Annotated in this window: 55 protein-coding genes and 2 riboswitches (2 of these 57 only partly in view); of the genes, 21 read left to right on the top strand and 34 right to left on the bottom strand. The window is 70.6% G+C overall.

From position 1 onward, the window contains the following. On the bottom strand, positions 1–924 hold the beginning of the coding sequence (locus AB0310_RS02170) for an ATP-dependent helicase (RefSeq protein ID WP_366236491.1). Its footprint begins 2,286 nt before the window's first position; 924 of the gene's 3,210 nt are visible here — the first part of the coding sequence; its start codon is at positions 922–924; its stop codon lies beyond the left edge, outside the window. Between the two features lie 151 nt (positions 925–1,075). Between AB0310_RS02170 and AB0310_RS02165 the strand changes: the two genes are divergently transcribed. Then, positions 1,076–1,300, top strand: coding sequence for a DUF3107 domain-containing protein (locus tag AB0310_RS02165; RefSeq protein ID WP_025102974.1), 225 nt, complete (start codon positions 1,076–1,078; stop codon positions 1,298–1,300). A 7-nt stretch (positions 1,301–1,307) separates the two neighbouring features. Beyond that, positions 1,308–1,595, top strand: coding sequence for a hypothetical protein (locus AB0310_RS02160; RefSeq protein WP_187663666.1), 288 nt, complete (start codon positions 1,308–1,310; stop codon positions 1,593–1,595). Between the two features lies 1 nt (position 1,596). Here AB0310_RS02160 and AB0310_RS02155 read toward each other — a convergent pair whose 3' ends face one another. Next, entirely contained in the window at positions 1,597–2,310 is a 714-nt protein-coding gene (locus AB0310_RS02155) for a ferritin-like fold-containing protein (protein ID WP_060923156.1), read from the bottom strand. A 196-nt stretch (positions 2,311–2,506) separates the two neighbouring features. Here AB0310_RS02155 and AB0310_RS02150 point away from each other — a divergent pair, with 196 nt between their 5' ends. Beyond that, positions 2,507–4,027 carry a DEAD/DEAH box helicase gene (locus tag AB0310_RS02150; RefSeq protein ID WP_259953118.1) on the top strand — a complete coding sequence of 507 codons (1,521 nt, stop codon included), beginning with the start codon at positions 2,507–2,509 and terminating at the stop codon, positions 4,025–4,027. Here AB0310_RS02150 and AB0310_RS02145 read toward each other — a convergent pair. Then, complete coding sequence (locus AB0310_RS02145; protein WP_268777743.1) at positions 4,014–4,943, bottom strand: DUF817 domain-containing protein; 930 nt, start codon at positions 4,941–4,943, stop codon at positions 4,014–4,016. The two genes, AB0310_RS02150 and AB0310_RS02145, sit on opposite strands and share 14 nt — an antisense overlap. A gap of 62 nt (positions 4,944–5,005) precedes the next feature. Next, a complete protein-coding gene (locus tag AB0310_RS02140; protein WP_366236490.1) occupies positions 5,006–5,869 on the bottom strand; it encodes a PHP domain-containing protein in 864 nt (287 codons plus the stop codon). A gap of 115 nt (positions 5,870–5,984) precedes the next feature. On the opposite strand from AB0310_RS02140, the gene AB0310_RS02135 reads away from it, so the two are divergent. Beyond that, the gene (locus tag AB0310_RS02135; RefSeq protein ID WP_259953114.1) at positions 5,985–7,007 is read left to right on the top strand and encodes an endonuclease/exonuclease/phosphatase family protein; all 1,023 of its coding nucleotides are present in this window, start codon (positions 5,985–5,987) and stop codon (positions 7,005–7,007) included. Positions 7,008–7,043: 36 nt separating this feature from the next. Beyond that, the gene (locus tag AB0310_RS02130) at positions 7,044–8,465 is read left to right on the top strand and encodes an aminopeptidase P family protein (RefSeq protein ID WP_366236489.1); all 1,422 of its coding nucleotides are present in this window, start codon (positions 7,044–7,046) and stop codon (positions 8,463–8,465) included. A 30-nt stretch (positions 8,466–8,495) separates the two neighbouring features. Here the strand turns inward: AB0310_RS02130 and AB0310_RS02125 are convergent, their stop codons facing one another. Both AB0310_RS02125 and AB0310_RS02120 read right to left on the bottom strand, forming a co-directional pair. Further along, a complete protein-coding gene (locus AB0310_RS02125; RefSeq protein ID WP_366236488.1) occupies positions 8,496–9,173 on the bottom strand; it encodes an alpha/beta hydrolase family protein in 678 nt (225 codons plus the stop codon). Then, on the bottom strand, positions 9,170–9,886 hold the full coding sequence (locus AB0310_RS02120) for a YflT domain-containing protein (protein WP_366236487.1): 717 nt from the start codon (positions 9,884–9,886) through the stop codon (positions 9,170–9,172). The genes AB0310_RS02125 and AB0310_RS02120 overlap by 4 nt, the downstream gene beginning before the upstream one ends. A gap of 87 nt (positions 9,887–9,973) precedes the next feature. On the opposite strand from AB0310_RS02120, the gene AB0310_RS02115 reads away from it, so the two are divergent. The 4 genes from AB0310_RS02115 to AB0310_RS02100 are packed head-to-tail and all read left to right on the top strand — an operon-like array spanning position 9,974 to position 13,398. Beyond that, positions 9,974–11,242 carry a magnesium transporter MgtE N-terminal domain-containing protein gene (locus tag AB0310_RS02115; protein WP_259953103.1) on the top strand — a complete coding sequence of 423 codons (1,269 nt, stop codon included), beginning with the start codon at positions 9,974–9,976 and terminating at the stop codon, positions 11,240–11,242. Continuing rightward, a complete protein-coding gene (locus AB0310_RS02110) occupies positions 11,242–11,763 on the top strand; it encodes a DUF1003 domain-containing protein (RefSeq protein WP_366236486.1) in 522 nt (173 codons plus the stop codon). The genes AB0310_RS02115 and AB0310_RS02110 overlap by 1 nt, the downstream gene beginning before the upstream one ends. Beyond that, positions 11,760–12,881 carry an Mrp/NBP35 family ATP-binding protein gene (locus tag AB0310_RS02105; RefSeq protein ID WP_315638447.1) on the top strand — a complete coding sequence of 374 codons (1,122 nt, stop codon included), beginning with the start codon at positions 11,760–11,762 and terminating at the stop codon, positions 12,879–12,881. Before AB0310_RS02110 ends, AB0310_RS02105 begins: the two co-directional genes overlap by 4 nt. Before the next feature lie 22 nt (positions 12,882–12,903). Next, entirely contained in the window at positions 12,904–13,398 is a 495-nt protein-coding gene (locus AB0310_RS02100; RefSeq protein WP_187663658.1) for a YcxB family protein, read from the top strand. A gap of 10 nt (positions 13,399–13,408) precedes the next feature. Here the strand turns inward: AB0310_RS02100 and AB0310_RS02095 are convergent, their stop codons facing one another. Continuing rightward, a complete protein-coding gene (locus AB0310_RS02095; RefSeq protein ID WP_268777749.1) occupies positions 13,409–13,783 on the bottom strand; it encodes a twin-arginine translocase TatA/TatE family subunit in 375 nt (124 codons plus the stop codon). An 89-nt stretch (positions 13,784–13,872) separates the two neighbouring features. Between AB0310_RS02095 and AB0310_RS02090 the strand changes: the two genes are divergently transcribed. Continuing rightward, positions 13,873–14,511 carry an O-methyltransferase gene (locus tag AB0310_RS02090; protein WP_366236485.1) on the top strand — a complete coding sequence of 213 codons (639 nt, stop codon included), beginning with the start codon at positions 13,873–13,875 and terminating at the stop codon, positions 14,509–14,511. A gap of 81 nt (positions 14,512–14,592) precedes the next feature. Here AB0310_RS02090 and AB0310_RS02085 read toward each other — a convergent pair whose 3' ends face one another. From AB0310_RS02085 to dapE, 3 genes are all read right to left on the bottom strand, one after another. Continuing rightward, complete coding sequence (locus AB0310_RS02085) at positions 14,593–14,766, bottom strand: DUF3117 domain-containing protein (RefSeq protein ID WP_071328210.1); 174 nt, start codon at positions 14,764–14,766, stop codon at positions 14,593–14,595. 92 nt (positions 14,767–14,858) lie between these two features. Next, entirely contained in the window at positions 14,859–16,076 is a 1,218-nt protein-coding gene (locus AB0310_RS02080) for a hypothetical protein (RefSeq protein ID WP_366236484.1), read from the bottom strand. Beyond that, entirely contained in the window at positions 16,058–17,131 is a 1,074-nt protein-coding gene (gene dapE / locus AB0310_RS02075; protein ID WP_187663654.1) for a succinyl-diaminopimelate desuccinylase, read from the bottom strand. Before dapE ends, AB0310_RS02080 begins: the two co-directional genes overlap by 19 nt. A 66-nt stretch (positions 17,132–17,197) precedes the next feature. Here dapE and dapD point away from each other — a divergent pair, with 66 nt between their 5' ends. Next, the gene (dapD, locus tag AB0310_RS02070) at positions 17,198–18,151 is read left to right on the top strand and encodes a 2,3,4,5-tetrahydropyridine-2,6-dicarboxylate N-succinyltransferase (RefSeq protein ID WP_366236483.1); all 954 of its coding nucleotides are present in this window, start codon (positions 17,198–17,200) and stop codon (positions 18,149–18,151) included. 237 nt (positions 18,152–18,388) lie between these two features. After that, a complete protein-coding gene (locus AB0310_RS02065) occupies positions 18,389–19,759 on the top strand; it encodes a DEAD/DEAH box helicase (protein ID WP_363587369.1) in 1,371 nt (456 codons plus the stop codon). A gap of 79 nt (positions 19,760–19,838) precedes the next feature. Here the strand turns inward: AB0310_RS02065 and AB0310_RS02060 are convergent, their stop codons facing one another. From AB0310_RS02060 to AB0310_RS02035, 6 genes are all read right to left on the bottom strand, one after another. Continuing rightward, on the bottom strand, positions 19,839–21,128 hold the full coding sequence (locus AB0310_RS02060; protein ID WP_259953090.1) for a citrate synthase: 1,290 nt from the start codon (positions 21,126–21,128) through the stop codon (positions 19,839–19,841). A 190-nt stretch (positions 21,129–21,318) separates the two neighbouring features. Beyond that, positions 21,319–22,431 (bottom strand): succinyldiaminopimelate transaminase, encoded by a 1,113-nt coding sequence (gene dapC / locus AB0310_RS02055; protein ID WP_366236482.1) that lies wholly within the window; start codon positions 22,429–22,431, stop codon positions 21,319–21,321. A gap of 9 nt (positions 22,432–22,440) precedes the next feature. After that, positions 22,441–22,761, bottom strand: a complete 321-nt coding sequence (gene fdxA, locus AB0310_RS02050; protein ID WP_017203330.1) for a ferredoxin — start codon at positions 22,759–22,761, stop codon at positions 22,441–22,443. Between the two features lie 9 nt (positions 22,762–22,770). After that, positions 22,771–23,181 (bottom strand): histidinol dehydrogenase, encoded by a 411-nt coding sequence (locus AB0310_RS02045; RefSeq protein ID WP_232089204.1) that lies wholly within the window; start codon positions 23,179–23,181, stop codon positions 22,771–22,773. A gap of 40 nt (positions 23,182–23,221) precedes the next feature. Then, positions 23,222–23,536, bottom strand: a complete 315-nt coding sequence (locus AB0310_RS02040) for an AzlD domain-containing protein (protein WP_187663650.1) — start codon at positions 23,534–23,536, stop codon at positions 23,222–23,224. Then, positions 23,533–24,243 carry an AzlC family ABC transporter permease gene (locus AB0310_RS02035; RefSeq protein ID WP_366236916.1) on the bottom strand — a complete coding sequence of 237 codons (711 nt, stop codon included), beginning with the start codon at positions 24,241–24,243 and terminating at the stop codon, positions 23,533–23,535. Before AB0310_RS02035 ends, AB0310_RS02040 begins: the two co-directional genes overlap by 4 nt. A 105-nt stretch (positions 24,244–24,348) precedes the next feature. On the opposite strand from AB0310_RS02035, the gene relB reads away from it, so the two are divergent. Then, positions 24,349–24,897: a type II toxin-antitoxin system RelB family anti-toxin gene (relB, locus tag AB0310_RS02030; RefSeq protein ID WP_366236481.1), complete on the top strand. Its 549-nt coding sequence runs from the start codon at positions 24,349–24,351 to the stop codon at positions 24,895–24,897. Positions 24,898–24,900: 3 nt separating this feature from the next. Here the strand turns inward: relB and AB0310_RS02025 are convergent, their stop codons facing one another. The 4 genes from AB0310_RS02025 to typA all read right to left on the bottom strand — a co-directional run bounded on the left by AB0310_RS02025 (position 24,901) and on the right by typA (position 30,664). Continuing rightward, positions 24,901–26,526: an MFS transporter gene (locus tag AB0310_RS02025; protein ID WP_259962796.1), complete on the bottom strand. Its 1,626-nt coding sequence runs from the start codon at positions 26,524–26,526 to the stop codon at positions 24,901–24,903. After that, complete coding sequence (gene glsA / locus AB0310_RS02020; RefSeq protein WP_187663647.1) at positions 26,523–27,572, bottom strand: glutaminase A; 1,050 nt, start codon at positions 27,570–27,572, stop codon at positions 26,523–26,525. The genes AB0310_RS02025 and glsA overlap by 4 nt, the downstream gene beginning before the upstream one ends. Before the next feature lie 107 nt (positions 27,573–27,679). Beyond that, the gene (locus AB0310_RS02015) at positions 27,680–28,564 is read right to left on the bottom strand and encodes an aggregation-promoting factor C-terminal-like domain-containing protein (RefSeq protein WP_366236480.1); all 885 of its coding nucleotides are present in this window, start codon (positions 28,562–28,564) and stop codon (positions 27,680–27,682) included. A 186-nt stretch (positions 28,565–28,750) separates the two neighbouring features. Next, positions 28,751–30,664, bottom strand: coding sequence for a translational GTPase TypA (typA, locus tag AB0310_RS02010; RefSeq protein WP_187663645.1), 1,914 nt, complete (start codon positions 30,662–30,664; stop codon positions 28,751–28,753). 101 nt (positions 30,665–30,765) lie between these two features. Between typA and AB0310_RS02005 the strand changes: the two genes are divergently transcribed. Next, positions 30,766–31,599, top strand: coding sequence for a CPBP family intramembrane glutamic endopeptidase (locus AB0310_RS02005; protein ID WP_522727326.1), 834 nt, complete (start codon positions 30,766–30,768; stop codon positions 31,597–31,599). 7 nt (positions 31,600–31,606) lie between these two features. Here the strand turns inward: AB0310_RS02005 and AB0310_RS02000 are convergent, their stop codons facing one another. The 13 genes from AB0310_RS02000 to AB0310_RS01940 form a co-directional block, all read right to left on the bottom strand. Further along, positions 31,607–32,173 (bottom strand): PH domain-containing protein, encoded by a 567-nt coding sequence (locus AB0310_RS02000; RefSeq protein ID WP_366236479.1) that lies wholly within the window; start codon positions 32,171–32,173, stop codon positions 31,607–31,609. Position 32,174: 1 nt separating this feature from the next. Further along, the gene (locus tag AB0310_RS01995; RefSeq protein WP_187663642.1) at positions 32,175–33,848 is read right to left on the bottom strand and encodes a dipeptide ABC transporter ATP-binding protein; all 1,674 of its coding nucleotides are present in this window, start codon (positions 33,846–33,848) and stop codon (positions 32,175–32,177) included. Then, positions 33,845–34,786, bottom strand: coding sequence for an ABC transporter permease (locus AB0310_RS01990; RefSeq protein WP_366236478.1), 942 nt, complete (start codon positions 34,784–34,786; stop codon positions 33,845–33,847). The genes AB0310_RS01995 and AB0310_RS01990 overlap by 4 nt, the downstream gene beginning before the upstream one ends. Continuing rightward, complete coding sequence (locus AB0310_RS01985) at positions 34,779–35,705, bottom strand: ABC transporter permease (RefSeq protein WP_187663640.1); 927 nt, start codon at positions 35,703–35,705, stop codon at positions 34,779–34,781. The genes AB0310_RS01990 and AB0310_RS01985 overlap by 8 nt, the downstream gene beginning before the upstream one ends. A gap of 102 nt (positions 35,706–35,807) precedes the next feature. After that, the gene (locus AB0310_RS01980) at positions 35,808–37,457 is read right to left on the bottom strand and encodes a peptide ABC transporter substrate-binding protein (protein WP_187663639.1); all 1,650 of its coding nucleotides are present in this window, start codon (positions 37,455–37,457) and stop codon (positions 35,808–35,810) included. Between the two features lie 215 nt (positions 37,458–37,672). Then, positions 37,673–40,513 (bottom strand): aminomethyl-transferring glycine dehydrogenase, encoded by a 2,841-nt coding sequence (gene gcvP / locus AB0310_RS01975; protein ID WP_522727332.1) that lies wholly within the window; start codon positions 40,511–40,513, stop codon positions 37,673–37,675. Between the two features lie 61 nt (positions 40,514–40,574). Next, a complete protein-coding gene (gene gcvH / locus AB0310_RS01970) occupies positions 40,575–40,952 on the bottom strand; it encodes a glycine cleavage system protein GcvH (RefSeq protein ID WP_060923660.1) in 378 nt (125 codons plus the stop codon). Then, on the bottom strand, positions 40,949–42,064 hold the full coding sequence (gcvT, locus tag AB0310_RS01965; protein ID WP_366236476.1) for a glycine cleavage system aminomethyltransferase GcvT: 1,116 nt from the start codon (positions 42,062–42,064) through the stop codon (positions 40,949–40,951). Before gcvT ends, gcvH begins: the two co-directional genes overlap by 4 nt. Positions 42,065–42,115: 51 nt before the next feature. Beyond that, a riboswitch (glycine riboswitch) is annotated at positions 42,116–42,214 on the bottom strand. Between the two features lies 1 nt (position 42,215). Then, positions 42,216–42,310, bottom strand: a riboswitch (glycine riboswitch). 49 nt (positions 42,311–42,359) lie between these two features. Then, positions 42,360–43,217, bottom strand: coding sequence for an ABC transporter ATP-binding protein (locus AB0310_RS01960; RefSeq protein WP_187663636.1), 858 nt, complete (start codon positions 43,215–43,217; stop codon positions 42,360–42,362). Next, positions 43,214–44,068 carry an ABC transporter ATP-binding protein gene (locus tag AB0310_RS01955; RefSeq protein WP_268777760.1) on the bottom strand — a complete coding sequence of 285 codons (855 nt, stop codon included), beginning with the start codon at positions 44,066–44,068 and terminating at the stop codon, positions 43,214–43,216. Before AB0310_RS01955 ends, AB0310_RS01960 begins: the two co-directional genes overlap by 4 nt. Continuing rightward, positions 44,065–45,045, bottom strand: a complete 981-nt coding sequence (locus AB0310_RS01950; RefSeq protein WP_259962736.1) for an ABC transporter permease — start codon at positions 45,043–45,045, stop codon at positions 44,065–44,067. Before AB0310_RS01950 ends, AB0310_RS01955 begins: the two co-directional genes overlap by 4 nt. Then, positions 45,038–46,033 (bottom strand): ABC transporter permease, encoded by a 996-nt coding sequence (locus AB0310_RS01945; protein WP_280568520.1) that lies wholly within the window; start codon positions 46,031–46,033, stop codon positions 45,038–45,040. The genes AB0310_RS01950 and AB0310_RS01945 overlap by 8 nt, the downstream gene beginning before the upstream one ends. Positions 46,034–46,076: 43 nt before the next feature. Beyond that, a complete protein-coding gene (locus tag AB0310_RS01940; protein WP_315638464.1) occupies positions 46,077–47,777 on the bottom strand; it encodes an ABC transporter substrate-binding protein in 1,701 nt (566 codons plus the stop codon). A gap of 266 nt (positions 47,778–48,043) precedes the next feature. On the opposite strand from AB0310_RS01940, the gene AB0310_RS01935 reads away from it, so the two are divergent. Genes AB0310_RS01935 through AB0310_RS01905 form a run of 7 tightly spaced genes read left to right on the top strand, consistent with a single transcriptional unit; the run spans position 48,044 to position 55,385 of the window. Next, positions 48,044–48,760, top strand: coding sequence for an NUDIX hydrolase (locus AB0310_RS01935; RefSeq protein WP_366236475.1), 717 nt, complete (start codon positions 48,044–48,046; stop codon positions 48,758–48,760). After that, positions 48,757–50,094, top strand: coding sequence for a quinolinate synthase NadA (gene nadA / locus AB0310_RS01930; protein ID WP_366236474.1), 1,338 nt, complete (start codon positions 48,757–48,759; stop codon positions 50,092–50,094). The genes AB0310_RS01935 and nadA overlap by 4 nt, the downstream gene beginning before the upstream one ends. Beyond that, entirely contained in the window at positions 50,091–51,626 is a 1,536-nt protein-coding gene (gene nadB / locus AB0310_RS01925; RefSeq protein WP_366236473.1) for an L-aspartate oxidase, read from the top strand. The genes nadA and nadB overlap by 4 nt, the downstream gene beginning before the upstream one ends. After that, positions 51,626–52,477: a carboxylating nicotinate-nucleotide diphosphorylase gene (nadC, locus tag AB0310_RS01920; protein WP_315638467.1), complete on the top strand. Its 852-nt coding sequence runs from the start codon at positions 51,626–51,628 to the stop codon at positions 52,475–52,477. The genes nadB and nadC overlap by 1 nt, the downstream gene beginning before the upstream one ends. A 4-nt stretch (positions 52,478–52,481) precedes the next feature. Next, positions 52,482–53,618, top strand: a complete 1,137-nt coding sequence (locus tag AB0310_RS01915) for a cysteine desulfurase family protein (RefSeq protein WP_366236472.1) — start codon at positions 52,482–52,484, stop codon at positions 53,616–53,618. 23 nt (positions 53,619–53,641) lie between these two features. Beyond that, entirely contained in the window at positions 53,642–54,589 is a 948-nt protein-coding gene (locus AB0310_RS01910; protein WP_366236471.1) for a glycosyltransferase family 2 protein, read from the top strand. 22 nt (positions 54,590–54,611) lie between these two features. Further along, positions 54,612–55,385: an SDR family NAD(P)-dependent oxidoreductase gene (locus AB0310_RS01905; protein ID WP_366236470.1), complete on the top strand. Its 774-nt coding sequence runs from the start codon at positions 54,612–54,614 to the stop codon at positions 55,383–55,385. 12 nt (positions 55,386–55,397) lie between these two features. On the opposite strand, the gene AB0310_RS01900 is transcribed toward AB0310_RS01905, so the two are convergent. Continuing rightward, a protein-coding gene (locus AB0310_RS01900; RefSeq protein WP_366236914.1) for an ABC transporter ATP-binding protein crosses the window boundary here: on the bottom strand, positions 55,398–55,971 show its 3' end. The gene runs 1,502 nt beyond the window's last position; 574 of the gene's 2,076 nt are visible here — the last part of the coding sequence; its start codon lies beyond the right edge, outside the window; it ends in the stop codon at positions 55,398–55,400.

Genomic DNA, 55,971 nt, shown 5'->3' with positions numbered 1-55,971 from the left:
GCCGATCGCCTGCGTCACCGTGCGCGTCAACGCGGTCAGCAGCGGGCGCTGACGGTGGGCGCCGTCGAGCACGTGCACGGTGGTGAGCGCGCCGGCGAGTTGCGCGAACAGCTCGGGGCTGGCTCCGCGGAAGGCACCGGAGGAGATGTCCGGGTCGCCGAATGCGTGGACCGCGATGCCCCGGTCGAGGAGCGCCTGCACCACGCCGATGCCTCCGCGCGTCAGCTCCTGGGCGTCGTCGATGAGCACCACCCGCAGGGGCGACAGCGGCCCGAGGGTCGCGCTGTCAGCCGTGCGGAGGATCCCCGCTGCCTCGCTGAGCAGATCGGCGGCGTCGCGGTGCGCGGCCCGTAGGGCATCGAGCACCGCGCGGTACTCCTCCACGAAGTCGGCCGCCGCCGTCCACACCGCATCGCCGTTGGCGCGCAGTTCGGCCGGGCTCGCCCCCAGCTCCGTGCACTCCGCGAGGAAGGCGCGGAGTTCGGAGCGGAAGCCCTTCGAGGCGCGGACGGGCTCGCTGAGCGCCGGAGGCCAGGCGATGCGGGCGTCCTCGGCATCGCCGGCGAGCAGTTCGGCGATGATGCGGTCCTGATCGGCGCCGGTGAGCAGAGCCGGCGGCTCCGCGCCCTCCCTCACCATCGCGCCGCGGACGAGCTGGAACGCGAACGACCCGAGCGACCGGGCCAGCGGTCCCGGCGTCGCCTGGCCGATGCGCACGCCGATCCGGTCGCGCAGCGCGGTGGCCGCCTGTCGGCTCGGCGTGAGCGCCAGCACCTCTTCCGGCCGCAGCCCTTCGACTTCGAGGAGCTGCACCACACGGTCGACGAGCGTGCGCGTCTTACCGGTGCCGGGGGCACCGATCACGACGCCCGACGCGGTCGGCGGCGCCGTGATCACGGCTCGCTGCGCGGCATCCGACATCATCCCTCCACGCTATCGGGAGGCGCGGACATCGGCGTCGAGGGCGAACCTCCTCGCGGGTTGTGCGCTCAGGGCGAAACGACCGACGCCGCCGGTCTCCCCCGCTCGGTGCGCGATAGAGTTGGCCGAGTCCGACGACCTGCAAGGAGCACCCGTGGAAATCCGCATCGGCATCATCAACACCGGCCGCGAGCTGAGCTTCGACACCGCTGCCACGGCGGACGAGGTCCGCACCCAGGTCTCCGCCGCGCTCGAGCAGAGCGCCTCGCACCTGAGCTTCGCCGACGTGAAGGGCAACTCCTACATCGTGCCGACCGCGAACCTCGCCTACATCGAGCTGGGCACCGAGGAGTCGCGTCGCGTGGGCTTCGTCGCCTGACCCGCGCATGTACATCCTCCTCGCCCTCGTCGGCGCCTGCGTGCTCGGCATCGCCGCGCACTTCCTGATCGGCGGTCGCGAACGGCGCGGCGTCGCACTCGCCCCGGCGATCGCGACGGCCGTCTCGGCGATCGTCTACACGGCTCTGCAGTGGTCCGGCGTGGGCGAGGACAGCGTCTGGCTGTGGCTGGCGAGCACCCTCGGAGCCGCCGCGGTCGCGGCGCTCGCCGCCGCGGCTCTCACCGCAGCGCGTCGACGCGGCGACGAGCAGCGGAGAGCCGCGCTCGGGATCTGAGCTAGGACGCGAGGCCCATCGCGTCCATGCGCCGGGCGTGCGCCCCCATCAGCTCGGTGTACACCGGCTCGATGCGAGCTTCCTCCACGGCGAGGAGTTCGGGACGCAGAGCCGCGCGACAGACGAGGATCGTGTCGCCCACGAGACGCCGCGCCCACATGGACAGCAGCGAGCGCCACTCCTCGTCGCTCTCGATCGTCTCCTGGATGATCGCGACGATCTCGTGGCGCGCGTCGTCCTCGCGCAGGATCTCCGCGACCCGCCGCCCCGTCTCGCCGTAGCTCGAAGCGAGCGCGAGATAGAAGTCGTCGAGCATGCCCGCCGTGATGTAGACCGCGAGCAGGGTCTCGCGCGGGCGCGCCCCGATGGTCTTGCGCCGGAACGCGTCCAGGTGCTCGCGGAACGGGAGCATGAGCTGCGTCGGGTCCTGACCGCGCGCCGCGATGATGTCGACGATGCCGCGGTGCTTGGTGAGCGCCGCACCGGCGGCCCGGGACAGCGACTCCTTCTCGGCCAGCTCGGGAGTCGCGCGGATGAGCCGCGTCAGCGTCTCGAAGTAGCCGAGCTGGAGGTAGGCCGCCTGGCCGAGGAATCGGTCGAGCTCCGGCGCCAGCTCCGCGAAGTCGACACGCGTCGCATCGCTCTGCTCGCCGCGGCTGCGCAGCGCCAGGGTGCGTCGCGGCGCGGCGTCGCGCTGCCAGAACCACTTAACCACGAGGTGTTCCTCCCGAGTCGGCCACGTCGTTCACAATACTCGGCAGAAGACGTCCTCCCTGCCCGGAGCCGCCCCTCCGGTAGGCTGGGCGTGTCCCCGCCGTCGGAGCGGGGCCCCGCGCCTGTGGCACACGAGACGGCGTGGCTCCGTTTACGAGGCGATCGCGCATGGTCGCCGGACAGGCATCTGAACAACAGTGACAACTTTCGCCGAACTCGGCATCGATCAGGACATCGTCGACGCACTGGCCGCGAAGGGCATCGTCGATGCCTTCCCGATCCAGGAGCAGACCATCCCCCTCGGGCTCCCGGGGCAGGACATCATCGGACAGGCGAAGACCGGTACCGGCAAGACCTTCGGCTTCGGCATCCCGGTCGTGCAGCGCCTCGGGAAGGATCCGGAGCACGGGGTCAAGGCCCTCATCGTCGTCCCGACCCGCGAGCTCGCGGTGCAGGTCTACGAGGACATCGATCTGCTCACGAGCAACCGCTCCACCAGCGTCGTCGCCATCTACGGCGGCAAGGCGTACGAAGGGCAGATCGACCAGCTCAAGGCCGGAGCGCAGATCGTCGTCGGCACGCCGGGGCGTCTCATCGACCTCGCCGGCCAGCGCCTCCTCGACCTCTCGAACGCGACCGAGGTCGTGCTCGACGAGGCCGACAAGATGCTCGACCTCGGCTTCCTCGCCGACATCGAGAAGATCTTCCAGAAGGTCCCCGCGGTGCGGCACACGCAGCTGTTCTCCGCGACCATGCCCGGTCCGATCGTCGCGCTGGCACGGCGGTTCATGACCAACCCGATCCACATCCGCGCCAACGACCCGGACGAGGGCCTGACGCAGGCGAACATCAAGCACCTCGTCTACCGCGCCCACTCGCTGGACAAGGACGAGGTCATCGCTCGCATCCTGCAGGCCGAGGGCCGGGGGAAGACGGTCATCTTCACGCGCACGAAGCGCGCAGCGCAGCGTCTGGTGGACGAGCTGAGCGACCGCGGCTTCAACGTGGGCGGCGTCCACGGTGACATGGGACAGGACCAGCGTGAGCGCTCCATGGCCGCGTTCAAGGCCGGCAAGAAGGACGTCCTCGTGGCGACGGACGTGGCGGCCCGCGGTATCGACGTCGACGACGTCACCCACGTCATCAACCACACCATCCCCGACGAGGAGAAGACCTACCTCCACCGCGCGGGACGCACGGGCCGCGCGGGCAAGACCGGGATCGCGGTGACGTTCGTGGACTGGGAGGACCTGCACAAGTGGGCCCTCATCAACCGCGCGCTCGAGTTCGGTCAGCCCGAGCCGGTCGAGACCTACTCGTCGAGCCCGCACCTGTACACCGACCTCGACATCCCCGAGGGGACGAAGGGGCGGCTCGTGAGCGCGCCGAAGAAGGAAGCGGTCAAGACGGAGCGCACCCGTCGTCCGGAGCGCGCCGCGGACGCCGCCGAAGAGGGCACCGGAGAGGGCGGCACGCGCCGCCGTCGCCGCCGCCGCACCGGCTCGTCGTCTGTCGGCTCCACGTTCGCGGAGGGCACGCCCGAAGGGTCGTCCGGCGAGGGTTCCGCCGCGCAGACCGCCGACCGCGGCGCCGAGGGTGCCGGCACCCACGACGGCGCCGGCAAGGAGCACCACGACGGCAAGCCCGCCCCCGCCCGCCGTCGCCGCCGTCGTCGCGGCGGCTCCGGCACCGGGGCGGCACCCGTCACCGGCGCCTGATCCGCGTCATCGTCGTCCGAGGGGCGCCCGCACGGTCTGCCGTGGGGCGCCCTTCGTCGTGCAGGAGGTCGGCCGGAACCTGCGGCGGGTAGACCCAGGCGACGAGCACCACCGAGATGATCATCAGCAGGAACCAGGAGCTGAGCTTGCTCAGGGACACGGGCTGCCACCCCGCCGCCTGGTCGGGATACGCCCACGCGCCTGCCCACGTGCCGATGTTCTCGGCCAGGTAGATGAACACCGCCACCCCGGCGAAGACCGCAAGGAGCGGCAGCCGGATGGTGCGGCGCCATACGCGGGCGTGCATGACGGTGGGCAGCCACAGCACCACCACCCCGGCGAGGAGCAGCCACCTGGCATCCCACCACCAGTGGTGGGTGAAGAAGTTGACGTAGATGGCGGCGGCCAGGACGGCCGTCAACCACCGGCGCGGGTAGCGGGTGAACCCGAGGTCGAACAGCCGGTACACGCGCACCATGTAGGAGCCGACCGCCGCGTACATGAACCCGCTGAACAGCGGGACTCCCCCGATGCGGAGGATGCCGTCCGCGGCATACGCCCAGGAACCGACGTCGGTCTTGAACAGCTCCATCGCCGTGCCGGTGATGTGGAAGAGCACGATCACCCAGAGCTCCCGCCCGCTCTCGAGGCGGAACACGAGCATGGCCACCTGGATGAGCACGGCCGCGATCGTCAGCGCATCGTTGCGGGCGAGCGCGGCGTCGTCGGGGTACCAGAGGCGGGCGGCGACGATCACCACCAGCAGCGCCGCACCGAACACGCAGGCCCAGGCCTGCTTCAGCACGAAGACGAGGAACTCGGCCAGCCCGGCGCGGAAGCCCGATGTCGGCACCGCACGGAGGAGTCGGCGAGCGATCGCGTCGACGCGGCGCTCCAGGGAGGTGGCACGTTGCATGCCTCGGACCGTATCGGTCCGCCTCGACAGAATGCCGGGAGACCGCCGACAGTCCGCCGGGGTCAGGGACGCCGCGTGCCGGAGCCGGAGGCGCGATCGATGATCCGGGCGACCATGTCCGCCGCGGTGGTGTTCTCCCCCGGCACGTTCGGTTTTCCGGTGCCGTGGTAATCGCTGGACCCGGTGACGATGAGGTCGTGCCGGGCTGCCAGTTCGCGCAGCAGCCGCTTGCCGGCGGCGGTGTTCTCCCGGTGGTCCACCTCGAATCCGGCCAGCCCCGCGTCGATCAGACGCTCGATGTACGGCACCGGCATCATCCGATCACGGCCCGCCGTCACAGGGTGCGCGATGATCGCCACGCCGCCCGCCTCGGTGAGAAGCCTCACGGCGGTCAGCGGGTCCGGGGCGTAGTGCGGCTCGTAGTAGCCCTCCCGCGGATGGAGGATGCCGTCGAAGGCCTCGCCCCGATCCCGAACGATGCCGCGCGCCACCAGCGCGTCCGCGATGTGGGGCCGACCGACCGTCGCGTCGAGCGTCGTCTGGGCGAGGACGTCATCCCAGTGCAGGTCGTAATCGCGGCCGATGTTGCGGACGATGCGCTCCGCTCGTCCGATCCGGTCGTTCCGGATCCGGTCGGTCTCCGCCCGCAGCGCCGCATCCTCCGGATCGAAGAGATAGCCGAGCACGTGCACGCTGCGCCACTCGTGTTTGGCTGACAGCTCCATCCCGGGGAGGAAGGTCATGCCGAGCGCGACGGCGGCGTCGCCGGCCTCCGTCCAGCCCGTGGTGCGGTCGTGGTCCGTGAGCGCGGCGGTCCGTACGCCGTGCCGATGCGCCTGCCTCATGACCTCGGCGGGCGACTCGGTGCCGTCGGAGTGGTTGGAGTGCAGGTGCAGGTCGGCAGGACCGGCGGGTGGAACGGGCATCCTCCGAGCGTACCGAGCGTCGACGCGCGTGGCGCGGAAACCGGACCCGTATCGCGTGGACGGACCGGCGATGCGAGGCAGGGACTTCACAGGCGGCGCTTCTAGGCTGGAGGGGATGTTTCGTCTCCTGGGGATCCTGCTCACCGTGCTCTTCGCGATCGCGTCGGCGATCGTGGTGTGGCCGCAGTTCTTCCACCTCGAGCAGACCTACCCGTTCGCTCAGCTCGTCGCCGCCCGCGGCCTCGTGCTCGGCGGGTTCCTGGTCATCGCGGTGCTGGCGCTGCTGCTCCTCCTCGCCCGACCGCTGCGCGGGTTCGCGGCCTCGGTCCTGATCGTCGCCCTCCTCGGTGCTGCGGCGACGGGTGCGATCGGAGCGACCCGCGGCTTCGGGGTGGCGGCCCTGCCTGAGCGGACGGACACGAGTCTGCGGGTGCTCACCTGGAACACGGCGGGTGAGGCCGTCTCCGCCGAGCAGATCGCCCAGGAGATCCTCGAGCAGGAGGCCGACGTGGTGGCGCTGCCGGAGACCACCGAAGAGGTCGGCGAGCGGATCGCGCTCATGCTGCGCGAGCAGGGCCATCCGATGTGGGTGCACCATGTGCAGTTCCGCCCGGACGTGGAGGACGGCCCGCAGTCGTGGCAGACCACGGTCCTGGTGGCTCCCGAGCTCGGCGAGTACTCCGTGATCGAGTCCTCCAAGGACGGAAGCAACAACACCGGATCCGTGCCGAGCGCCGTGCTCATGCCGATCGACGGGGACGGCCCCACGATCGTCGCCGTGCACGCCGTCGCGCCGCGCATGGAGGAGATGCAGCAATGGCAGAGCGATCTGCAGTGGATCGCCGACCAGTGCCCTGCGGGTGACTTCATCCTCGCCGGAGACTTCAACGCGACCGTGGATCACATGGCCTCCCTCGGCGTCGACGGCGGCGACATCGGCTACTGCCGGGACGTCGCCTCCCGGACCGGCAACGGGATGTCCGGCACCTGGCCGAGCTCGTTCCCCGCCCTCGCCGGTGCCCCCATCGATCACGTGATGGCGTCCGCCAACTGGCGCCCCACCGGCTCTGCCGTCCTCGAGGATGCCGGCGGGAGCGACCACCGCGCCCTCATCGTGCAGCTCGAGCCGGCCGGCTGATCACGCTGCGCGGCCTCCAGGTGAGAGACTGGACGGATGAGCACCGGAGAAAACGACACGATCGCTGACGAGACCGTCGAAACCCCCGTCGAGAACAGCTCGACCAATCGCAAGCAGCCCTTCCCGCAGGGCTTCCTCGACACCATCTCCACCGGGTGGGCCGAGCGTCCGGAGACGCTGCCCGCGCCGCGCGCCCAGGCTCCGTACGCCGAGCGCCGCCGCGCTGCCGTCTCGGCCGCGTTCCCCGGCAAGCGGCTCGTGATCCCCGCCGGTTCGCTCAAGCAGCGCAGCAACGACACCGACTACGTCTTCCGTGCGCACTCCGCCTTCGCGCACCTCACCGGCTGGGCGTCCGACGCCGAACCGGACTCGGTGCTCGTCTTCGAGCCGACCGACGACGGGCACGACGTCACGCTGTACTTCCGCGAGCGCGCCGACCGCACCACGACGGAGTTCTACGCCGACGCCACGGTCGGCGAGTTCTGGATCGGGCCGCGTCCGTCGCTCGCCGGTGTCGCCGCCGACCTGCAGCTGGCCACGGCGCACCTGCACGAGTTCGCCCCGGTCGAGGGCGAGCTGGTCCTCGAGGAGGACGAGACCCTCACCCGTGTCGTCTCGGAGCTGCGCCTCATCAAGGACGACTTCGAGATCGCCGAGATGCGTCGGGCCGTGGAGATCACGGCGCAGGGCTTCGACGACATCATCCGCGAGCTCCCCGCCGCGGTGGCACATGCCCGTGGCGAGCGCGTCGTCGAGGGCGTCTTCCACCGCCGCGCCCGCGAGGACGGCAACGGCGAAGGCTATGACACGATCGCCGCGTCCGGACCGCACGCCTGCTACCTGCACTGGACGCGCAACGACGGCGCCGTCGTGCCAGGAGACCTCATCCTCGTCGATGCGGGTGTGGAGGCCGACAGCCTCTATACCGCCGACATCACCCGCACGCTCCCGGTGTCCGGAACGTTCACCGAGGTGCAGCGCCGGGTCTACGAGACGGTGCGCGAGGCCGCGGACGCGGCTCTCGCGGCGGCGAAGGTCGGCGTCCGCTTCCGCGACGTGCACGCGGCGGCCATGGCCGTGATCGCTGAGCGCACCGCGGAGTGGGGCCTCCTCCCCGTCACCGCGGAGGAAGCCCTGGACGCGGACAAGGGCGGCCAGCACCGTCGCTACATGGTGCACGGCACGTCGCACCACCTCGGCATCGACGTGCACGACTGCGCGCAGGCGCGCCGCGAGATGTACTACGACGGCATCCTCACGCCCGGCATGGTCTTCACGATCGAGCCGGGACTGTACTTCCAGATCGACGACCTCACGGTTCCCGCCGAGCTGCGCGGGATCGGCGTCCGGATCGAGGACGACATCCTTATGACCGAGGACGGCCCGGTCAATCTCTCCGCGGGCATCCCCCGCACGGCCGACGAGGTCGAGGCGTGGATCGCGCGTCTGCAGGGCTGACGACGGGCGGGAGCGGGGCGGCGGCCCCGCTCAGTCCCGCTGCCCGGTGACGAAGGCGTCGACCACCGGTGCGAGGTCCGCAGCGACCTCCGCCGGCGGACGCCTCCGCCCCTTCACCTCGAAGGAGTGCCCGCCGCCCTCGACCCAGTGCACCCGCGCGTCCTGACAGCCGGCGACGGCCTCGTCGAGTTGGGCGATCGGCTGGATGAACGGGTCCGCGGTGCCCTCCACGAAGAGCTGCGGGACGGTGATCGATGGCAGGTGGGCGATGCGGGGCTTATCCGGGCGGCCCGGCGGATGCAGCGGATAGCCGAGGTAGACGAGGCCGTCCACGGCAAGGCCCTCGGCGACGGCCATGGACGCCATGCGGCCGCCGTAGGACTTCCCGGTGGCCCACACGGCGGATCGTGGCGCCCGCGCGCGGGCCTCGGCGACCGCGGCCTCCCAGGCCGCGACCGCGTGGGCGGCAGGACCGGGCATGCGACGCCCCTGCTCGATGTACGGGAAGTTGAAGCGCAGAGTCGAGTACCCGAGCGCCGCGAGTGCGCGGTCGAACCCGACGAGGAACGGATGGTCCTTCGCGGCCCCCGCCCCGTGCGCGATCAGGACGACGTCGTCACGGGTACCCGGCGTCCACTCGGCGGACACCGTGATCGCCCCGGCGGGCAGAGCGACCTCGATGCGCAGGGCGGTGGCCCCCGTGGTCACCGCACGGACCCGGGGGTGCCCGTCTCCGGGTCCGCCGGCCGCGGCGGAAGACCCGGCTCGGGAGCCGGTGCCGGCTCCGGAGACGGTGCCGGCTCCGGATCGGGGGCAGGCTCGGGAGCCGGTGCCGGGTCGGGAGCGGGAGCGGGCTCCGGAGCAGGCTCAGGAGCGGGAGCCGGAGCGCCCTGCGGGATCCGCTCGCCGTACTTCGGCGGCTCGTCCAGGTTCACCGGAGGACGCACGGGGGCGACCCGCTGCGCGCCGAGGACCTGCCGCGCCTTCGCCAGCGAGCCGGGCTGCACGGTCACCTCGTAGTGATCCGCGGCGAACTGCGTCACGCTCGCGAAGTCCCGGCGGCGGCGCACGATGGCGTAGGTGATGAGGCTCAGCAGCATGCCCACCGCGACGCCGATGAGAACGAAGCCGACGAACAGCTGGATCGGCACCTCGGGGTTGCCCAGGACGAGGATCGCCGACAGGAAGAGTCCGATGAGCACCCCGTTGATCGCTCCCGAGCGCGCGGCGGCGGCGTAGCCGAGCCGCCCGGTCACCCGCTCGACCGTCCGCACGCTCTGCCCGACGATCGCGATGTCTCGCGCGGGTACCTCTCCGGCGATCAGCTTCGACACCGCCTTCTGCGCGCTCTCGTAGTCGCGCATGGAGGCGACGATCTCACCGGTGTCCGTGCCGCTCGCGGGGCGATTCAGCATGCTCATCCGGCTATTCTTCCACGTCGTGCCCCGCGGCCGGCCGAGCGACCGCCGCAGCCGCCGCCCCGGCACGCCGCGGGCTACGCTGGTCGAGTGAGCACACAACGGGTTTTCGCCGCGCGCCTGGCAGGGTGCGCCGTCTTCGATCCCGTCGGCGACCGCCTCGGCAAGGTCCGGGATGTCGTCGTCGTGTATCGAAGTACCGCGGCCCCGCGTGTCATCGGGCTGGTCGTGGAGATCCCCGGCCGCCGGCACGTGTTCCTCTCGATCGGCCGGGTGACGTCCATCCGGTCCGGGCAGGTCATCACCACCGGCCTCATCAACGTCCGCCGCTTCTCCCCGCGCGCCGGCGAGGTGCGCGTCCTCGCCGAGATGCTGGGCCGACGGGTGAGCCTCACCGACGGCAGCGGCACGGCCGTGATCGAGGACGTGGCGATCGAACCCAACCGCCTCGGCGAGTGGGCGATCAGCCAGCTCTTCCTGCGTCGCCCGAAGACCGGCGCGTCGCCGTTCGCCAAGGGCCCGACGACGTTCGCCGCCTGGAGCGAGGTGACCGAGGAACAGGCGCCGGGCGAGTCCCAGTCCGCCGAGCAGCTCGTCGCCTCCTACTCCGAGCTGCATGCCGCCGACCTCGCCAACACGCTCCTCGACCTCCCGCAGCAACGGATGATCGAGGTGGCGGAGGAGCTCTCCGACGACCGCCTCGCCGACGCCCTCGAGGAGATGCCCGAGGACGAGCAGGTGCACATCCTCGACCGCCTCGGCGAGGAGCGCGCGGCCGACATCCTCGACCAGATGGAGCCGGACGACGCCGCCGACCTCCTGGCCCAGCTCCCACCCACCCAGCTGGAGGAGCTGCTCCAGCGGATGGAGCCGGAGAGGGCGGAGGACGTGCGGATGCTCCTGCGCTACGGCCCGGACACGGCGGGCGGTCTGATGACCCCGGAGCCGATCATCCTCTCCGCCGATGCCACGGTCGCCGAGGCGCTGGCGCTCATCCGCCGTCACGAGCTGCATCCGGCCCTCGCCGCGGCCGTGTTCGTCACGCTCCCGCCGTTCGAGACCCCCACCGGCCGGCTGCTCGGGCTCGTGCACTTCCAGCGGATGCTGCGCTACCCGCCGCACGAGCGTCTCGGCGCCATCCTCGACGACAGCCTCGAGCCGGTGCCGGTCACCGCCTCCGCGGCCGAGGTCGCCCGCATGCTCGCCAGCTACGACCTCGTCTCGCTGCCGGTCATCGACGCCGCGCACCGCCTCGTCGGCGCGATCAGCATCGACGACGTCCTCGACTACCTGCTGCCGGACGACTGGCGCACCCACGACAGCGACGACGTGGCGCCGCCCGTGACGGAGGCGCACTGATGGCGCGCAAGGAGCGGGCCGCCCGCCTCGACGCGCCAGGACGGACGAGCACCCGCCCCCGTTCCACCTCGCGCGACCGCTTCGGCCGCTTCACGGAGTGGGTCGCCCGCGCGATGGGAACTCCCGCGTTCCTCGTCATCCTCAGTCTCTTCTGCATCGTCTGGATCGGCTGGAACACGCTGATGCCGCGCGAGGTCCGCTTCGACGACGCCGCGCTCGGCTTCACCGCGCTCACCCTCATGCTGTCGCTGCAGGCGTCGTACGCCGCGCCGCTCATCCTCCTCGCGCAGAACCGCCAGGACGACCGCGACCGCGTGCAGATCGAGCAGGACCGGCAGCGCGCCGAGCGGAACCTCGCGGACACCGAGTACCTGGCCCGCGAGATCGTCGCGCTGCGGATGTCGCTGGAGGAGCGCAACGCGCAGGTGGTCACCCGCGACGTACTGCGGCAGGAGCTCCGTGCCCTGCTGGCTGAGCTGGGCGACACCGAGGAGAAGTCCGCGGGCGGCACCGCCTCATGACCGCGGCCGAGAACGTCAGAGCCGCAGTGGCGGCGGTGACCGACCCGGAGCTGCGGCGACCGATCGGCGACCTCGACATGGTGCGCGACATCTCGGTCGAGGACGGGGTGGCGCGTGTGGGCATCGTGCTGACGATCGTCGGATGCCCCGCCGCCGACCGCATCGAGCGCGACGTGCGCGGCGCCGCCGCCGCGGTCCCCGGCATCACGGACGTCGCGGTCGAGGTGGGTGTGATGACGCCTGCCGAGCGCAAGGCGCTCACCGAACGGCTCCGCGCCGGCCGCCCGGCGCGGCACATGCCGTTCGGGCCCGACTCGCTCACCCGCGTGATCCTCGTCTCCAGCGGGAAGGGCGGCGTCGGCAAGTCGACGGTCACCGCGAACCTCGCGGTCGCCCTCGCCGACCAGGGCCTCGCCGTCGGCCTGGTGGATGCGGACGTGCACGGCTTCTCGATCCCCGGACTGCTCGGGATCCCCTCCGGCACGCAGCCGACGCGCATCGACGACCTCATGCTGCCGCCGGTGGCCCACGGGGTGAAGACCATCTCGATCGGGATGTTCCTGCGCGACGGGGAGTCCGTGGTGGCCTGGCGCGGACCGATGCTGCACCGCACGGTCTCGCAGTTCCTCACCGACGTCTTCTTCGGCGACCTCGACGTCCTGCTCATCGACATGCCGCCCGGCACCGGGGACATCGCCATCTCGATCGGGCAGCTCCTCCCCCACGCCGAGGTGCTCGTGGTCACCACACCCCAGGCGGCGGCCTCCGACGTGGCCATCCGCAGCGGGCTCGTGGCACGCCAGACCGGGCAGCGCGTGATCGGCGTGGTCGAGAACATGGCCGCGTACACCCTCCCCGACGGCACCGTCGTCGATCTCTTCGGGGCCGGCGGCGGCGCATCTGTCGCGGAGGCCCTGTCCGTGCCCGACGCTGCGGTGCCGCTGCTGGCCTCCATCCCGCTCAGCCCGGCCCTCCGCCAGGGCGGGGACGAGGGCGTTCCGGTCGTCACCTCCGCGCCGGACGATGCCGCCGCGGGGGCGATCCGCGCGCTGGCGGAGGCGCTCGCGCGTCGAGGGCGAGGCCTGGCCGGCCGAACGCTGCCCATGTCGATCGGGTGAGGGCGCGTGGGAGGATGGACGGATGCCGCATCGCTCCGTGACCGTGGATGAAGGGCTTCTGCGGAGGATGGCCAGAGACGCGGCCGTCTACGCGCTGACCAGGCCTGTCGCGATCGTGATGTGGGTCGCGCTGGCGGCGGGCCTCGTGCTCTCCGTCCTCACCCTCAACGACCGTCTCGCCGCCGGAGAGGAGGTGAGCGCGCTCGTCGCCTGGATGCCCGCGGTGACCATCGCTCTGGGAGCGTATGCGGTGATCCTCACCACCTCGAGCGCCCGTCGGGCCGTGCGCGCCGCGATGCCGGTGGAGAGCGTGGTGTGGGTCGCGCTCGACGAGGATCGTCTGCAGCTGGGCAGCGATCGCCGCCGTTCCGAGATCCCCTACCGCACGTTCCAGAGCCTGCGTGTCGGCCGGGACGCGGTGATCTTCAAAGTCCGCGACGCCTCCGTCGCCACCGCCATTCCGCGTTCCCTCTTCAGCGACGAGGAGTTGGCGACGCTGCGGACGCGGATCTCGTGACCCGGGCGGCTCAGGTCGCCTCGGTGTCGAACGGCGGACGGTTCTCCGCGCTGAAGGTCGGCGGCGCGGTGCGCGGGGCCACCGGCTCCGCGATCGTCGCCGTGGCCTGCGCGGGGGTCGCGGGCTCCGGCTCCTCCAGGAGCGCGTCGCGGATGATGCGCCGAGGGTCGTACTGCCGCGGGTCGAGCTTGCGCCAGTCCACGTCGTCGAGCTCCGGACCCATCTCCTCGCGCACGCGGGACTTCGTATCGCGGAGGTATTCACCGGCCTTGCGCACGATGCGCGCGAAGCCCTCCGCGGCACGCGGCAGACGCTCGGGGCCGATGATCAGCACGGCGATCAGGCCGATGAGCAGCAGCTTCTCGAAGGTGAGGCCGAACGTCATGTGACCAGGCTACCGCCGCGCCTGCAGGCTCTGCGCGCGGTGAGCGAATACCCTGGACACATCAGCCATGCACGCAGGAGAGGCAGGTCATGAGCGAGCACGACGCCAACGCGCGCTTCCTTCGGGAGTCCATCGTCGAGCCGGAGACCATCGCCCGCGCTCGCGCCCACGCCGTGGAGCTGGGGGCTTCCCCGATCAGCGCGGTCGTCGGCTCGCAGATCGCCGTGCTCGCCGCCGCAGGCGCCGCCCGCTCCATCGTCGAGATCGGCACCGGCGCCGGCGTCTCCGGACTCTGGCTGCTGCGCGGCGCGCCGACCGCGGTGCTGACCTCGATCGACAACGAGCCCGAGCACCTCGCCGCCGCCCGCCAGGCGTTCGCGGACGCGAAGGTGCCCGCCACTCGTGCCCGGTTCATCGCCGGTCGCGCGATCGACGTGCTCCCCCGGATGAACGAGGCGTCGTACGACATCGTCTTCGTGGACGCCGACCCCGAGAACGTCATCGAGTACGTCTCGCACGGCCTCCGCCTCGCCCGCACGGGCGGCCTGGTGCTCGTGCCCCGCATCCTCGCCGGGGGCCGCGTGGCCGACCCCGTCCAGCGCGACGACATCACATCCGCCTACCGGTCGCTCGTGCAGGAGACCCAGGAGTCGTCGGCGGTGCTGGCGACCGTCTCCCCCGCGGGCGAGGGTCTGCTGCAGCTGATCCGCCTCGACGACCGCGCCTGATCGGACGCCGCTCACGCGAAGAGGGCGATGGATCCGCGGATCCATCGCCCTCTCGGTTCCGCCGCAGCGGACCAGATTCGATCAGGCCGGGGCCACGACGGCACCGAGCACGTCGTGAAGCTCCTTGGCCTCGGCGTCGTTCACGGAGACGACCAGGCGGCCTCCTCCTTCGAGCGGAACACGCACGATGATGAGTCGTCCCTCTTTCACGGCCTCCATGGGTCCGTCTCCGGTCCTCGGCTTCATCGCTGCCATCGTGGCTCCCTTTCCTCCGGTGGTATGGGACGAGTTTATCGGGTGCGGCCGCGCCGTGGACGTCACCGGACACAATCCGCGTCGCCGCGTCGTCAGGGCACCTGCCAGAACGTACTGCCGAGGGCATACACGTGATAGACCCAGACCCACTGGCCCAGCAGGCACAGCGCGAGCACGCCCAGCCGCCAGGCGCGGGAGCGCGGGATCGCGACCGCTCCCCACGCCGGGCTGAGCGGCAGCAAGAGACGGAAGGTGCTCGACTGGGGGAAGAACACCGCGAGCAGATAGAGCAGGTAGCTCGCGCTCCAGAGACGGAGGTCGGGGCCGAGCGCGCGCACCTGCGGGGACAGCAGCAGCGCGGCGGCCGCGGCGACCACGAGCACGACGAGGGCGACCGGCCCCCATCCCGACGGCAGACCCCAGAGCTCGAACCAGAAGTGCGACGCCTGCACCCATCCCTCGAAGGGCACGAAGCCCTCCACGCCGCCGACGATCCAGTGCCGACGCCACGCGAGCTCCGTGGCGAGGTAGGCGCCGGGGTCGCCGGTCACGACGCCCGCGATCAGCTGCCAGGCGAATCCGGTGGCCGTCGCCAGCGCGCCGAGGGCAACGATGTGCACCACTTCCCTGGCGCCCAGCGGATCGGTGCGGCGGTTCCTCCAGCGAAGGATCCCGTGCAGGCCGAGGTACAGCGCGAAGGCGAGCACGCCGGGGCGGGTGAACCCCAGAACGGGGATCAGCACGTACAGCCAGGCGTAGTTCCGCCGGATCGTCGCGTCCAGGGCGAGGAACAGCAGCAGCAGGAAGAGCGTCTCGGCGTATCCGACCTGGAACAGGGCGGCGAGCGGACCGGATGCGAAGAAGACGACGGCCCACAACGCGGCCGCGTTCCCGACGCGGTCGCGGAGCAGCCGATGCAGGGCGAGACAGGCCAGGTAGCCGGCACCGAGCGAGAGCACGAGGGCGCCGGCCGCCCAGGAACCGAGCACGAAGCCCAACGCCTTCGCGGCGTACGCGAACACCGGCATGAACGCCCAGGCGTTCTCGGCCACCTGCCCGTCGTCCGTCAGCGGGAGGTCCGAGGGATAGCCGTGCACGGCCACCTGCCAGTACCACTGCGCATCCCATCCGAGGACGAAGTCGATGAGTCCCGCGTCGTCGCCGAAGCGGGAGAACACCGTGGACAGGGAGGCCGCGGCGATGAGGAATCCGGTCGTCACGACCCGTGCGAGGACGTAGACGATGCCGATGCGCAGGGCGAGCGGCATCCGCGCCCAGCGCCGCGTGAGCGTCAGTGCGACGTGAGCCATGCGCGCAGACCCCGCTCGACGGCGTCGATCTGGGCGAGCGGCACGCGCTCCTCGTCGTGATGGGCGAGATGCGGGTCGCCGGGTCCGTAGTTCACGGCCGGGATGCCGAGGGCCGAGAAGCGGGCCACGTCGGTCCACCCGTACTTCGGCTGCGGCTCCGCGCCGACGGCCGCGACGAAGCGGCGCGCGATGTCGGCGTCCAGACCGGGGCGCGCGCCCTCGGCGGCATCCGTGATCTCGACGTCGAATCCGGCGAGGACCGCCCGGACGTGGGCCTCGGCGTCGGCCGCGGACTTGTTCGGCGCGAAGCGGTAGTTGACCTCGACCTCGCAGGCGTCCGGGATGACGTTGCCCGCGACCCCTCCTGCGATGCGGACCGCGCTGAGCCCCTCCCGGTAGAGCAGGCCCTCGACCATCACCTCGCGCGCCCGGTACTCGGACAGCCGAGTGAGGATGGGGGCCGCGCGATGGATCGCGTTCTCGCCGATCCAGGCCCTGGCACTGTGCGCGCGGACGCCCGTGGTCCGCACGATCGCCCGCAGCGTGCCGTTGCACCCACCCTCGACCTGTCCGTTCGACGGCTCCCCGAGGATGGCGAAGTCGGCCTGGAACAGGTCGGGCCGTGCCGCGGCGAGAAGCCCGAGGCCGTTCAGGGAGGCCGCGACCTCCTCGTTGTCGTACCACATCCAGGTCACGTCGATCGCGGGGTCGGTGAGCTCGGCGGCGAGCTTGAGCTGCACCGCGACCCCGGCTTTCATGTCGACGGTGCCCCTTCCCCACAGATGCGGCACGCCGTCGATCTCGACGTCGCGCGTGGGCAGGTTGTCGTTGAGGGGCACGGTGTCGATGTGCCCGGCGATCGCCACGCGCTGCGCTCGGCCGAGATCCGTGCGGGCGACCACCGTGTTGCCGTGGCGGATGACCTCCAGGTGCGGCAGACCGGACACGGCCTCCTCGATCAGGTCGGCCAGGGTCTTCTCATCGCCGGAGACGCTCGGGACATCGCAGATCGCCCGGGTGATGTCGGCGGAGGACGCGGTCAGATCGAGCACCATGCCCCCAGCCTACTGATGCCCGTCATGCGGGACGGGACACCGTCGTCGGCGCGATACCGTGGAGGCATGAGCGACGCACGATCTGTCTGGGGACTGGGCCTGACGACCACCGCGAGCGACGGCACGGTCCTCGACGCGTGGTACCCGGAGGTCCGCTCGTCCGCGCCGTCCGCGGACGAGGTCGCCACCGCCCGCACCGCGCTCGACGCGCAGACGGGCCAGGACGAGCGGCGCGACGTGACCATCGCGGTCGTCGAGCTCACGATCGATCTGGACGCGGCTCCGGCCTCCACGGCGGACGCCTATCTGCGCCTGCACGCCCTGTCGCACCTGCTCGTGGGGCCGAACGCCCTCAACCTGGACGGCATCTTCGGTCATCTGCCGAACGTCGCCTGGACCAATGCCGGCCCCCTGCTCCCCGCCGATGCGGCGCGCCTGCGCCCGCAGCTCCAGCGCGCCGGGATCCAGATCCAGGGTCTGGACAAGTTCCCCCGCCTCACCGACTACGTGCAGCCCGCCGGGGTGCGCATCGCCGACGCCTCGCGCGTGCGGCTGGGCGCCCACCTCTCCCCGGGCACCACCGTCATGCACGAGGGCTTCGTGAACTTCAACGCCGGAACCCTCGGCGCCTCGATGGTCGAGGGTCGCATCTCGCAGGGCGTGGTGGTCGGCGACGGCAGCGACATCGGCGGCGGGGCCTCGATCATGGGCACGCTCTCCGGTGGCGGGTCGCACCGTGTGTCGATCGGCGCCCGCACGCTGCTCGGCGCGAACGCCGGCATCGGCATCTCCCTCGGCGACGACTGCGTCGTGGAGGCCGGGCTCTACGTCACCGCCGGCACGAAGATCGTCCTCGCCGACGGCCCCGCGACCGCCGACGGCGGACGGAAGACCGTCAAGGGCGCCGATCTCTCGGGTGAGGACGGCCTGCTCTTCCGTCGCAACTCCCTCACGGGCGCCGTCGAGGCCGTCCGCCGGGCCGGTGTCGGCGTGACGCTCAACGAAGCGCTCCACGCCTGACAGCGCACCTGCAGCCTTCGACCGGTCGCCGCTGGTAGACTGGGGTCGTTGCCCGCGCCGCCGGCCGGTCAGCATCGTCGTCGTCTAGGGGTCTCCGAGGACCGAAGCGAGCGCCCGCGCTCCCCTCTCCAGCCCGAACTGGCCATTCGCACGGCGAACGGACGCGCACTCGCTGCGTCTTCGCCCACCTCACCCCACTATCCCGCGCCGTTCTCGTGCGCTGACGGAGTTCTCTGCATGTCTTCCTTCCTCGATCTCGGCGTTCCCGCCGAGCTCGCCACCGTTCTCGCCGCCTCCGGAAAGACCGAGGCGTTCGCCATCCAGCGCGACACCCTGCCCGACTCGCTCGCCGGCCGTGACCTCCTCGGCCGCGGACGCACGGGCAGCGGCAAGACCATCGCCTTCGCGCTCCCGCTCGTCGCCCGCCTGGCTGCCTCCGGCCACAAGCGCCGCTCCGGCCTGCCGCGCGGCCTCGTGCTCGCCCCCACCCGCGAGCTGGCCACCCAGATCGCCGCGACCGTCGCCCCCCTGGCCGAGGCCGTCGGGCTGCGCGTCACCACCGTGTTCGGCGGTGTCAGCCAGCGTCCGCAGGAGCAGGCGCTGCAGGGCGGCGTCGACATCGTCGTCGCCTGCCCCGGCCGTCTGGAAGACCTCATGAAGCAGCAGATCGTGCGTCTCAGCGCGATCGAGGTCACCGTGCTGGACGAGGCCGACCACATGGCCGACCTCGGCTTCCTCCCCGGCGTCACCCGCATCCTCTCGGCGACCCCCGCCGACGGTCAGCGCCTGCTGTTCAGCGCCACGCTGGACCGCGGCATCGACACCCTCGCCCGCCGGTTCCTCACGAACGCCGTCAGCCACGAGGTCGACGAGGCGAGCGTGCCCGTCGGCGAGATGACCCACCGGGTGCTCGTCGTCGACTCCCCGGAGAACAAGACCGTGCTGGTGCGCGACCTCGCCTCCGGCACGGGCCGCCGCATCCTCTTCACGCGCACCAAGCACCAGGCGAAGAAGCTCGCCAAGCAGCTCACCGCCGCCGGCATACCGGCCGTCGACCTGCACGGCAACCTCTCCCAGAACGCGCGCGAGCGCAACCTCGGCGCCTTCTCCGCCGCTCCTGAGGACGGCGGCGTCCGCGTCCTCGTCGCGACCGACGTCGCGGCCCGCGGTGTGCACGTCGACAACGTCGACCTCGTCGTCCATGTCGACCCGCCCGTCGAGCACAAGGCGTACCTGCACCGTTCCGGACGCACGGCTCGGGCCGGCGCGGCCGGCACCGTCGTCACCGTCGTCCTGCCCGAGCAGCGCCGCGACGTGAAGGATCTCCTGCGCAAGGCCGCGATCACGGCACCGCTGGAGAACCTCACCACCGACGCCGTCACCGAGCTCGTCCCGGAGCGGGCACCGCACGTGCGGCCCGCGCCCCCGCAGCCGCAGCAGCAGCGCTCAGCGAAGCAGCGGCCGGCGGGTGGCGAGAGGAGCACCGCGACCACCCCGCCGTCCCGCCGCCGTCGTCGTCCCCGCGCCGCGGGCCAGGGCGGCGCGCCGGGCTCGCAGCGTCAGGGCGGCCAGGGCCGTCAGGGCACGCGTGGAGCCCAGGGACGCTGATCCCGGCTCGCGCCTGACAACAGCGAAGGCCCCCTCGCACTCCGGTGCGAGGGGGCCTTCGGCGTCTGCGGCGCAGCGCTCAGCGCGTCGGGAACGCGCGCTCCGGCGACCCGGTGTAGAGCTGCTGCGGGCGGCCGATCTTGGTCTGCGGGTCGAGCTGCAGCTCGCGCCACTGGGCGAGCCAGCCGGGAAGACGGCCGATCGCGAAGAGGACGGTGAACATGCGCGTGGGGAATCCCATCGCCTTGTAGATCACGCCGGTGTAGAAGTCGACGTTCGGATACAGGCGCCGCTCACGGAAGTAGTCGTCGGCGAGGGCGATCTCCTCGAGCTCCTTCGCGAGGTCCAGGAGCGGATCCGTGACGCCGAGCGAGCTCAGCACCTCGTCTGCGGCCTCCTTGACGAGCTTGGCGCGCGGGTCGTAGTTCTTGTAGACCCGGTGCCCGAAGCCCATCAGCTTCACGCCCTCTTCCTTGTTCTTCACCCGCTCGACGAACCGGGAGACGCTCTGACCCGAGTCGCGGATCTGGCCGAGCATGGTGAGGACCGCCTCGTTCGCACCGCCGTGCAGGGGTCCGGACAGGGCCTGGATCCCGGCCGAGACGGAGGCGAACTGGTTGGCGCCGGTCGAGCCGACGAGACGGACGGTGGAGGTCGAGGCGTTCTGCTCGTGGTCCTCGTGCAGGATGAGCAGCAGTTCGAGGGCCTTCACCATCGTCGGGTTGATCTCGTACGGCTCGGAGTTCACGCCGAAGTTCAGCTTCAGGAAGTTCTCCACGAAGCCGAGCGAGTTGTCCGGGTAGAGGAACGCCTGGCCGACGCTCTTCTTGTGCGCGTAGGCGGCGATCACCGGGAGCTTGGCGAGCATGCGGATGGTGTTCAGCTCGACGTGCTCGGGGTTGTGCGGGTCGGTCTGGCCCTCGTAGTACGTCGACAGAGCGGCGACGGCGGACGACAGCACCGACATGGGGTGCGCGGTGTGCGGCAGCGCGGAGAAGAAGCGCTTGAGGTCTTCGTGCAGCAGTGTGTGGCGACGGATCTTCTCGTCGAACTCGGCCAGCTCCGTGGCGGACGGCAGCTCTCCGTAGATGAGCAGCCAGGCGACCTCGAGGTAGCTGGTGCTGCCGGCGAGCTGCTCGATCGGATAGCCGCGGTACCGCAGGATGCCCTTGTCACCGTCGATGAACGTGATGTCCGACTTGGTGGAGGCCGTGTTGACGAAGCCGTAGTCGAGCCCCGTGAGGCCGGTCTGACGGGTCAGCGTCGAGAAGTCGATGCTGTCGTGGCCCGCGGTGCCGCGGACCAGGGGGAATTCGGCGGTGGTGTCGCCGATCGTCAGCTTCGCCGTCTGGTCTGCCGCAGCGCTCACGCGGACCTCCTCCTTCTGTCTGATCGCCCCGGCGTCGCGGGCGTCAGCAAGTTCTTGATCAAGCCGGAACTGGCGATCTCTCGGGCGCTGAGCGCCTGGCCGGGTGCCGACCGAATCGCCTTTACAGCCTAGTCGTCACACAGGCCTACTGTGACAACCGCCAAAGGGATCGGCACAGCAGGGAGGGTTCCTACAGATCCGCTCCGCGCAGACGCCGAGCCGCCTCGGCGACGAGGTCCGTCGGCGCCGTCAGCGACAGCCGCACATGCTCGGGGGACGACGCTCCGTAGAAGTGCCCTGGTCCGGCGAGGATCCCGAGGTCGGCGAGACGCGCCATCGACTCCCAGGCGTCGCGTCCCTCCGTCGCCCAGAGATAGAGCCCGGCCTGCGACCCGTCGATGCGGAAGCCGGCCGCCTCGACGGCGGGGAGCAGCAGGGCGCGCCGCTCACGGTAGAGCTCCTTCTGCGCCACGACGTGCGTCTCGTCACCGAGGGCGACCACCATCGCCTGCTGGACGGGCGCAGGCGGCATGAGGCCGAGATGCTTGCGCGCGGTGAGGAGCTCGCCGACCACGCGGGCGCATCCGGCGACGAAGGCCGCGCGGTATCCCGCGAGGTTGGACTGCTTGCTCAACGAATAGACGCTGAGGAGGTTCGCCCGTGTGCCGCCGGTCACCCGGGGGTCGAGCACGGACGGGATGGGCTCGTCCGCCCAGGGGCCGTCCCATCCCAGTTCGGCGTAGCACTCGTCGCTCGCCAGCACGGCGCCCAGCTCCCGAGCCCGCTGCACGGCCACGGCGAGCTCGTCGACGGTCCACGTGCGGCCGTCCGGGTTGCCGGGGGTGTTGATCCAGATGAGCTTCGCACCCTCCGGCCACTCCGCCGGGTCGTCGGCCGCCAGGGGCGTCGCCCCCGCCACCCGCGCGCCGACCTCGTACGTCGGGTAGGCGACGCGGGGATGCACGACGATGTCTCCGGCACCGAGCCCCAGCAGCGTGGGCAGGAGCGCGACGAGCTCCTTGGAGCCGATCGTCGGCAGCACGTTGTCGACTCGGAGGTCCGGGACGCCGCGGCGGCGGGCGTACCAGTCGACGATCGCCTCCCGGAGCGCGGGGGTGCCGACGGTCTGCGGATAGGCATGGGCGTCGGTCGCCTCGGCGAGGGCCTGACGGATGACCTCCGGCGTGGGATCGACCGGCGAGCCGACGGAGAGGTCGACGAGACCGTCCGGGTACCGGGCGGCGCGCTCGCGGTAGGGGACCACGGCATCCCAGGGGTAGTCGGCGAGGTCGCGGACGCTCACGGAGCGTGCCTACTCGCCCTGCGGCGGGAGCGCGGCGATGATCGGGTGGTCGAACGGGTAGACGCCGACCTTGGCGGCGCCGCCGGGCGAGCCGATCTCGTCGAAGAACTCGACGTTGGCCTTGTAGTAGTCCTGCCACTCGTCGGGGAGGTCGTCCTCGTAGTAGATCGCCTCGACGGGGCACACCGGCTCGCACGCCCCGCAGTCCACGCACTCGTCCGGGTGGATGTAGAGCGACCGTTCGCCCTCGTAGATGCAGTCAACGGGGCACTCGTCGATGCAGGCGCGATCCTTGACATCGACGCACGGGAGGGCGATCACATACGTCACCCCCTCAGTCTACGACCCGTGGACCTCGGGTTCCTCCGCGGAGGGCGTGGCGGGGCGGACCGGCTGCCGGGAGAACGACGGCCACGCGATGACGAGCAGCACGATGCCGGCGGCGAGATAGGTCCAGATGCGCCCGGCGAGGGTGTCCTGCACGACGACGGAGCCACCGGGACCGACGCCCGAGATGAGCACGATCATGGCCAGCATCCCGAGACCGGCGGCGACCGCGGCCCCCCGGTCGTGGGTGAGCGCCCGCACGGCGATGAGGATCGCGGCACATGCGACAGCGGCGACGATCAGGCCGATCGGGATCGGCCCCCACATGACGCTGTGCGCGATGGTTCCCGCGACGCCGTAGACCCCGCCCACCAGGGCAGCGGCCACCCAGGACAGCACCCTCGACAACCACTTCCCGCGCACCCCCCGATCCTACCCGGGCGGTGCCCGGCGAGACGACGGCTCAGGCGGCGAGACCGGACAGCCGCAGCAGCGCGGCGACGAGGGCGGCGGACGCCACCACCACGAGGAACGACTGCCGCAGCCAGAGGAGTCCCGCCGCGACGAGCAGGGCGGGCACGCGCGCGTCCACGGTGATCGCCTGCCCGTCACCGAGGGACTGCACCGCGACGAGGGCGGCGAGCAGCGCGACGGTGAGGAGGTCGGAGATGCGGGCGGGGCGCGGCGCCTCGAGCACCTTCGGCGGCACGAGATAGCCCACGGCCTTCAGCGCGAGGCAGATCAGGGCGGCGAGGAGGATGGCGCTCCAGAGGCTCATGCGCCCCCCTCCCCTTCGCCGACGCTCGCGGGACGCGGTGTCCCCAGCCAGTTGAACCACCCGACGACGATCGCGACGACAGCGGCGACGAGCACCGGGAGCCCCGGCATGAGGAACGGCGTGAGGGCTGCCGCGATCACGGCGGCCGCGATCCCGACGGCGACGGCCTGCCGCTGACGCAGACGCGGCCACAGCAGGGCGAGGAAGGCCGCAGCCGCCGCGGCATCCAGCCCCCAGGCCCTCGGGTCGCCGAGCACGTCGCCGACCAGCGCGCCGACGAGGGTGGTGAGGTTCCAGCCGAGGAAGATGCCGACCCCCGTGACCCAGAAGCCCACCCGGCGCAGGCGCGGATCGTCCTGCGCGATCGCCACGGCGGTGGACTCGTCGATGGTGAAGTGCGCGGCGGCCGCTCGCCGTGCCGGTCCGCCCCCGATGAGCGGCGACATGCGCATCCCGTAGGCGACGTTGCGCACGCCGAGGAGTGCCGCCGATGCGATCGCCGAAGGCAGGGCGGCCAGGCCACCGGCGGCGAACACCCCCACGAACGCGAACTGCGATCCCCCGGTGAACATCAGGAGGCTGAGCACGCACGTCTGCCAGACGTCGAGCCCCGCGGCGACGGCGAGCGCGCCGAAGGAGATGCCGTAGGCGCTCGTGGCGAGCACGACACCGAGCGCCTCGCGCCACACCTCACGCTCAGCGGTCACCGGGTCCCGCTCCACCGCGACGTTCGCTTCACTGAACACACGATCATCATTCTGAACATGGCGATCCGTATAGTCAAGCGAACGATCGTTTGCCATGATGAACGCATGGAGGATCTCCGCACCCGCATCGCCCGCACGCTCCGCCGCGAGCGCGAGGCCGCGAACCTGTCCGTCTCCGAACTCGCCCGACGGGCCGGGATCTCGAAGGCCACGGTCTCGCAGCTCGAGAGCGGTGCCGGCAATCCGAGCGTGGAGACGCTGTGGGCGCTGGGCGTCGCGCTCGGCGTGCCCTTCGCGGTGCTCGTCGACCAGCAGGCCAACGCCCCGACCCTCATCCGCGCCGACGACCTCGCGGGCGTGCCGTCCTCCGCCGCGGCCTACAGCGCCACCCTGCTCTCCGCGAGCCCTCCGGGTGCCCGGAGGGACGTCTACCTGATCCAGGCGGAGCCCGGCGACCCCCGCCGGTCCGACCCCCACCACGCGGGCACGGTCGAGCACGTGATCCTCATCGCCGGGCAGGCACGGGTCGGTCCCCCCGACGATGCCGTGGTGCTGAACCCCGGCGACTATCTGACCTATGCCGGCAACGTCGCGCACGTCTTCGAGGCGGTCGAGCCCGGCACGAGCGCCGTCCTCATCTCCGAGCTGCGCTGAGGTTCACTCCCCCGGCCCCGTCGGCGACGGGTCGGGGATCTCGTGCGGTCGGTACTGCGGCAGGCGCGACGCGGGCAGGATCGCGAGCGCGCTCACCGCGGCGAGGATCAGAAGGCCGAGCTTGAGCGTGCGCAGCCGCGACTCCTCGTTCACGGCGACCGCGGCGTCGACCTGTTCCGGCGTCGCGTCCGTGGTCTCCAGCACCGCGCGCAGTTCGTCGTTGCTGATGAAGTTCACCTCGTTCAGATCGACCTGCGACACCAGCGACGGCGGCAGCTCGGGATGCTCCACGACCGCGCGGCCGACGTTGAGCGCGAGCAGGGACACCAGCAGCGCCCCGGCGAGCGCGGTCCCCACGGCGGAGGCCAGGTTCTGCGTGGTGCCGCGCAGCGACCCGACGTCGCCGGCGAGCTCGGGCGGCGCCGCCGTCACCAGTACGTTGAACACCAGGGTGACGAGGGCGCCCTGGCCGATGCCGAACACGACGAGCCCGGCGATGGTCGGCACCGTCTCCCAGTTGTTCGTCACCACGACCGACAGCCAGACGAGCGCCGCCGTGGTGAGGATGAACCCGAACACGCCGATCGTCCGCGGCGGATATCGCCTGTAGAAGCGCACGACGAGCGTCGCCGTGATGAACACCGTGAGGTTGAACGGCATCATCGCCAGGGCCGTATCGAACGGCGTGCGTCCCTGGACGATCTGGATGTACAGCGGCACCGTGAAGTTCACGCAGGCCTCGAGGGCGACGACGATGAACATGGCGTACACCGCGGCGCGCTCCCGCGACGAGCCCAGCACGGTCAGGTCGATCAGCGGCACCTTCCCCTCGGCCATCCGCCGCCGGGTCCACAGGAAGAACCCCTGGCCCAGGATGATGCCCAGGACGATGAAGATCGGGGCGGGCGAGAGTCCGAGGACGGAGAACGGCGCGGACGGCGCCGCCGCGAGTGCTCCCCAGCTGTTCAGGTTGTTGAACCCGAGGGTGAGCAGCACGATCGCCGCGCCGATGAGGAGGGCGGCGACGAGATCGATGCGGATCGCCGCGTCGCCGCGGTCGCCGCGCAGCGTGAAGCTCAGGGCGAAGACAGCCACGGCGATCGCCAGCACGATGACGAACAGCGGACGCCACCCGACGAGGGTGCCGAGCGTCCCTCCGATGAGGAAGGCGCTGACGCCGGAGATCGCGCGTGCCGAGCCGATCGCTCCGATCGCGGTGGCCTGCTGCGGTCCCCGGTAGTTCTCGGCGATCAGGGCCACGATCGAGGGGACGATGATCGCGGCGGCCGCACCCGCGACAGCCTGCCCGGCGATGGCCCACCAGACGGTCGGGGCGAGGAGCATCATCACGGCGGACCCGGCGAAGAGCGCGACGACGACGCGGAAGATCAGCACCCAGCCGACGCGCTGCCCGAGTTTGGCACCGGTCATCACGAGCGCGGCGACGGCGAGGCCGTACATCACGATCGTCGTGCTCGCGATGGTCGGCGGTACGCCGAAGTCGGCCACCATGCCGCCGAGCGAGATCGGCAGCGCCGCGACGTTGAAGGACATGAGCACCTGCGCGAGGAACAGGCTGACCATCGGCAGCCAGGACGTCTTCACGGGTGCGGGAGCCGTGCGGGTCATGAGCGCTCTCCTTCCGACGACGACGAGGCGCCCGCCCCGCCGGCATGCTCACGGGCGGGCGCGGAGGCGAAGAGGTTCAGCCCGAGCGACCGCGACAGGTGTCCGATCGCCATCTGCGACCGGATCGAGTTGCCCGCCTCGTCCAGGCGGGGTGAGAACCCGGCGACGGCGCCCTTGCCAGGAGAGACCGCGACGAGGCCGCCGGCGACACCCGACTTGGCGGGCAGACCGATCTCGAACAGCCAGTCGCCCGACCGCTCGTACAGCCCGCTCGCCGCGACGACGGCCAGCGTGTCACGGCAGACGTCCGCGGAGACCACCCGCTCCCCCGTCACCGGGTTCACTCCGCCGTCGGCGAGCGTGGCCCCCATGACGGCGAGGTCGTGCGCGGTGACCGCCAGCGCGCACTGCCGGGTGTAGACGTCGACGATCTCATCGGGGTCGCCGGCGAGCCGGCCGTAGCTGCGCAGCAACCAGCCCAGGGCCCGGTTGCGCTCGTTCGACCCCGCCTCGGACGCGTAGACCTCGCCGTCCAGGCTCAGGGGCCGTCCGGCGAAGGCGGACAGCCCCTCGCGGACACGCTCCCACTGCTCCACCGCCGTGGCGCCCGGCATGAGCGCCGTGGTGGCGATCGCCCCGGCGTTGACCATCGGGTTGCGCGGATGCCCGTCGTTGAGCTCCAGCGCCACGACCGAGTTGAAGGCGAGCCCGGTGTTGTTCACACCCACGATCTCGCGGACCCGCTCGTGGCCGTGCTCCTGGATGGCCAGCGCATAGACGAACATCTTCGAGATCGACTGGATGGAGAACGGGTGCAGGGCGTCTCCGGCGTCGTGGATGCCGCCGCCCACCTCGATCACCGCGAGCCCGAAGAGCTCCGGATCGACCGCGGCGAGCACGGGGATGTAGTCCGCCACCTGGCCGGACACCTCGTCCGCGTACCGGGCGTGGGCCTCGCGGACGAGCTCGTCCACCCGCTCCCACCCGGGCAGCGTGCCCGTGGAGACCTCCTGAGGGACATCGAGCCAGACGGTGGGATCGAGCACCACTCCTCCTCGGAATCGCGACGCCCCCAGCCGTCTCCCTGACACGGTAGCGCCCGTGTCGGGTGACGGCTAGGGGCAGATCCTCCGCGAGGAGCCGGCTCTGCGGCTCAGTACCAGTTCATGGCCTGGGAGTGTCCCCAGGCGCTGCACGGGGTGCCGTAGGCGTCGGCGATGTACTTCAGGCCCCAGGCGATCTGGGTGGCGGCGTTCGTCTGCCAGTCGGCGCCCGCCGTGGCCATCTTGCTGCCGGGCAGCGCCTGCGGGATGCCGGTCGCTCCCCCGTCGTTGTTGTACGCCTGGTAGTTCCAGCCGGACTCCTTGTTCCACAGCGAGTTCAGGCAGGAGAACTGGTCGCCACCCCAGCCGTAGCGGTCCGCCATCATCTGCTGCGCCGTGGCCCGAGCGCCGTCCGGGGTGTTCGCGGAGGCGAGTGCAGCCGCCGCAGCCGCCGCCTTCTCCTCGGCCGCGCGGGCGGCGTCGTCGGCCGCCTTCTTCTCCTGCGCGGCGGTGAAGGCCTTCTGGAGGTCAGCCGTGGCGGTCACGACCTTCTCGGTCTCCGCCTCGGCCTGCTCGGCCGTCACGGTGGTCAGGACCAGCGGGAGCGTGGATCGGTCGGCGAGGGTCTCCAGGTCGTCTTCGAGCGCGGTGGTGTCGACGGGCGCCGCGGCGCTCACGTCGAGGCCCGACTCGGCGACCTCCGCGGTCAGGCTCTTCGCCGCGGCGACCGCGTCGGTTCCGTCAGAGACCGTCATGACGGCCTTGTCGGCGATGCGGGTGAGGGGCACGGAGCCCAGGTTCTGGCTCGTGACGGCAGAGGCGGTGTCGGAGCGCTCGGCCCCGGCTGCCGGGGCGGAGGCGAGGCCGACGCTGAGGGTGATGCCGACGAGCGCGGCCGTGGCGGCACCGAGGGCGATCAGGGGTGTACGGGTGACAGTGGCGCGAGCGGCTGCCGCGTCGGAGGCGCGCCGAAGCGCACGGGTCTTCTGAAGCAAGGCTGTGACTTTCGGGTCGTCGTACGCCCTTTCAGGGGACTCATCGGGAGCTCGCCCCGGGCGCAAGTGAACGAGTCTGCGCCATCAACCTGAACGAAAACTAGCCCTCACCTGGGATTTTCATGAGAGAGGGCCCCACGCGGCCAGATGGCGGCGTGGGGCCCTCTCGAGAGGAGTGCGAGACGATCAGGCGTTCGCGTCCTGACGCTTGAGGCGCGAGGCCTCGCGACCACGGACGGTCTGGTCGAGGATCACCTTGCGGATGCGGACGACCTCGGGCGTGACCTCGACGCATTCGTCGTCACGGGCGAACTCGAGGCTCTCCTCGAGGGTCAGCACGCGCGGGGGCGTCATCGACTCGAACGTGTCGGAGCTGGCCGCACGCATGTTGGTGAGCTTCTTCTCCTTGGTGATGTTCACGTCCATGTCGTCGGCGCGGGAGTTCTCGCCGATGACCATGCCCTCGTAGACCTCCTGCGTGGGCTGCACGAAGAACGACATGCGCTCCTGCAGGGCGATCATCGCGAACGGGGTGACGACACCCTGGCGGTCGGCGACGATCGAGCCGTTCTGGCGCGTCGTGATGGAACCGGCCCACGGCTCGTAGCCGTGCGAGATCGCGTTCGCGATGCCGGTGCCGCGGGTCGTGGTGAGGAACTCGCTGCGGAAGCCGATCAGACCGCGCGACGGGACGATGAACTCCATGCGCACCCAGCCGGTGCCGTGGTTGGTCATGTTCTCCATGCGGCCCTTGCGGTTCGCGAGGAGCTGCGTGATCGCGCCGAGGTGCTCCTCCGGCGTGTCGATGGTCAGGTGCTCGAACGGCTCATAGGTCTTGCCGTCGATCTTCTTGGTGACCACCTGCGGCTTGCCCACGGTGAGCTCGAAGCCCTCACGACGCATGTTCTCGACGAGGATGGCGAGGGCCAGCTCGCCGCGGCCCTGCACCTCCCACGCATCCGGGCGCCCGATGTCGACGACCTTGAGCGAGACGTTTCCGATGAGCTCCTTGTCGAGACGGTCCTTGACCATGCGCGCCGTGAGCTTGTGCCCCTTGACCTTGCCCATGAGGGGCGAGGTGTTGGTGCCGATCGTCATCGAGATGGCGGGGTCGTCGACCGTGATCGCGGGAAGCGGGCGGACGTCCTCCGGGTCGGCGATGGTCTCGCCGATGGTGATGTTCTCGAAACCGGCGATCGCGACGATGTCGCCGGGGCCGGCCGACTCGGCCGGGTAGCGCTCGAGAGCGCGGGTCTTGAGCAGCTCGGTGACGCGCGCGTTGCTCGTGGTGCCGTCGGCACGCACCCAGGCCACCGTCTGGCCCTTCTTGAGCGTGCCGTTGAAGACGCGCAGCAGGGCGAGGCGGCCGAGGAACGGGCTGGAGTCGAGGTTCGTGACCCAGGCCTGCAGCGGAGCCTCGTCGTCGTACGCCGGAGCGGGGACGTGCTCGAGGATCGCTTCGAACAGGGGCTCGAGGTCGTCGTTGTCGGGCAGCGCTCCATCGGCGGGACGGTTCCGCGATGCAGCGCCGGCGCGACCGGAGGCGTAGACCACCGGCACGTCGAGCAGCGCGTCGACGTCGAGGTCCGGCACGTCGTCGACCAGGTCGGAGGCGAGGCCCAGCAGCAGGTCGTGCGCCTCCTCCTCGACCTCGGCGATCCGGGCGTCCGGACGGTCGGTCTTGTTGACCAGGAGGATGACGGGGAGCTTGGCCTCGAGCGCCTTGCGCAGCACGAAGCGGGTCTGCGGCAGCGGGCCCTCGCTCGCGTCGACGAGGAGCACGACGCCGTCGACCATCGACAGGCCGCGCTCGACCTCACCACCGAAGTCGGCGTGGCCGGGGGTGTCGATCACGTTGATCGTGATCTCCTTGCCGTCGGCGTGCTTGCCCTTGTAGGTGATCGCCGTGTTCTTGGCGAGGATCGTGATGCCCTTCTCGCGCTCCAGGTCGTTGGAGTCCATCGCGCGCTCCTCCACGTGCGAGTGGTCGCCGAAGGAGCCCGTCTGGCGGAGCATCGCGTCGACGAGCGTGGTCTTGCCGTGGTCGACGTGGGCGACGATTGCGACGTTGCGGAGGTCAGAGCGGAGGGCGTGCGCCATACAAGGGTCCTCAAAGAGTGTGGGGTTGCGCCGGGAAGCCGACGTTCCAGGATAACGTACGCGCGGATCGGGTTCCTGAACGCACGTCGTACCATCGTCCCGTGACCCTCCCCGACCCGACTCCCCCGGTCCCGCAGACGTCCTCGACCGCGCCGAGGCGGAGCGACGAGCCGCGCGAAGGCTCAGGGCGGCTGTGGTGGGAGATCGCCATCGTGCTGGCCCTGGGTCTCGGTCAGTCCGCGATCTACGCGATCGTGCAGCTCGCCTATCGACTCACGGACGACACGCCCCTCGCGGATCAGACGGCCACCCTCAACCCCTCCCGCAGCGACCGGGAGGTGTTCGACCTCATCTATCAGGTGCTGTCGATCGGCTTCGGGCTGGTGCCTGTGCTCCTCGTCTGCTTCCTGTTGTGGCAGCGCCGCCGCCCCCACCTGGAGCGGCTGGGACTCGACGGCACCCGGGTGGCGGGCGACATCGGCCGCGGCGCGCTCCTCGTCCTCGCGATCGGCGTGCCGGGACTGGCGCTCTACTTCGGCGGCCGGGCCCTCGGACTCTTCGTCGCCGTGAACCCCGCGGGCCTGGACGCCCATTGGTGGACCGTGCCGATCCTGCTGCTCGCCGCCGCGCGCGCGTCGCTGCAGGAGGAGTTCGTCGTGCTCGGGTACCTGTTCGCCCGCCTGCGGCAGCTGGGGTGGTCGCCATGGACGATCATCGTCTCGACCTCGGTGCTCCGCGCGACGTACCACCTCTATCAGGGGCCCGGCGCCTTCATCGGCAACCTCGCGATGGGGCTGCTCTTCGGATGGCTCTACCACCGCACCGGTCGGCTGCTGCCGTTCCTGGTGGCGCACTTCCTCATCGACGCGGCGGCCTTCGTCGGCTACCCCTGGGCCGCGGCCGCCTGGCCCGCCCTGTTCGGTCTTCCCGGCTGAGGCCCGCTCAGCCGAGGTTGACGACGACGAGCGCCGCGACGGCCCACAGCACGATCACCGCGAGGGCGATGAGGGCCGTGCCGTCCCAGCTGCGTCGGATCGGCGCGTCCGCCGTCGAGGGAGCCGCGGTCCACAGATCGCGGATGCCCGTGAGCACCCGGAGCGCCGACGGCACCTTCGGCTCGGCGTCCTCCTCGCGGGAGCGACGAGGCGGACGCGCCTTGGCCGGTCCGCCCCAGCAGCTCAGGGTGCGGCCGTCGTCCAGCGTGAACTCGAGCTGCCACCGCATGTCGATGTCCTGCACGTGCGCCCAGCCGAAGGTCGTGCGACGCAGCAGGTTCTGCACCACAGCCCCCTCCTGATCCACGCGGACGAAGGAGACGAAGGCCGTCTCGTACACGATCCACAGGCCGAGCAGCAGCCAGGGCGCCACGAGCAGCGCCTGCACGATGCTGCCGTTGACGACGGTGTCGCCCAGCAGGAACAGCACGAGCAGGATGCTGAGCACGAAGACGACGGTGCCCGAGGGCGCACGGAAGGTCCGTGCGCCCTCGGGGTGTCCGGGAGATGCCACCTCAGAGGCCGCCGAGCGGGATCGACGCACCCGGGATCGCCTGCAGCAGACGATCCGTGTACTCCTCCTGCGGGTTCGCGAAGATCTCGTCGACCGTCCCCTGCTCGACCACCTTGCCCTTCTCCATGACGCAGACCAGGTCACTGGAGACCCGGACGACCGCGAGGTCGTGCGTGATGAAGAGGTAGGTGAGGTCGAGCTCGGACTGCAGGTCGGCGAGGAGCTTCAGGATCTGATCCTGCACGAGCACGTCGAGCGCCGACACCGCCTCGTCGAGGACGATGATGTCGGGCTTGAGCGCCAGCGCACGCGCGATCGCGACGCGCTGACGCTGTCCGCCGGAGAGCTCGTTCGGATAGCGCGTGGCCAGCGCCTGCGGCAGGGCGACCTGCTCCAGGAGCTCCTCCACACGGGCGCGATGCGAGGCCCGGTCGCCGACGCCGTGGATCTGCAGCGGCTCCGCGATGGTGTTGCCGATGTTCCGCAGCGGATCCAGGGACCCATAGGGGTCCTGGAACACCGGCTGCATGCGCCGGCGGAGTCCGAACGACTGCGCGTTCGACAGGTGGGACACGTCCTGCCCGTCGATCTCGATCGTCCCGCTCGTCGGCTCCTCCAGCTTGAGGACCATCTTCGCGACCGTGGACTTCCCCGAACCCGACTCGCCGACGAGGGCCAGCGTCTTTCCGCGCGGGATCTCGAACGACACGTCGTCCACCGCCCGGAACGCCTCGCTGCGGAAGTTGCCCTGCCGGATCTTGTAGTCCTTGGTCAGGCCGGCCACGCGGACCGTCGGCGGGATGTCGGCCAGGTCGTCGAGCGTCTCGATGCCCCGGTCCTCCACCACCGCCTGGATCCGCTGCGAGGCGACGCTGGGCGCCGCAGCGACCAGTCGCTTCGTGTACGGGTGCTGCGGGTTCTCCAGGATCTGCCGGCTGGGGCCCGCCTCGACGATGTTGCCGCCGTTCATGACGATGATCTTCTCGGCGCGTTCGGCCGCGAGTCCCAGGTCGTGCGTGATCAGCAGCACCGAGGTGCCCTTATCGCGCGTGAGCGACGCCATGTGGTCGAGGATGACCCGCTGCACCGTCACGTCGAGAGCCGAGGTCGGCTCGTCGGCGATGAGGAGCTTCGGGTCGGCCGCGAGACCGATCCCGATCAGCGCCCGCTGGCGCATACCGCCGGAGAACTGGTGCGGATACTGGTGCAGGCGACGCTCGGCATCCGCCAGCCCGGCCTGCTGCAGCACCTCGATCGTCCGCGCCTTCGCGGCGGCGCGCCCCTGGGCGACGCCGTTCGCGCGGACGGCCTCCTTCACCTGGAAGCCGATGCTCCACACGGGGTTCAGGCTCGACATCGGGTCCTGCGGGACGAAGCCGATGTCTCGACCGCGCACCGCCTCCATGTCGCGCCGGCTCAGCCCGGTCAGCGGGCGTCCCTCCAGCGTGATGGACCCGCCCGTGATCGTCCCCGTGCCCGGGAGCAGGTCGACGATGGCGGTCGCCGTGGTCGACTTGCCCGAGCCGGACTCGCCGACGATGGCCACGGTCTCACCGGGCATCACATCGAACGTGATCCCGTGCAGGACCTCGCGCATCCCGTCCTGCGTGCGGAACGCGACGGTGAGGTCGCGCACGCTCAGCAATGGGATCTGTGGGGTGTTGCGGTCGCTCATCGGCGAGCCCTCGCCTTCGGGTCGATGGCGTCTCGGATGAGCTCGCCGAGGCTCACGAAAGCGAGCACCGCGAGGGTGAGCGCGATCGACGGATAGATGAGGGACATCGGAGCGACGCGCAGAGCCGCCTGCGCCTGGCTGATGTCCTTGCCCCAGGAGACGACGGTGCCGTCGAGCCCGACGCCCAGGAACGACAGCGTCGCCTCGGCCACGATGGCGGCGGCGAGGCCGAGCGTCGACACGACCAGCAGCGGTGCGATCCCGTTGGGAACGACGTGGGTCACCAGCGTCTTGAACTGCGACAGCCCCAGGGCGCGCGATGCCATGACGAAGTCCGCCTGACGCACCCGCAGGATCTCGGCACGCACGACGCGAGCCGTCGAGGCCCAGGAGAACCCGCCGATGGCGAGCGCGAGCGTCCACACCGACCGGTAGTCCGACAGCACCGTCATCACGACGAGCGCGGCGAGGATGTACGGGATCGCGAAGAAGATGTCGCCCACGCGGGAGAGGAGGGCATCGAGCCAGCCGCCGTAGAAACCGGCGATCGCTCCCATGATCAGGCCGAGGACCGCGGAGATCACGGTCGCGATCAGTCCGACGGCGAGCGAGGTCTGCGCACCCCACACGACACGCGCGTAGATGTCGCATCCCTGGAAGTTGTAGCCGAGCGGATGACCCGCGGTGGGTCCCTCGTTGCTGTACGTCAGTTCGCACACGCGCGGATTGACCTGTGTGAACAGCGTCGGCCAGAACGACATCAGCACGAACACGGCGGCGAGGAACACGGCGAACCAGAACAGCGGACGACGGCGCAGGTCCCGCCAGGCGTCACGCCACAGGTTGCTGGGCTTCTCGCCGACGCGGACGGCGTCGACGGAGATCGTCTCGGTCTCGACCGGGGCGACGTAGTGGTTCTGCGTGGTGGGGTCAGACATAGCGGATCCTCGGGTCGAGCAGACCGTAGAGCAGGTCGATGACAAGGTTCACCAGCACGTACAGGATGACGAACACCGTGACGAAGGAGACCACGGTCGGCCCCTCGCCCCGGATCGCCGCCTGATAGAGCGTGTTGCCGACACCGGGGATGTTGAAGATCCCCTCGGTCACGGTGGCCCCGACGAGAAGGACACCGAAGTTCGTGGCGGAGTTGGTGATGACCGGGATGAGGGAGTTGCGCAGCACGTGCACGGGGAGGACGCGTCGCCGCGAGAGCCCCTTGCTGTATGCCGTGCGCACCCAGTCCTGGTTGAGGGTGTCGATCACCGAGCTGCGCATCAGGCGCATGCTGACGGCGAACAGGCTGAACCCGAGGACGAGCGCGGGGAGCCACAGGCCGCCCCAGTCGTTGTCGGAGCCGACCGTGGGGCTGAACCAGCCCCACTGGATCGCCAGGAAGTACTGCGCAAGGAAGCACATCACGAAGATCGGGATGGCGAGGGCCACGAGCGCGACGAGCAGGGCCGTCGTATCGAAGAGCTTCCCCTTGCGCAGCGCCGAGATGGTTCCGACGGAGATCGCGAGGGCGAACTCGATGCCGATCGCCATGATCGCGAGACGACCCGTGACCGGCAGGGTGTCGACGAGAACGTCGGAGACCGGCCGGCCGGAGAACGTCACGCCGAGATCACCCTGGAAGACACCGGTGATGTAGTACCAGTACTGCACCAGGAACGGATCGTTGAGGTGGTACTCCTCGCGGAGCGCGTTGACGAGGGCCTCGCTGGGCGTACGGTCGCCGAACAGCGCGAGGATCGGGTCTCCCGGCATCGCGAAGACGAGGAAGTAGATGAGCAGAGTGGCCCCGAAGAAGACGGGGATCACCTGGAGAAGACGTCTGAGGATATAGCTGAGCATCCGCTGTCGCTTTCGGGCGGTCGCGAACAGGCAGGACGGAAGCACCCGACGAGGCGGTGACGGAAGACCGTCACCGCCTCGCGTTTGCGAGCTCCGTCAGGCCTATTCGGCAGCCTTCGTGATCTCGTAGTACAGCGGCACCGAGTTCCAGCCGAAGGTGACGTTGTCCACCGTGTCGGCGTAGCCACCGGTCACGTTGGAGTACCACAGCGGGATCGCGGGGAGGTCGTTGAAGAGGATCTCCTGCGCCTTGGTGAACTCCTCGACCTGAGCCGCGGTGTCGGTGTTGCTGATGCCGTCGGCGATCAGCTTGTCGAACTCGGGGTTCGAGTAGTCGCCGTCGTTCGAACCGGCGTTGGTCGCGTAGAGCGGGCCGAGGAAGTTGTACAGACCGGGGTAGTCGGCCTGCCAACCCGAGCGGGCGGCGGTCTTGATGCTGTTGTTGTTGATCTCCTCGCGGATGACCGAGAAGGTCGGGTACGGGTCGCCCGAGGCCTCGATGCCCAGCGTGTTGGAGATCGCGTTGGTCACGGCCTCGACCCACTCCTGGTGGCCGCCGTCGGTGTTGTAGGCGATCTTGAACTCGCCCTCCCACGGGGAGATCGCGTCGGCCTCGGCCCACAGCTCCTTGGCCTTCTCCGGGTCGTACTTCAGGACCTCGTTGCCCGAGATCGAGTCCGACCAGCCGTCGATGACCGGCGACGTGAAGTCGGAGGCCGTGGTGCGGGTGCCGAAGAAGATCTTGTCGGTGATCTGGTCGCGGTCGAACGCCATCGAGATGGCCTGGCGACGGAGGATGCCCTCTTCGCCCGAGAAGTGCGGCAGGAACTGCCCGATCGTGAACGACTGGAACACGGCGGACGGCTGGTTCACAGCGCGGTCGCCGAGGTCATCCTGGAACGTGGGCAGCGAGACGGCGGGGATGACGTCGATGACGTCGACCTTGTTGCCCTGCAGGTCCGCGTAGGCCGCATCCTGGGTCGCGTAGAACTTGATCGTGAGACCGCCGTTCTTCGCCTGGCGCCCGCCCTCGTAGTCGTCGTTGCGGACCAGGTCGATCTGCACGTCGTGCTGCCAGGCGCCCTCGCCGTCGAGCTTGTACGGACCGTTGCCGATCGGGTTCTCCCCGAAGGCGTCCATGTCCTCGAACGCCGCGTCAGGCAGCGGGTAGTACGCCGAGTAGCCGAGGCGCAGCGCGAAGTCGGCGGCCGGCTTGTTCAGGGTGATCTTGAAGGTGTAGTCGTCCACCTGCTCGAGGCCGGTCAGGTCGCCCTGCGCGCCGTACACCTCTTCGGTGTTCTGGAAGCCCTCGATGTCCTCGAAGAAGTAGTTCGAGAGATGCGCGTTCTCCGCCTGGGCGCCGTAGTTCCACGCCTTGATGAAGTTGTCGGCCGTGACCTCTTCGCCGTCGGAGAAGGTCTGCCCCTCCTTCAGCGTCACCGTGAGGTGCTGCGGGTCTTCGGTCACGATCTCCTCGGCCATGTCGTTGACCGGCTTGCCCTCGGCGTCGTAGTAGACGAGCCCGGCGAAGATCTCGTCGAGGATCTTGCCGCCGCCGACCTCGTTGGTGTTGGTCGGGATGAGCGGGTTCTCGGGCTCGGAGCCGTTCGTGGTGATGATGGCATCCGGGTCGGCCTTCGCCCCGCTGCCGTCGTCTCCCGAGTTGCCGCCGCCGCTCGCGCAGCCGGCGAGAGTCAGGGCGCCGATCACGAACAGTGCGCTGCCCGCGAGGGCGATCTTGTTGCGCTTCACTTTTGTCCTCCTGTGGACGTGGGAATTCTGCGCGGCTCATCATCGAGCGCGCAGGGATACCTGAGCGTAACCCGGGGGTCGCGAGTCCAGGACGTTCGGCTAACGAACTGTTACTGAGTGGTGACCATCTGTCACATGACGGAAACATGGCGTAACGCGAACGGCGCCGCGCCGCCGGGAGGCGGGCGCGACGCCGTTCGTCGTGCGGGTCCGTGTCAGGCGAAGGCCTCGATCGGCGGGCAGGCGCAGACGAGGTTGCGGTCGCCGTACGCCTGGTCGATCCGGCGGACCGGCGGCCAGTACTTCGCCGCCACCAGCGAGCGCACCGGATAGGCGGCCTCCTCGCGGGTGTAGGCGTGCGCCCACTCCCCCGCGATGAGCGAGACCGCGGTGTGCGGGGCGTGCACGAGCGGGTTGTCGTCTGCGGGCCAGCGCCCCGCGGCGACGGCGTCCGCCTCGGCCTTGATCATGATCATCGCCTCGATGAACCGCTCGATCTCGTCGAGGTCCTCCGACTCGGTGGGCTCCACCATGAGGGTGCCGGCGACCGGGAACGACATGGTCGGGGCGTGGAACCCGTAGTCGATCAGGCGCTTGGCGACGTCGTCGACGGAGATGCCGGTGGCCTCCTTGAGCGGACGCAGGTCGAGGATGCACTCGTGCGCGACCCGACCGTTCTCCCCCGTGTAGAGCACCGGGAAGTGGCCGCCGAGGCGCTCGGCGATGTAGTTCGCCGAGAGGACCGCCGCGGCGGTCGCGCGCCGGAGCCCCTCGGCCCCCATCATGCGCACGTACGCCCACGAGATCGGGAGGATGCCCGCGGAGCCGTACGGTGCCGCGGAGATCACGGCGCCCTCGAACGTGTGGCCGCCGAAGTGCTCGGCGCGCTGCGCGAGCGGGTGCGACGGCAGGTGCGGCGCGAGGTGCGCCTTCGCCGCGACCGGACCGATGCCCGGGCCGCCGCCGCCGTGCGGGATGGCGAACGTCTTGTGCAGGTTGAGGTGCGAGACGTCGCCGCCCAGGTCGCCGAAGCGGGCGTAGCCGAGGAGCGCGTTGAGGTTCGCGCCGTCGACGTACACCTGACCGCCGGCCGCGTGCACCGCCCCGGTGATCTCGACGACCTGCTCCTCGTACACGCCGTGCGTGGACGGGTACGTGATCATCAGCGCCGCCAGGTCGTCGGCGTGCTGGGCGATCTTCGCGCGCAGGTCGTCCAGGTCGACGTTGCCGAGCGCATCGCTCGCCACCACGACGACCTTCATGCCCGCGAGCACGGCGGAGGCCGCGTTCGTGCCGTGGGCGGAGGACGGGATGAGGCACACGATGCGGTGGTCGTCGCCGTTCGCGCGGTGGTAGCCGCGGATCGCGAGGAGGCCGGCGAGCTCCCCCTGGGATCCGGCGTTCGGCTGCAGCGACACCGCGTCGTACCCGGTGATCTCGGCGAGCCAGCTCTCGAGCTGGTCGATGAGCTCCAGGTAGCCGCGCACGTCGGCCTCCGGGGCGAACGGGTGGATGCCCGCGAACTCCGGCCACGTGATGGCGGCCATCTCCGTGGCGGCGTTGAGCTTCATGGTGCACGAGCCGAGCGGGATCATGCCGCGGTCGAGCGCGTAGTCCCGGTCGGACAGGCTCTTCAGGTACCGCATCATGGCGGTCTCGCTGCGGTGGCTGCGGAACACCGGGTGCGTGAGGTACTCGTCCGCGCGGCGGAGGGCGTCCGGCAGCGCGTCCGCGTCGCCGAGGCCGAAGCCGAAGGCGCGCTCCTGCTTCCCTCCGAAGACCTGCGCGACCTGGTGCAGCTGGGCCACCGTGGTCGTCTCGTCGACCGCGATGCCGATCGTGTCGACGTCGGCGACCCGCAGGAGGATGCCGTAGCCGCCCCGTGCCTGGTCCGCGTACTCCGCCGCCCGGCCGGGGACGCGCACGGTCAGTGTGTCGAAGAAGTGCTCGTGGACGACCTCGGCGCCGGCCTCGACGAGCCACTCGCGCAGCAGGGTCGCCTTGGCGGTCACTTCGCGGGCGATCTGTCGAAGCCCGTCCGGGCCGTGGTAGACCGCGTACATCGACGCCATCACGGCGAGGAGCACCTGAGCGGTGCAGATGTTCGACGTCGCCTTCTCGCGGCGGATGTGCTGCTCGCGGGTCTGCAGCGAGAGGCGGTAGGCCGGCTTGCCTTCGGCGTCGACGGAGACGCCGACGAGGCGTCCGGGCAGCTGCCGCTCCAGGCCTGCGCGCACGGCCATGTAGCCGGCGTGCGGGCCGCCGAAGCCCATCGGCACACCGAAGCGCTGCGTCGTGCCCACGGCCACGTCGGCCCCGAGGGTGCCGGGCGCGGTGAGGAGCGTCAGCGCGAGCAGGTCGGCGGCCGCGACGGCGAGCGCGCCGGCGACGTGCGCGGCGTCGAACACCGCGGACGGATCCCACACGCGGCCCGAAGCCCCCGGATACTGCACGAAGACGCCGAAGAGCTCGGCGGGGAGCTCCTCCCCCGCCGCGAAGTCGACCGCGACGAGCTCGATGCCGAGCGCCTCGGCGCGGGACGCGAGCATGGCCTTCGTCTGGGGCAGCGCATCCGCGTCCACTGCGAACACGTTCGACGCGGTCTTCGATGCCCGGCGCGCGAGCAGCATCGCCTCCACGACCGCGGTGGACTCGTCGAGCATCGACGCGTTCGCGGTGGTGAGGCCGGTGAGCTCGGCCACCATCGTCTGGAAGTTGATCAGCGCTTCCAGGCGCCCCTGCGAGATCTCGGGCTGGTACGGCGTGTAGGCCGTGTACCAGGACGGGTTCTCGAGGACGTTGCGCTGGATGACCTGCGGGGTGACGGTGCCGTAGTAACCGAGGCCGATCATCGAGCGGTTCACGGTGTTGCGCCCGGCGAGGGCACGCAGCTCGGCCAGCGCCTCGGTCTCCGACGCGGCGACCGGGATGCGGGAGTCGGCGACCGCGCCCTCCGGTCCCGTGTAGATCGAGGCGGGGACGGCCTGACGCATGAGCTCCTCGACCGGGCTCAGCGTCCCGCTGTCGACGGAGCCGAGACCGAGCGCGTCGAGCATCGTGCGCTGGGCGGCCTCGGTCGGTCCGATGTGACGATCGGCGAATGCAACCACTTCCGGATCAGCCCTCCGTGAGTGCGACGTAGGCGTCGCGGTCCAGCAGTCCGTCCAGCGCGCCGGCGGCGACGGACACCTTGAGCAGCCAGCCGCCCTCGAACGGCTCGGCGTTGACGAGCGAGGGGTCGTCGACGACGGCGTCGTTGATCTCGACGACCGTGCCTGCGACCGGGGCGTAGAGCTCCCCGACCGACTTGGTGGACTCGATCTCGCCGACGACGGAGCCGGCGGTCAGCTCGGTGCCGACGGCGGGGAGTTCGACGAAGACGACGTCCCCCAACTTCTCGGCGGCGTAGTCGGTGATGCCGATGGTGACGGTGTCGCCATCACCGGCGATCCACTCGTGCTCGTCGGTGTAGCGGAGTGCGCTGAGGTCGGTCATTTTGTCCTCCGGTAGAAAGGCAGGGCGGTCACGGTCGCGGGGATGCGGGTCCCCCGCACATCAAGGAATACTGCGGTTCCCTCCTCTGCGGAAGAAGGGTCGACGAAGGCCATCGCGATGGGGTGGCCGAGCGTCGGGCTCAGGGCGCCGCTGGTGATCTCTCCGATCGGAGTGCCGTCGGCGTCGACGACCGCGTAGCCGGCACGGCCGGCGCGTCGCCCCTCCGCCGTCAGGCCGACCAGGATCCGGGCGTCGTCGGCGGGCGCCGGCGCGTCCTTGCCGACGAAACGCTCCTTCGCGGCGACCACGACGCGACCGAGGCCGGCCTGGGCGGGTGCGGTGGCGAGGCTGAGCTCATGGCCGTACAGCGGCATGCCGGCCTCCAGCCGGAGCGTGTCGCGGGCGGCGAGGCCGGCGGGAACCAGACCGTGCGGAGTACCGGCGTCGAGCACCGCGTCCCACAGCGCGGTCGCGTGGGCGGCCGGGACGAGGAGCTCGAAGCCGTCCTCTCCGGTGTAGCCGGTGCGGGCGAGGAGCAGCGGCTCTCCGGCGAACCTCGCGGTCGCCCACGCGTAGTACTTCTGCTCCGCCCACGGGACGCTGACGTCGGCGATGCCCGCCGTCGTGGCGAGGATCTCCTCGGCCCGCGGGCCCTGCACAGCGATCAGCGCGTAGTCGTCCGAGACGTCCGCGACCTCCACGGGGCCCGCGTCGGCGTCCGCCACCCGCTCGGTGAGTGCCTGACGCACGGCCTCGCGGTTGCCCGCGTTGGAGATGATGAGGAAGTCGTCGTCAGCCAGGCGGTAGACGATCACATCGTCGACGATGCCGCCCTGAGGCGTCAGCAGCAGCGAGTACTTCGCCTTGCCGACCGCGAGCGCGGACAGCCGTCCGGCGAGGGCGTAGTCGAGGAACGCCGCGGCACCGGTGCCGCGGACCGTGAACTCCGCCATGTGCGAGATGTCGAAGACGCCCGCCGCCTGCCGCACCGCGTGGTGTTCGGCGAGGTCGGACGTGTAGCGCACCGGCATCTGCCAGCCGCCGAAATCGGTGAAGGAGGCGCCGAGCGCCTCATGGCGCTCGCGCAACGGGGTGTAGCGGGGGTCGGACATGGAGTTCTCCCGGGCTGGGTCGGGCGGGACGACGACGTCGTCCCTGGGAACTCCCCCTCTGTCATGGGCCTGAGAGCTTCGCCCGCGCGCGTGCACAGGGCTTTCACCGTCGGCGGATCCCCCGGTGCTCGGGATCGCTTTTCAGAGCGGCCGGACCTCCGCGGTACGCGTACCTGAGAGATTGGCGGGGAGGCTTGCTCCTTCGGTGCCCGGCTGCATGCGCCGGGGCTCTCCCGCGTCGGTCGTTCGGCCTGTCTTCGATTGTGGGTTCAGTCTAGCGGTCTCCCCCGCCCGCTCAGGAGCCCAGGGCGAGCTCCGCCCTGACCTCGTCACGGAGCCTGCCGAGGTTCTCCGGTTCGGGTGCCGCCGCCAGGAGCGTCTTGGTGTACTCGTGCTGCGGGTTCAGGATCACCTCGTCGGCTGTTCCCCGCTCCACGACATCGCCCTGGAAGAGCACCATGATGTCGTCGGAGAAGTGCCGCGCGGTCGCCAGATCGTGTGTGATGTAGAGGACGCCGAGGTTCTCCTCGCGCTGCAGCTCGGCGAGCAGGTTGAGCACGCCGAGCCGGATCGACACGTCGAGCATCGACACCGGCTCGTCCGCCACGATGAACCGGGCACCGGGGGCGAGGGCCCGCGCGATCGCCACGCGTTGCCGCTGCCCACCGGAGAGCTCGTGCGGGCGCCGTTCGGCGAAGCTCTCCCCCGGAGTGAGCCGCACGCGCTCCAGCAGCTCGATCGCCCGCGCCCGCACCTCGCGGCTGTCGAGCTTCGGGTGGTGGAGCCGGATCGGACGCTCCAGGTGGTGCACGATCGTGTGGAAGGGGTTCAGCGAGGCGAACGGGTCCTGGAAGACCATCTGCACGTCCGACCGGTAGCGCTCCAGGGCCGAGCCCCGCGTGCCGGATTCCTCGCCGTCCAGGAGGATGCTCCCCGAGGTCGGCGTCTCCAGCTTCATCAGCATCCGGGCGATGGTGGATTTCCCCGACCCGGACTCGCCGACGAGGGCCGTGGTCCGCCCCGCCTCCAGGGTGAACGACACGTCCTTCACCGCGTGCAGCACACTCGTGCGGAACCCCGACCGCAGGTGGAAGTCCTTGACGAGGTTCCTCGCCTCGAGGGTGCCCGCACGCCTCGTCCCGTCCACGCTCATCGGATGACCTCCTGGTTCACGCCGCCGCTGCGGACGAAGTCGCCCCGCTCGCCCGTGAGGGACGGGAAGCTCGACAGCAGCCGCTGGGTGTACTCGTGCTGCGGGTTGCGGTAGATCTCCTCGGCCGTGCCCTGCTCGACGATCCGTCCCTGCAGCATGACGGCGATGCGGTCGCTGATCTCGATGAGCATGGGCAGGTCGTGGGTGATGAAGATCACCGCGAACCCGAGCTTCTCCCGCAGACGCATGATCTCCCGGATGATGCCGCGCTGCACGACCACGTCGAGCGCCGTCGTGGGCTCGTCCATGATCATGACCTGCGGGTCGAGTGCCAGCGCCATCGCGATCATCATGCGCTGGCGCATGCCGCCGGAGAGCTCGTGCGGGAAGCTCGTCAGCCGCCCGGGGTCGACGCCGACGAGCGTGAGCAGCTCCTCGGCGCGCTCCTGCTTGGCCTTCTTCGACATGCCGGGGCGATGGGTGTCGAAGATGTCGAAGATCTGCGCGCGGACCGAGATGACCGGGTTGAGGGAGTTCATCGCCCCCTGGAAGACCATCGAGATCTTGTCCCAGCGGAATGCGCGCAGCCCGTCGCCGTCGAGTCCGACGACGTCGATGTCATGGCCGTCGCGGTCGTGGAACACGATCTCGCCGTCGGTCATCAGGGCCGGCGCCTTGAGCAGCCGGTTCATCCCGTACGCGAGGGTGGTCTTCCCGCAGCCCGACTCCCCCGCGAGCCCGAGGATCTCGCCCCGGTGGAGAGTGAGTGAGACATCGCGGACGGCTTTGACCGGCGGGTCGACCTCGTACTCGATCGAGACGTTCCTGGCGGTGAGCACGGCGTCGCTCATGCGGTGACCCCCTTCTCCTTCGCGGCCTTGCGCAGACGACGGGCCGCATCGGGCGCGTTGCGCAGCTTCGGGTTGATGACCTCGTCGATGGCGAAGTTGATCAGCGCGAGCCCCGCGCCGAGGATCGCGATCATGATGCCCGGCGGCACGAACCACCACCAGGCACCGCGGCCGAGGGCCTGACCAGACTGGGCGTCGTTGAGGATCGAGCCCCAGGTGATCGAGGAGTTCGGGCCGAGGCCGAGGTAGGAGAGCCCCGCCTCGCCGAGGATGGCGAAGATGATCGCGAAGAGGAACTGCGCGGTCAGCAGCGGGAGCAGGTTCGGCATGATCTCGACGAGGATCACCCGGAGGGACTTCTCCCCCGCCACCTTCGACGCGTACACGTAGTCGCGGGTGCGGAGCGAGCGGGTCTGCAGCCGCAGCACGTACGCCGCTCCGGCCCAGGAGGTGATGCCGAGGACGAAGGCGACGAGCTGCCAGCTGCGCTGCGGCACGAACGACGCGATCACCATGACCAGCGGCAGTCCGGGGATGACGATCATGACGTTGGTCAGCAGCGCGAGGACGTCCTCCCGCCAACCGCCGAGGTACCCGGCCAGGACACCGAAGAGGAGCGAGAGCACGATGGCGATGCCGCCGGCCGTGACGCCGATGAGCAGCGACCCCTGCGCTCCGATCGCGAGCTGCGCGAGCACGTCGTTGCCGAGCTTGGTCGTGCCCAGCCAATGCTCCGCCGACGGCGCGGCGAGGGCGGGGTTGTCGGTGCTGCGCGGGTTCTGCGTGAAGAACGGCGCGATGATCGCGAAGAGCACGATGGCGAGCACGAGCACGGCACCGACGATGAACTTCGGCGAGGTGCTGGGCAGGATGCGGCGGCGTCTGCGTTCCTGACGCTGGGTGGCCAGAGCGACGGTGCCCTCGGGGGCGACGGTGGGCGACTCCTCCACGAGGAGCGGGTTCTTCGTGTCAGACATTCTGGCGAGCCCTCGGGTCGATGAAGCCATAGACGAGGTCCATGAAGAAGTTGGCGACGAGCACCGTGAGGGTGATCACGAGGAACAGCCCCTGCATCAGCGCGTAGTCGTTGTTGGTGACGGCTTGGAACATGAGCTTGCCGACACCCGGGTAGGTGAACACCTGCTCCATGACGATGGAGCCGGCGACGACGAAGCCGAGGGTGATCGAGAAGCCTGCGATCGACGGGATGGCGGCGTTCCGCGCGGCGTACGTCGTCATGATGCGCCGCGGCCGCAGTCCCTTCGCCTCAGCGGTGAGGACGTAGTCCTCGGCGAGCGTGGAGACCATCATGTTGCGCATGCCGAACATCCAGCCGCCCACCGAGCTGATCACGATCGTGATCGCGGGAAGGAGCGAGTGGGTGACGGCGTCGGTGAAGAACGCCCAGGTCGGCTCCGGGCCGTCCGGGAAGTCGAAGACGTCATACCCGCCGAACATCGGGAACCATCCCAGACCGACGGCGAAGACGGCGATGAGGACGAGCGCGAGCCAGAAGTACGGGATGGACTGCAGGACGGTGGTCGCCGGGATGAGGTGGTCGACCCAGGTGCCGCGCTTCCACCCGGCCCACGCGCCGAGAACGACGCCGAGCAGGAAGGAGATGACCGTGGCGGTGCCGACGAGCACCAGCGTCCACGGCAGGGCGCCGGCGATCAGCTCCGCCACCGGGGTGGGGAACTTGGTCACCGACACCCCGAGATCGCCGCGGAGCATGCGTCCCCAGTACGCGAGGTACTGCTCCCAGAGGGACGCATCATCACCGCCGAGCAGGAGCTTGATGTTGCGGATGGTGGTCTCGGAGACCTCTCCGCCGGCCCGCTGCATCTTCGCGATCATGATGTCGGCGGGATCCCCCGGCATGAGCCGGGGAAGCAGGAAGTTGATGGAGATCGCGGCCCACAGCGTGAATGCGTAGAACCCGATCCTTCGTGCATAGAACTTCATGTCACCTGTCCTGACTTCCTGCTTCCCCTGCTCCTCTCGAGACTCAGCCTGCGGGCTTGATCTGCGTCAGCACGTACCCGGCCGCGATCGCACCCCAGGAGGGCGGGAACGCGTAGAGGTTCTCCTCGGTCGGCCAACCGGTGTAGTCCTTCGTGTTGTAGAAGGTCTGCGTGGCGTTGATCACGAGCGGGATGTAGGGCACGTCATTGACGATCGCGTCCTGGATCGTGGCGTAGAGCTCCTTGCGCTCCGCCTCGTCCTCGGTGCTGATGGCCTGCTGGATGGCCGCATCGACGGTCGGGTTGTTGTAGCGGCTGAAGTTCCAGCGCCCCGGGGGGATCTCGGTGCCGACGGGGCTGGTGGACTGCACCTCGGTGCCGCCGAACCAGTCGCGGTAGATCTGGAACGGGTCGGCGATGGTCGTGCCGACCACGCCGCCGACGATCAGCTGGAACTCGCCGGACTGGCGGGCGTCGACGAACTCCTGCCACTGCACGGTCGACGCGGTGATCTTGATGCCCGCGGCCTCGGCCTGCTCGGCGATGAGCTTCGCGGCGTCGTTGTAGTCCGTCCAGCCGTCGACCGAGATCAGGCTGAGCTCGACGGGCGCGCCGTCCTTCTCGTAGATCCCGGAGGAGCCCTTGGTGTAGCCGGCGGCCTCGAGGATGGACGCGGCCTCCTCGACGTTGGCCTCCTGCGGGCTGACCTCGTAGGCGTCGTCGGTGAGCCACTTCTCATCGCGCGGGAGCAGCGTGTAGGCGGGCGAGACGTCGGCGGTGAGACCGACGAACGCCTTGTCCTTGATGGTGGCGCGGTCGACGGCGACGTTCAGCGCCTGCCGGACCGCCACGTCCGTCTGCGGGCCCGTGCAGCCGAGCTCGGCGTTCGAGCAGGTGTAGAGGACGGTCGGGTCCTGCGGCGTGTTGATCCACTCGATCTTGCCGTTGGCGGTCGCGTCGTCCGGGTTCGGGATGAACATGCCGGTCCAGTCCAGCTCACCCGCCGTCACGAGATCCTGCGCGGTCTGGTTGTTGTCCACCGCGATGTACTGGACCTTCTTGATGGCCAGCTCGTCGGCGCCGCGGTAGTTCTCGTTGGCGACCAGCGTGTAGGACTCGCTCGTGGTCTTGTCCACGACGTACGGGCCCGACCCGACCGGCTCCTCGTTCGTGAAGTTCGCGAAGTCGTCGACGTCCTTCCAGATGTGCTCGGGGAGGATGTAGCTCGACCCCATCCGCTGGAACTCCGTGGTGTACTGCGCGATGCCGTAGGTGAGCACGACCGTGGTGTCGTCGGTGGCCTCGGCGGAGACCAGCTGGTTGCCCTCGGGGTTGTTCGCCTCGTACAGGAAGGTGAAGGCCACGTCCGCGGCCGTGAGCGGCTCGCCGTCGCTCCACTTCAGGTCGGGCTTGATCTTCACCGTGATCTGCGTGCCGTCTTCGTTGTACTCGAAGGACTCGCCGATGAGGCCGATGGGCTCCTCGTCCTTGGTCTTGTTGTAGAAGAACAGCGGCTCGTAGATCGGGCCGAGTGCGCCGTGGAGCACGTTCGGGGCGAACGGGTTGTAGTTCGTCGTGATCGGCGTCGTGCTGCCGGCCCAGACGCGGAGGGCACGGTCGCTGGACGCGTTGCCGCCCTCGTCGCCGTCACCGCCGCCGCCACCACAGGCCGTCAGGCCCAGGGCGAGGACCGAGGCCCCCGCGACCGCCGTGAGCGCGATCTTGCGCTTTCCGTTACGGATCATTCTTCATTTCCTCTCGGTGCTGCACTGCAGGAGGGATTCTCCGGTTGGAGCCGAACCCCGGGCGGGGTTCACGGGAACCCCGGGAGGTGGCCTGCGGGCCGCCCTCGAAGGGGTTTGTTAGGACAGTAACCTAACAAACCCGCTCCGGGGGAACAAGCCTTCCTGCGGGCAGGAGATAACGTTTCGGACTCGACACCTTTCTGCGTCATGCGCCCGCACTAAAGGTCGTCGTGACACTAAGATCGTCTACGGAGGTTAAGGTGCATATGACTCGAAGTGCGGACATCCGCGTCGCCGTCTCGACGGTGATCCTCACGCTGCGCCGCGGTGACGACGGTCCTCCCGTTCTCGCACTCCCCCTCGTCCGCCGTACCCGCGAGCCGTTCGCAGAGCGATGGGCGCTTCCCGGCGGGTGGCTCACCCCCGAGGAGTCGCCGGTCGACGCCGCGGCCCGGACACTCGCCGAGACGACGGGCCTTGCGCCCACCTACCTGGAGCAGCTCTACGCCTTCGGCGCCGTCGACCGCTCCCCCATGCGGGTCGTCTCGATCGTGTACTGGGCACTGCTGCGTCAGGACGACGTCGAAGCCCAGATCACCGCGCATCGGGCATCCGGTCGCGCGCCGGAGAACGTGGAGTGGTTCGATGTCGACGGCCTGCCCGCACTCGCCTTCGATCATCACGAGATCATCGAGTACGCGCTCTGGCGCCTCCGCAACAAGGTCGGCTACAGCCGCGTGGCCCAGGGCTTCCTGCCCGCCGAGTTCACGCTCGCCGAGCTGCGGGAGGCGTACGAGTCGATCCTCGGGCGCCCACTGGACCCTGCGAACTTCCGGCGGCAGGTCGAGGCCGCGGGCAACCTCACCCGCACCGACCGCTTCCGCACGGGCAGCCACCGCCCGGCCCGCCTGTACCGCGACGACACCGACGTCGAGCTGGCCGACCGCGGCCCGCTCCGCCCCGAGGAAACGAGAACCCGATGAGCATCACCTTCATCCCGACCCCCGTGGTCCCTGCGGCCGACCCGTCCGTCGATCACGCGATCCAGGCCATCGTCGGTGGAGCCTCCACCGACGCTACGTGCACCACCGACCTCGCCGTCGGCCCGTGGGACTTCGACACGCGCCCCGGGTACGGGCCCGGATCCTCCATGGGCGACGTCATCCCGACCGGGGCTCCCCGGCAGGGGGAGCTCCCCGCCGCCTACCGCGAGGCGGACGAAGCCGAGCTCCACCGGCGCATCGAGGCGGCCAAGGCGACCCTCGGAGACCGGGTGGTGATCCTCGGCCACTTCTACCAGCGCGAGGAGGTCGTGACCCATGCGGACGAGGTGGGTGACTCGTTCCAGCTCGCCACCGCCGCCACGATGCGGCCGGATGCGGAGGCGATCATCTTCTGCGGCGTGCACTTCATGGCCGAGACCGCCGACCTCCTGTCGCAGCCCGACCAGGCCGTGATCCTGCCGAATCTCGCCGCCGGGTGCTCCATGGCGGACATGGCCGACATCGACCAGGTGGAGGAGTGCTGGGAGCAGCTCGCCGACGTGCTGGGCGACCTCGACACCCCCGACTCCGACGGCCGCGTGCCGGTGATCCCCGTCACCTACATGAATTCCTCCGCGGCGATCAAGGGTTTCGTCGGGCGGCACGGCGGCATCGTGTGCACCTCGTCGAACGCAGCCACGGTGCTGGAGTGGGCCTTCGCCCGCGGCCGTCGCGTGCTCTTCTTCCCCGACCAGCATCTGGGTCGGAACACCGCGAAGGCCATGGGGGTGCCGCTCGACCGGATGCCGATGTGGAACCCGCGGCGAGCGCTCGGCGGCTCCACCCCGGAGGAGCTCGTCGACGCGGAGGTGATCCTCTGGCACGGCTTCTGCTCCGTGCACCGGCGGTTCACCGTGGCGCAGATCGACCAGGCCCGCGCGGAGCACCCGGGGGTCCGCGTGATCGTGCATCCGGAGTGCCCGATGGAGGTCGTCGACGCGGCCGATGCGGCCGGCTCCACGGAGTACATCCGCCGCGCCATCGCCGAGGCCACGGAGCCGACGACGTTCGCGGTCGGGACCGAGATCAACCTCGTGCGCCGCCTGGCCGCGCAGTACCCGCAGCACCGGATCTTCTGCCTCGACCCGGTCGTCTGCCCGTGCTCGACCATGTACCGCATCCACCCCGGCTACCTCGCGTGGGTCCTGGAGGAGCTGGTCGCCGGCCGCACCCCGAACCGCATCACGGTCTCCCCTGACGTCGCCGCCCCGGCTCGCCTCGCGCTCGAGCGGATGCTCGCCGCCAAGCCGCCGGTGGCCGCCGGGGCACGATGAACGTCGTCGTCGTCGGCTCCGGGATCGCCGGACTCACCGCCGCGCTGCACGCGCACGAGATCGGGCATGCCGTGACGCTCGTGACGAAGAGCGCGCTCGGGGGCGGATGCACGCCGCTCGCGCAGGGCGGCGTGGCCGGCGGCTACGGGCCGGGCGACGGACCGGCGGCGCATGCCGCCGACACGATCAGCGCCGGAGCGGGTCTGTGCGATCCGGCCGCCGTCGACGCCCTCGTGGCGGACGGCGCCGCCCGGATCGCCGAGCTCCTGGCCCGCGGCGTCGCCTTCGACCGGGCGCCGGGCGGTGCCCTCGCCCGCGGGCGGGAGGCGGCGCACACCCATGCCCGCATCCTCCACGCCGGGGGCGACGCGACCGGGGCCGCGATCTCCGCGGCGCTGTGCGCGGCCGTTCAGCGCACGCCGATGTCCGTCCGCGAGCGGACGATGCTCCTCGATCTGATCGTCAAGGCGGGACGGATCCGCGGGATCACGGTCCTCCGCGAGGGCGCCGCGGTCGAGATCCGGGCCGACGCCGTGATCCTCGCCACGGGCGGGGCAGGGCAGCTCTACGCGCACACGACCAATCCGATCGAGACGACCGGCGACGGCATCGCGGCGGCTCTGCGCGCCGGCGCCGCCATCGCCGACCTGGAGTTCGTGCAGTTCCACCCGACCACCCTCCCCGGCGTCCCGGTCTTCCTCCTGTCCGAAGCCGTCCGCGGTGAGGGGGCCGTGCTCCGCGACAGCGACGGACGACGGTTCGTGTTCGACAGCCACCCCGACGGGGAGCTCGCCCCGCGCGACGTCGTCGCCCGGGCCATCGCCGGGCAGGCAGCCCGGCAGGGGACGCCCGTGCACCTCGATGCCACCGGGCTGGGGGCCGATGCGCTCGCCCGCCGCTTCCCGACCATCGACCGCGTGACGCGCGACCGCGGTTTCGACTGGTCCCGGGAGCCGCTGCCGGTGACCCCCGCCGCGCACTACCTCATGGGCGGCGTCGTCACCGACCGGCACGGACGGACCACGATCCCGGGGCTGTACGCCGTCGGCGAGACCGCCCGGACAGGAGTACACGGAGCCAACCGGCTCGCCTCCAACTCGCTCCTCGAAGGAGCCGTGTTCGGAGCCAGGGCCGCCGCCGCGCTGGACGAGCCATGGCCCACCGCTGCCGTCGACATCACCCCGTGTCCGTCATCGACGGACGGGACAGACGCGGCGGACGCGGATGTCGCACCGGAGCCCCTCCCCCCGTTCGACCGCGCGGCTCTGCAGCGGCTGCTGTGGGACGAGGTCGGCCTGCGGCGGAACGGATCCGGCCTGCAGCGCGCTCTCCGCATCGTGCGCGGGTGGGCCGTCGGGTTGCCTCCTGCGGTCGACGTCCGCACGTACGAGGACCGGAATCTGCTGCTGGTCGCCGACGCCACCCTCCGTGCCGCCCTGGCACGCCCGGCCTCGGTCGGCGCCCATCACCGCGATGATCCCGCCCCCGACGCACCGACCATGGCACACCCGTCGATCCTGGAGACCGCCTGATGCTCACCCACGCCACCCTGCACCGCGTCGTCGGAGCCGCGCTCGAGGAGGACGCCCCCTGGGGCGACCTCACCAGCACCACCCTGCTCCCCGCGGAGACGACGGCCACGGCCGACCTCGTCGCCCGCGAGGACGGGGTCTTCAGCGGCGGCGAGGTGTTCGCCGCCGCGTTCCTCCTCACCGACCCGGACGTCACGGTCGACCTGCACGTGGGCGACGGCGATGCCTTCACGGCTTCCGACGTGCTGGCCACCGTGACAGGGCCGGCCCGCGCTGTGCTCACCGCCGAACGCGTCGCGTTGAACTTCGCGCAGCGGATGTCGGGCATCGCGACGCTCACCGCCGCCTACGTCCGCGAAGTCGAGGGAACGCGGGCGCGCATCGCCGACACCCGCAAGACCACGCCCGGTCTGCGGGCGTTCGAGCGGCACGCGGTCGTGTCCGGCGGCGGGCGGAACCATCGGTACTCGCTCTCCGACGCGGTCATGGCGAAGGACAACCACCTCGCAGTGCTCCAGAGGTCCGGGCTCGATCTCGCGACGGCTCTCCGCGAGGCACTCTCGCGGCTGCCGCACACCGCCCACGTCGTCGTCGAGGTCGACCGTCTCGACCAGATCCCTGCGGTGCTCGACGGCGGCGCCCATACCGTGCTCCTGGACAATTTCTCCCTCGACGATCTGCGCGCCGGCGTGGCGCTCATCGGCGAGCGCGCCATCGTGGAGGCCTCGGGCGGCGTCGAGCTGACCACCGTCCGCGCCATCGCCGAGACCGGGGTGGATGTGATCTCGGTCGGAGCCCTCACGCACTCCGCGCGGGCGCTGGACCTCGGACTCGACCTCCGGATCGACTGAGTCCGTGCTGTACCTCGACCACGCCGCGACGTCTCCGGTACGCCCCGAGGTGCGGGCGGCCATGGAGCCCTTCCTCACCGAGGTGTTCGGCAACCCCGCCAGCCACCACACCGCGGGCGAGACCGCGGCGCGCGCGCTGGAGGACGCCCGCGCCCGGGTGGCCCGCGTGTTCGGGACGCGGGCAGGGGATGTCGTCTTCACCGGCGGCGGCACGGAGGCGAACAACCTCGCTGTGAAGGGACTCGCCCTGGGAGCGCTCGCCTCCGTCCGGCGGCGCGTCGTCGTGTCCCCCATCGAGCATGAGTCGATCCGGGAGTCGGCGGCGTACCTCGCGCGGTTCCACGGGGTGACGGTCGCGATGCCCGCCGTCGACGGCACCGGACGGATCACGCCTGACGCCCTCGACACGGCGCTCACCGACGACACGGCCGTCGTGTCCCTCGGACACGCGAACAACGAGATCGGCACCGTCCAGGACATCGCGGCGCTCCGCGAGGTCGTCCACGCCCGCCGCGTGCCCCTCCACGTCGACGCCGTGCAGTCGGCCGGCTGGCTGCCGCTGCACGAGCTGCATGCCGACGCGGTGTCGATCGCCGGGCACAAGCTCGGCGCTCCCAAGGGCACCGGGGCGCTCGTCGTCCGCGGACGCCTCACTCTGGAACCGCTCCTGCACGGCGGCGGCCAGGAGCGTGGGCGGCGGTCCGGCACCGTCGACGTCGCCGGAGCGGTGGGCCTGGCGACGGCACTGGATCTCGCCGAGCGGGAGCGCGAAGACACCGCGACCCGGGTGGAGGCCGCGACGGCGCGTTTCATCGCCGAGGTGCAGCGCCGCGTGCCCGTGGCCGCACTCACGGGGCATCCCACGCAGCGGCTCCCCGCGACGGCGAGCTTCACGATCGCCGGCGTGAGCGGCGAGGCGGTGCTGCTGGAGCTGGAGCGCCGCGGGGTGATCTCGTCCAGCGGCTCCGCCTGCGCCGCCGGCAGCGACGAGCCCTCCCCCGTGCTGCTCGCGTGCGGCATCGCCCCGGAGGTCGCCCAGACGGCCGTGCGCTTCACCTTCGGGCGCTCGGCCCTCCCTGCGGACGCTCCGGAGCGTCTCGCCGCACTCGTCGCGGAAGCGGTCGACGCGGTCCGCGGCTGACGGACGGCCCTAGACTCGGCGGAGTGACCGCCCCCGCCCCGATCGTGACGCTGATCGTGCCCGGACGCGACATCGCCGCGTTCGCCCCCGCCGCCCTCGACTCCCTCCGTGCGCAGACGGACGAGCGGTGGCGTGCGATCCTCATCGACGACGGCTCCACCGACGACACGGGAGCGATCTTCGCCGACGCCGCCGCGACGGATCCCCGCTTCACCCTGATCCGGCATGAGGATTCCGTCGGGCTCGGCGCCGCGCGCAATGTCGGCCTCGCACGGGTCGACACGCCCTTCACGGGCTTCCTCGATGCGGATGACGAGCTGATGCCGGACGCCCTCTCGACGCTCGTGGGCACGCTCGAACGCACGGAGAGCGACTTCGCCGCCGGTGCCTACGTGCGGCTGCGTCCCCAGGGGCGAGGGTACGTGCCCGGCCGCGTACAGCCGTGGGTGGCCGCGGCGACCTCTCCTCGCCGTCTCGGCACCACCCTCGCGGAGCACCCGCAGGCCGCGTCGAACATCGTCGCGTGGTCCAAGGTGAGCCGCACCGAGATGTGGTCCGACCTGCGGTTCCCCGAGGGGGTCGCCTACGAGGACCAGGTCGTCGCGCAGACGATGTACACCCGGGCGCGCGCCTTCGACGTGCTGCCTGACGTCGTGGTGCGCTGGCGCGTCCGAGCGGACGGCACCTCGATCACCCAGGGCAAGGCGCAGCTCCCCGTGCTCCGCGACTACCTCGCTGCGCTCCGCGGCGGCATCCGTGTGCTGCAGACGGCGGGCGCGCACGCCGCCGTGACCGCTCGACTCGACCTCATCCTCGCGATGGACGTCGCTCCGCTCCGGGAGATCGCCGACACGCACCCGGATCCCGCCTACGCGGCGGAGGTGTCCGCGTTCCTGGCCGAACTGCGCGCCCTTCCCGAATTCGTCGACGCCCGCCCCGACCCCACCCTCGCCGACGCCCTCTCGTGGTGAGCCCCGCCGGAAGGACCCCCACATGACCGACTACCTCTCCTCGCTCTTCGCGCTCGACGGCCGCACCGCCGTCGTGACCGGCGGCAGCTCGGGCATCGGCCGCGGCATCGCGACGGCGCTCGCCCGGGCCGGCGCGGCCACGGTGATCGTCGCCCGCGGCGCGGAGCGCATCGCGGAGACCGTCGAGGAGCTGAACGCGCAGGGGTGCCGGGCCGCGGGCGTCGTCGGCGATCTGGGCTCCCGCGACGGCATCCACGCGGTCGCGGAGGCCGCTGCCGTCCCCTTCGGCGAGCCGGACATCCTCGTCAACTCCGCCGGCATCAACATCCGTCCGCCCTACGCCGAGATCACCGAGGCGGACTGGGACGCGACGATGACCGTCAACGCGCTCGCCCCGTTCCTTCTCGGTCAGCGCTGGGCGCAGGGCATGGCTGCGCGCGGGTACGGGCGGCTCATCCACATCAGCTCGCAGCAGGCGCACCGGGCATTCGTGGGCAGCGGGGTGTACGGCGCCTCCAAGGGCGCGGTCGAGTCGCTCATGCGCTCGGAGGCCGAGGCCTGGGGTGGTACCGGCGTGACGAGCAACACCCTCGTCCCGGGATTCGTCCTCACTCCCCTGAACGCCCGCCTGCAGGAGGATCCCGCCACGATCGCGGCCCTCGCGGCCCGGACGATGATCGGACGCAACGGCCTCCCGGAGGACTTCGCCGCGGCCGCGGTCTTCCTCGCGGGTCCCGGCTCGGCGTATGTCACCGGCCAGTCGCTGTTCGTCGACGGCGGGCTCTCCGTCCACTGACCCGCGAAGCCGTCAGCCGTCGGTCGGGCGCGGTCGGGCGTCGGCGCTGGATGCCGTCGGCAGCGGTACGCCGGTCGTGAGCGCCACGACGGCGTCGGCCGCCGCGGAGTCCTCCGGCTCGCGGTCCGCACGGCGCCCGGCGAGCGGAGCATCGACGCCCTCCTCGACACCGCCACGGATCGCGGCCTCCTCCTCGGCTTCTGCTTCGATCTCGGCGTTCAGCACACGCGACGCGGCCACCTGCTGTGCCGCCAGCTCGGCGTAGAGGCCGCCCTGCGCGAGGAGCTCCGCGTGGGTGCCGGACTCCACGATGCGACCGGCCTCCAGCACATGGATGACGTCCGCCCCCATGACCGTCGAGAGGCGGTGCGCGATCGACAGGGTCGTGCGCCCCTTGGCCGCCTCGTCGAGGGCTTCCTGCACCACGCGCTCGGACACGGTGTCCAGGGCGGAGGTCGCCTCGTCGAGCAGGAGCACCGGCGGGTCCTTCAGCAGCACGCGCGCGATGGCGATGCGCTGCTTCTCTCCGCCGGAGAGCCGGTATCCGCGCTCCCCCACGACGGTGTCGTAGCCCTTCTCGAAGCCC

The sequence above is a fragment of the Microbacterium meiriae genome (assembly GCF_040702565.1).
GTDB lineage: Bacteria > Actinomycetota > Actinomycetes > Actinomycetales > Microbacteriaceae > Microbacterium > Microbacterium meiriae.
Note: the sequence above shows the minus strand (reverse complement) of the source record. Positions and strands in the feature narration are given on the sequence as shown.

What these genes read in the sequence shown, in the direction of transcription:
- AB0310_RS01995 (WP_187663642.1), bottom strand. Translation starts at nt 33,848, where the DNA reads ATGAGCGACCGCAACACCCCACAGATCCCATTGCTGAGCGTGCGCGAC.
- typA (WP_187663645.1), bottom strand. Translation starts at nt 30,664, where the DNA reads ATGGCGCACGCCCTCCGCTCTGACCTCCGCAACGTCGCAATCGTCGCC.
- nadC (WP_315638467.1), top strand. Translation starts at nt 51,626, where the DNA reads ATGCTCACCCACGCCACCCTGCACCGCGTCGTCGGAGCCGCGCTCGAG.
- AB0310_RS02130 (WP_366236489.1), top strand. Translation starts at nt 7,044, where the DNA reads ATGAGCACCGGAGAAAACGACACGATCGCTGACGAGACCGTCGAAACC.
- AB0310_RS01950 (WP_259962736.1), bottom strand. Translation starts at nt 45,045, where the DNA reads ATGTCTGACACGAAGAACCCGCTCCTCGTGGAGGAGTCGCCCACCGTC.
- AB0310_RS02095 (WP_268777749.1), bottom strand. Translation starts at nt 13,783, where the DNA reads ATGACGTTCGGCCTCACCTTCGAGAAGCTGCTGCTCATCGGCCTGATC.
- AB0310_RS02100 (WP_187663658.1), top strand. Translation starts at nt 12,904, where the DNA reads ATGCCGCATCGCTCCGTGACCGTGGATGAAGGGCTTCTGCGGAGGATG.
- relB (WP_366236481.1), top strand. Translation starts at nt 24,349, where the DNA reads ATGGAGGATCTCCGCACCCGCATCGCCCGCACGCTCCGCCGCGAGCGC.
- dapD (WP_366236483.1), top strand. Translation starts at nt 17,198, where the DNA reads ATGAGCGACGCACGATCTGTCTGGGGACTGGGCCTGACGACCACCGCG.
- AB0310_RS02065 (WP_363587369.1), top strand. Translation starts at nt 18,389, where the DNA reads ATGTCTTCCTTCCTCGATCTCGGCGTTCCCGCCGAGCTCGCCACCGTT.
- dapE (WP_187663654.1), bottom strand. Translation starts at nt 17,131, where the DNA reads ATGGTGCTCGATCTGACCGCGTCCTCCGCCGACATCACCCGGGCGATC.
- AB0310_RS01960 (WP_187663636.1), bottom strand. Translation starts at nt 43,217, where the DNA reads ATGAGCGTGGACGGGACGAGGCGTGCGGGCACCCTCGAGGCGAGGAAC.
- AB0310_RS01985 (WP_187663640.1), bottom strand. Translation starts at nt 35,705, where the DNA reads ATGCTCAGCTATATCCTCAGACGTCTTCTCCAGGTGATCCCCGTCTTC.
- AB0310_RS01940 (WP_315638464.1), bottom strand. Translation starts at nt 47,777, where the DNA reads ATGATCCGTAACGGAAAGCGCAAGATCGCGCTCACGGCGGTCGCGGGG.
- AB0310_RS02085 (WP_071328210.1), bottom strand. Translation starts at nt 14,766, where the DNA reads ATGGCAGCGATGAAGCCGAGGACCGGAGACGGACCCATGGAGGCCGTG.
- AB0310_RS02160 (WP_187663666.1), top strand. Translation starts at nt 1,308, where the DNA reads ATGTACATCCTCCTCGCCCTCGTCGGCGCCTGCGTGCTCGGCATCGCC.
- AB0310_RS01905 (WP_366236470.1), top strand. Translation starts at nt 54,612, where the DNA reads ATGACCGACTACCTCTCCTCGCTCTTCGCGCTCGACGGCCGCACCGCC.
- nadA (WP_366236474.1), top strand. Translation starts at nt 48,757, where the DNA reads ATGAGCATCACCTTCATCCCGACCCCCGTGGTCCCTGCGGCCGACCCG.
- AB0310_RS02080 (WP_366236484.1), bottom strand. Translation starts at nt 16,076, where the DNA reads ATGGCTCACGTCGCACTGACGCTCACGCGGCGCTGGGCGCGGATGCCG.
- AB0310_RS02110 (WP_366236486.1), top strand. Translation starts at nt 11,242, where the DNA reads ATGGCGCGCAAGGAGCGGGCCGCCCGCCTCGACGCGCCAGGACGGACG.
- AB0310_RS01990 (WP_366236478.1), bottom strand. Translation starts at nt 34,786, where the DNA reads ATGTCTGACCCCACCACGCAGAACCACTACGTCGCCCCGGTCGAGACC.
- AB0310_RS02120 (WP_366236487.1), bottom strand. Translation starts at nt 9,886, where the DNA reads ATGAGCATGCTGAATCGCCCCGCGAGCGGCACGGACACCGGTGAGATC.
- AB0310_RS02040 (WP_187663650.1), bottom strand. Translation starts at nt 23,536, where the DNA reads ATGAGCCTCTGGAGCGCCATCCTCCTCGCCGCCCTGATCTGCCTCGCG.
- AB0310_RS02105 (WP_315638447.1), top strand. Translation starts at nt 11,760, where the DNA reads ATGACCGCGGCCGAGAACGTCAGAGCCGCAGTGGCGGCGGTGACCGAC.
- gcvP (WP_522727332.1), bottom strand. Translation starts at nt 40,513, where the DNA reads ATGCTCGACGCGCTCGGTCTCGGCTCCGTCGACAGCGGGACGCTGAGC.
- AB0310_RS02145 (WP_268777743.1), bottom strand. Translation starts at nt 4,943, where the DNA reads ATGCAACGTGCCACCTCCCTGGAGCGCCGCGTCGACGCGATCGCTCGC.
- AB0310_RS01955 (WP_268777760.1), bottom strand. Translation starts at nt 44,068, where the DNA reads ATGAGCGACGCCGTGCTCACCGCCAGGAACGTCTCGATCGAGTACGAG.
- AB0310_RS01945 (WP_280568520.1), bottom strand. Translation starts at nt 46,033, where the DNA reads ATGAAGTTCTATGCACGAAGGATCGGGTTCTACGCATTCACGCTGTGG.
- AB0310_RS01935 (WP_366236475.1), top strand. Translation starts at nt 48,044, where the DNA reads ATGACTCGAAGTGCGGACATCCGCGTCGCCGTCTCGACGGTGATCCTC.
- AB0310_RS02140 (WP_366236490.1), bottom strand. Translation starts at nt 5,869, where the DNA reads ATGCCCGTTCCACCCGCCGGTCCTGCCGACCTGCACCTGCACTCCAAC.
- gcvT (WP_366236476.1), bottom strand. Translation starts at nt 42,064, where the DNA reads ATGTCCGACCCCCGCTACACCCCGTTGCGCGAGCGCCATGAGGCGCTC.
- AB0310_RS02090 (WP_366236485.1), top strand. Translation starts at nt 13,873, where the DNA reads ATGAGCGAGCACGACGCCAACGCGCGCTTCCTTCGGGAGTCCATCGTC.
- AB0310_RS02135 (WP_259953114.1), top strand. Translation starts at nt 5,985, where the DNA reads ATGTTTCGTCTCCTGGGGATCCTGCTCACCGTGCTCTTCGCGATCGCG.
- AB0310_RS02025 (WP_259962796.1), bottom strand. Translation starts at nt 26,526, where the DNA reads ATGACCCGCACGGCTCCCGCACCCGTGAAGACGTCCTGGCTGCCGATG.
- gcvH (WP_060923660.1), bottom strand. Translation starts at nt 40,952, where the DNA reads ATGACCGACCTCAGCGCACTCCGCTACACCGACGAGCACGAGTGGATC.
- nadB (WP_366236473.1), top strand. Translation starts at nt 50,091, where the DNA reads ATGAACGTCGTCGTCGTCGGCTCCGGGATCGCCGGACTCACCGCCGCG.